The 56,583-nt window shown below is 63.9% G+C and carries 57 protein-coding genes and 1 riboswitch (2 of these 58 running past the window's edge); of the genes, 26 read left to right on the top strand and 31 right to left on the bottom strand.

Translation table 11 applies throughout. From position 1 onward, the window contains the following. From E4P29_RS26465 to E4P29_RS21950, 3 genes are all read left to right on the top strand, one after another. Nucleotides 1-120 carry the 3' portion of a hypothetical protein gene (locus E4P29_RS26465; protein WP_135047203.1) on the top strand. Its footprint begins 75 nt before the window's first position, so only the last 120 of its 195 coding nucleotides appear in the window; its start codon lies off the left edge, out of view; its stop codon occupies nucleotides 118-120. 282 nt (nucleotides 121-402) lie between these two features. Further along, the gene (locus E4P29_RS26460; RefSeq protein WP_032384295.1) at nucleotides 403-678 is read left to right on the top strand and encodes a hypothetical protein; all 276 of its coding nucleotides are present in this window, start codon (nucleotides 403-405) and stop codon (nucleotides 676-678) included. A gap of 79 nt (nucleotides 679-757) precedes the next feature. Beyond that, nucleotides 758-1,273, top strand: coding sequence for a hypothetical protein (locus tag E4P29_RS21950; RefSeq protein WP_032387380.1), 516 nt, complete (start codon nucleotides 758-760; stop codon nucleotides 1,271-1,273). Between the two features lie 43 nt (nucleotides 1,274-1,316). On the opposite strand, the gene E4P29_RS26455 is transcribed toward E4P29_RS21950, so the two are convergent. The 4 genes from E4P29_RS26455 to E4P29_RS21930 all read right to left on the bottom strand — a co-directional run bounded on the left by E4P29_RS26455 (nucleotide 1,317) and on the right by E4P29_RS21930 (nucleotide 4,372). Further along, nucleotides 1,317-1,949, bottom strand: a complete 633-nt coding sequence (locus E4P29_RS26455; protein WP_135047202.1) for a hypothetical protein — start codon at nucleotides 1,947-1,949, stop codon at nucleotides 1,317-1,319. A 159-nt stretch (nucleotides 1,950-2,108) separates the two neighbouring features. Beyond that, nucleotides 2,109-2,504, bottom strand: a complete 396-nt coding sequence (locus tag E4P29_RS21940; RefSeq protein WP_135047201.1) for a hypothetical protein — start codon at nucleotides 2,502-2,504, stop codon at nucleotides 2,109-2,111. Nucleotides 2,505-2,755: 251 nt separating this feature from the next. Beyond that, nucleotides 2,756-3,157 (bottom strand): ester cyclase, encoded by a 402-nt coding sequence (locus E4P29_RS21935; protein ID WP_032408465.1) that lies wholly within the window; start codon nucleotides 3,155-3,157, stop codon nucleotides 2,756-2,758. Nucleotides 3,158-3,487: 330 nt separating this feature from the next. Further along, nucleotides 3,488-4,372, bottom strand: coding sequence for a PD40 domain-containing protein (locus tag E4P29_RS21930; RefSeq protein WP_135047200.1), 885 nt, complete (start codon nucleotides 4,370-4,372; stop codon nucleotides 3,488-3,490). A gap of 702 nt (nucleotides 4,373-5,074) precedes the next feature. Here E4P29_RS21930 and E4P29_RS21925 point away from each other — a divergent pair. Continuing rightward, nucleotides 5,075-5,497: a hypothetical protein gene (locus tag E4P29_RS21925; RefSeq protein ID WP_048320302.1), complete on the top strand. Its 423-nt coding sequence runs from the start codon at nucleotides 5,075-5,077 to the stop codon at nucleotides 5,495-5,497. Between the two features lie 142 nt (nucleotides 5,498-5,639). Here E4P29_RS21925 and E4P29_RS21920 read toward each other — a convergent pair whose 3' ends face one another. Both E4P29_RS21920 and E4P29_RS21915 read right to left on the bottom strand, forming a co-directional pair. Beyond that, nucleotides 5,640-6,407 carry a potassium channel family protein gene (locus tag E4P29_RS21920; RefSeq protein ID WP_135047199.1) on the bottom strand — a complete coding sequence of 256 codons (768 nt, stop codon included), beginning with the start codon at nucleotides 6,405-6,407 and terminating at the stop codon, nucleotides 5,640-5,642. Between the two features lie 717 nt (nucleotides 6,408-7,124). Beyond that, entirely contained in the window at nucleotides 7,125-7,904 is a 780-nt protein-coding gene (locus E4P29_RS21915; RefSeq protein ID WP_245154446.1) for an SMP-30/gluconolactonase/LRE family protein, read from the bottom strand. A gap of 363 nt (nucleotides 7,905-8,267) precedes the next feature. Here E4P29_RS21915 and E4P29_RS21910 point away from each other — a divergent pair, with 363 nt between their 5' ends. After that, complete coding sequence (locus E4P29_RS21910) at nucleotides 8,268-10,256, top strand: TerD family protein (protein WP_135047197.1); 1,989 nt, start codon at nucleotides 8,268-8,270, stop codon at nucleotides 10,254-10,256. Between the two features lie 34 nt (nucleotides 10,257-10,290). Here E4P29_RS21910 and E4P29_RS21905 read toward each other — a convergent pair whose 3' ends face one another. Beyond that, nucleotides 10,291-11,226, bottom strand: a complete 936-nt coding sequence (locus tag E4P29_RS21905; RefSeq protein ID WP_135047196.1) for an aminoglycoside phosphotransferase family protein — start codon at nucleotides 11,224-11,226, stop codon at nucleotides 10,291-10,293. 140 nt (nucleotides 11,227-11,366) lie between these two features. Here E4P29_RS21905 and E4P29_RS21900 point away from each other — a divergent pair, with 140 nt between their 5' ends. Continuing rightward, entirely contained in the window at nucleotides 11,367-11,831 is a 465-nt protein-coding gene (locus E4P29_RS21900) for an SRPBCC family protein (protein ID WP_027497200.1), read from the top strand. A 16-nt stretch (nucleotides 11,832-11,847) separates the two neighbouring features. Here the strand turns inward: E4P29_RS21900 and E4P29_RS21895 are convergent, their stop codons facing one another. The 8 genes from E4P29_RS21895 to E4P29_RS21860 form a co-directional block, all read right to left on the bottom strand. Further along, the gene (locus E4P29_RS21895; RefSeq protein ID WP_135047195.1) at nucleotides 11,848-12,420 is read right to left on the bottom strand and encodes a hypothetical protein; all 573 of its coding nucleotides are present in this window, start codon (nucleotides 12,418-12,420) and stop codon (nucleotides 11,848-11,850) included. Continuing rightward, nucleotides 12,420-14,126 (bottom strand): DEAD/DEAH box helicase, encoded by a 1,707-nt coding sequence (locus E4P29_RS21890; protein ID WP_167735577.1) that lies wholly within the window; start codon nucleotides 14,124-14,126, stop codon nucleotides 12,420-12,422. The genes E4P29_RS21895 and E4P29_RS21890 overlap by 1 nt, the downstream gene beginning before the upstream one ends. Nucleotides 14,127-14,429: 303 nt before the next feature. Further along, on the bottom strand, nucleotides 14,430-15,248 hold the full coding sequence (locus E4P29_RS21885; RefSeq protein WP_027497198.1) for a DNA-formamidopyrimidine glycosylase family protein: 819 nt from the start codon (nucleotides 15,246-15,248) through the stop codon (nucleotides 14,430-14,432). Nucleotides 15,249-15,295: 47 nt separating this feature from the next. After that, nucleotides 15,296-15,655: a VOC family protein gene (locus E4P29_RS21880; RefSeq protein ID WP_032391588.1), complete on the bottom strand. Its 360-nt coding sequence runs from the start codon at nucleotides 15,653-15,655 to the stop codon at nucleotides 15,296-15,298. A 20-nt stretch (nucleotides 15,656-15,675) separates the two neighbouring features. Continuing rightward, nucleotides 15,676-17,313 (bottom strand): MFS transporter, encoded by a 1,638-nt coding sequence (locus tag E4P29_RS21875; protein ID WP_245154453.1) that lies wholly within the window; start codon nucleotides 17,311-17,313, stop codon nucleotides 15,676-15,678. After that, nucleotides 17,292-18,125, bottom strand: a complete 834-nt coding sequence (locus E4P29_RS21870; protein WP_135047192.1) for an NmrA family NAD(P)-binding protein — start codon at nucleotides 18,123-18,125, stop codon at nucleotides 17,292-17,294. Before E4P29_RS21870 ends, E4P29_RS21875 begins: the two co-directional genes overlap by 22 nt. Before the next feature lie 40 nt (nucleotides 18,126-18,165). After that, a complete protein-coding gene (locus tag E4P29_RS21865; RefSeq protein ID WP_135047191.1) occupies nucleotides 18,166-18,987 on the bottom strand; it encodes an alpha/beta hydrolase in 822 nt (273 codons plus the stop codon). Between the two features lie 117 nt (nucleotides 18,988-19,104). After that, nucleotides 19,105-20,925 (bottom strand): ATP-binding protein, encoded by a 1,821-nt coding sequence (locus E4P29_RS21860; RefSeq protein WP_135047190.1) that lies wholly within the window; start codon nucleotides 20,923-20,925, stop codon nucleotides 19,105-19,107. Between the two features lie 75 nt (nucleotides 20,926-21,000). On the opposite strand from E4P29_RS21860, the gene E4P29_RS21855 reads away from it, so the two are divergent. Continuing rightward, complete coding sequence (locus E4P29_RS21855; protein WP_245154452.1) at nucleotides 21,001-21,369, top strand: response regulator transcription factor; 369 nt, start codon at nucleotides 21,001-21,003, stop codon at nucleotides 21,367-21,369. 7 nt (nucleotides 21,370-21,376) lie between these two features. Here E4P29_RS21855 and E4P29_RS21850 read toward each other — a convergent pair whose 3' ends face one another. From E4P29_RS21850 to E4P29_RS26565, 4 genes are all read right to left on the bottom strand, one after another. Further along, nucleotides 21,377-22,045 (bottom strand): response regulator transcription factor, encoded by a 669-nt coding sequence (locus E4P29_RS21850; RefSeq protein WP_135047188.1) that lies wholly within the window; start codon nucleotides 22,043-22,045, stop codon nucleotides 21,377-21,379. A gap of 415 nt (nucleotides 22,046-22,460) precedes the next feature. Further along, on the bottom strand, nucleotides 22,461-24,524 hold the full coding sequence (locus E4P29_RS21845) for an AMP-binding protein (protein ID WP_135047187.1): 2,064 nt from the start codon (nucleotides 24,522-24,524) through the stop codon (nucleotides 22,461-22,463). Between the two features lie 157 nt (nucleotides 24,525-24,681). Beyond that, nucleotides 24,682-26,025, bottom strand: a complete 1,344-nt coding sequence (locus E4P29_RS21840; RefSeq protein WP_135047186.1) for an NAD(P)/FAD-dependent oxidoreductase — start codon at nucleotides 26,023-26,025, stop codon at nucleotides 24,682-24,684. Nucleotides 26,026-26,056: 31 nt separating this feature from the next. Then, nucleotides 26,057-27,376, bottom strand: coding sequence for a serine/threonine-protein kinase (locus E4P29_RS26565; protein ID WP_135047185.1), 1,320 nt, complete (start codon nucleotides 27,374-27,376; stop codon nucleotides 26,057-26,059). Between the two features lie 96 nt (nucleotides 27,377-27,472). On the opposite strand from E4P29_RS26565, the gene E4P29_RS21830 reads away from it, so the two are divergent. The 4 genes from E4P29_RS21830 (at nucleotide 27,473) to E4P29_RS21815 (ending at nucleotide 31,576) form a co-directional block, all read left to right on the top strand. After that, nucleotides 27,473-28,195 (top strand): class I SAM-dependent methyltransferase, encoded by a 723-nt coding sequence (locus E4P29_RS21830; protein WP_135047184.1) that lies wholly within the window; start codon nucleotides 27,473-27,475, stop codon nucleotides 28,193-28,195. Between the two features lie 122 nt (nucleotides 28,196-28,317). Beyond that, nucleotides 28,318-29,535, top strand: a complete 1,218-nt coding sequence (locus E4P29_RS21825; RefSeq protein WP_245154445.1) for an EAL domain-containing protein — start codon at nucleotides 28,318-28,320, stop codon at nucleotides 29,533-29,535. A gap of 123 nt (nucleotides 29,536-29,658) precedes the next feature. After that, nucleotides 29,659-30,291, top strand: coding sequence for a GyrI-like domain-containing protein (locus tag E4P29_RS21820; RefSeq protein ID WP_135047182.1), 633 nt, complete (start codon nucleotides 29,659-29,661; stop codon nucleotides 30,289-30,291). Between the two features lie 13 nt (nucleotides 30,292-30,304). Further along, nucleotides 30,305-31,576 (top strand): MFS transporter, encoded by a 1,272-nt coding sequence (locus E4P29_RS21815; RefSeq protein ID WP_135047181.1) that lies wholly within the window; start codon nucleotides 30,305-30,307, stop codon nucleotides 31,574-31,576. A gap of 24 nt (nucleotides 31,577-31,600) precedes the next feature. Here E4P29_RS21815 and E4P29_RS21810 read toward each other — a convergent pair whose 3' ends face one another. The 4 genes from E4P29_RS21810 to E4P29_RS21795 all read right to left on the bottom strand — a co-directional run bounded on the left by E4P29_RS21810 (nucleotide 31,601) and on the right by E4P29_RS21795 (nucleotide 33,195). After that, nucleotides 31,601-32,020 (bottom strand): VOC family protein, encoded by a 420-nt coding sequence (locus E4P29_RS21810; protein WP_135047180.1) that lies wholly within the window; start codon nucleotides 32,018-32,020, stop codon nucleotides 31,601-31,603. An 87-nt stretch (nucleotides 32,021-32,107) separates the two neighbouring features. Then, complete coding sequence (locus E4P29_RS21805; protein ID WP_032366157.1) at nucleotides 32,108-32,419, bottom strand: transcriptional regulator; 312 nt, start codon at nucleotides 32,417-32,419, stop codon at nucleotides 32,108-32,110. After that, entirely contained in the window at nucleotides 32,416-32,844 is a 429-nt protein-coding gene (locus E4P29_RS21800) for a hypothetical protein (protein ID WP_135047179.1), read from the bottom strand. Before E4P29_RS21800 ends, E4P29_RS21805 begins: the two co-directional genes overlap by 4 nt. A gap of 48 nt (nucleotides 32,845-32,892) precedes the next feature. Then, nucleotides 32,893-33,195 (bottom strand): hypothetical protein, encoded by a 303-nt coding sequence (locus E4P29_RS21795; RefSeq protein WP_135047178.1) that lies wholly within the window; start codon nucleotides 33,193-33,195, stop codon nucleotides 32,893-32,895. A 102-nt stretch (nucleotides 33,196-33,297) separates the two neighbouring features. Here E4P29_RS21795 and E4P29_RS21790 point away from each other — a divergent pair, with 102 nt between their 5' ends. Then, the gene (locus tag E4P29_RS21790; RefSeq protein WP_032370583.1) at nucleotides 33,298-33,861 is read left to right on the top strand and encodes a dihydrofolate reductase family protein; all 564 of its coding nucleotides are present in this window, start codon (nucleotides 33,298-33,300) and stop codon (nucleotides 33,859-33,861) included. Nucleotides 33,862-33,901: 40 nt separating this feature from the next. Here E4P29_RS21790 and E4P29_RS21785 read toward each other — a convergent pair whose 3' ends face one another. After that, on the bottom strand, nucleotides 33,902-34,198 hold the full coding sequence (locus E4P29_RS21785) for a DUF503 domain-containing protein (protein ID WP_027497180.1): 297 nt from the start codon (nucleotides 34,196-34,198) through the stop codon (nucleotides 33,902-33,904). A gap of 72 nt (nucleotides 34,199-34,270) precedes the next feature. Continuing rightward, on the bottom strand, nucleotides 34,271-37,813 hold the full coding sequence (car, locus tag E4P29_RS21780; protein WP_135047177.1) for a carboxylic acid reductase: 3,543 nt from the start codon (nucleotides 37,811-37,813) through the stop codon (nucleotides 34,271-34,273). A gap of 330 nt (nucleotides 37,814-38,143) precedes the next feature. Here car and E4P29_RS21775 point away from each other — a divergent pair, with 330 nt between their 5' ends. Together E4P29_RS21775 and E4P29_RS21770 are read left to right on the top strand one after the other, a co-directional pair. Continuing rightward, entirely contained in the window at nucleotides 38,144-39,940 is a 1,797-nt protein-coding gene (locus tag E4P29_RS21775; protein ID WP_135047176.1) for an acyl-CoA dehydrogenase, read from the top strand. A gap of 34 nt (nucleotides 39,941-39,974) precedes the next feature. Beyond that, entirely contained in the window at nucleotides 39,975-40,736 is a 762-nt protein-coding gene (locus tag E4P29_RS21770; protein WP_135047175.1) for an SDR family oxidoreductase, read from the top strand. Nucleotides 40,737-40,751: 15 nt separating this feature from the next. Here the strand turns inward: E4P29_RS21770 and E4P29_RS21765 are convergent, their stop codons facing one another. The 3 genes from E4P29_RS21765 to E4P29_RS26105 all read right to left on the bottom strand — a co-directional run bounded on the left by E4P29_RS21765 (nucleotide 40,752) and on the right by E4P29_RS26105 (nucleotide 42,531). Further along, nucleotides 40,752-42,014, bottom strand: a complete 1,263-nt coding sequence (locus E4P29_RS21765; RefSeq protein ID WP_135047174.1) for a cupin domain-containing protein — start codon at nucleotides 42,012-42,014, stop codon at nucleotides 40,752-40,754. Next, nucleotides 42,011-42,265 carry a hypothetical protein gene (locus E4P29_RS21760; protein ID WP_027497175.1) on the bottom strand — a complete coding sequence of 85 codons (255 nt, stop codon included), beginning with the start codon at nucleotides 42,263-42,265 and terminating at the stop codon, nucleotides 42,011-42,013. Before E4P29_RS21760 ends, E4P29_RS21765 begins: the two co-directional genes overlap by 4 nt. 104 nt (nucleotides 42,266-42,369) lie before the next feature. Beyond that, nucleotides 42,370-42,531, bottom strand: coding sequence for a hypothetical protein (locus E4P29_RS26105; RefSeq protein ID WP_167328012.1), 162 nt, complete (start codon nucleotides 42,529-42,531; stop codon nucleotides 42,370-42,372). Nucleotides 42,532-42,575: 44 nt separating this feature from the next. Here E4P29_RS26105 and idi point away from each other — a divergent pair, with 44 nt between their 5' ends. The 12 genes from idi (at nucleotide 42,576) to gcvP (ending at nucleotide 53,124) form a co-directional block, all read left to right on the top strand. Next, entirely contained in the window at nucleotides 42,576-43,184 is a 609-nt protein-coding gene (gene idi, locus E4P29_RS21755) for an isopentenyl-diphosphate Delta-isomerase (protein ID WP_135047173.1), read from the top strand. Nucleotides 43,185-43,253: 69 nt separating this feature from the next. Continuing rightward, the gene (locus E4P29_RS21750) at nucleotides 43,254-43,835 is read left to right on the top strand and encodes a CoA pyrophosphatase (RefSeq protein ID WP_080729266.1); all 582 of its coding nucleotides are present in this window, start codon (nucleotides 43,254-43,256) and stop codon (nucleotides 43,833-43,835) included. Nucleotides 43,836-43,902: 67 nt separating this feature from the next. Continuing rightward, a complete protein-coding gene (locus tag E4P29_RS21745; RefSeq protein ID WP_135047172.1) occupies nucleotides 43,903-44,508 on the top strand; it encodes a CDP-alcohol phosphatidyltransferase family protein in 606 nt (201 codons plus the stop codon). 2 nt (nucleotides 44,509-44,510) lie between these two features. After that, a complete protein-coding gene (locus tag E4P29_RS21740; protein ID WP_027497172.1) occupies nucleotides 44,511-45,365 on the top strand; it encodes a DUF881 domain-containing protein in 855 nt (284 codons plus the stop codon). A 56-nt stretch (nucleotides 45,366-45,421) separates the two neighbouring features. Continuing rightward, entirely contained in the window at nucleotides 45,422-45,802 is a 381-nt protein-coding gene (locus E4P29_RS21735) for a small basic family protein (protein ID WP_027497171.1), read from the top strand. Between the two features lie 3 nt (nucleotides 45,803-45,805). After that, nucleotides 45,806-46,537, top strand: coding sequence for a DUF881 domain-containing protein (locus tag E4P29_RS21730; protein ID WP_135047171.1), 732 nt, complete (start codon nucleotides 45,806-45,808; stop codon nucleotides 46,535-46,537). A gap of 41 nt (nucleotides 46,538-46,578) precedes the next feature. Then, complete coding sequence (gcvH, locus tag E4P29_RS21725) at nucleotides 46,579-46,983, top strand: glycine cleavage system protein GcvH (protein WP_027497169.1); 405 nt, start codon at nucleotides 46,579-46,581, stop codon at nucleotides 46,981-46,983. A gap of 229 nt (nucleotides 46,984-47,212) precedes the next feature. Further along, entirely contained in the window at nucleotides 47,213-47,710 is a 498-nt protein-coding gene (gene garA / locus E4P29_RS21720; RefSeq protein WP_027497168.1) for a glycogen accumulation regulator GarA, read from the top strand. Continuing rightward, entirely contained in the window at nucleotides 47,707-48,444 is a 738-nt protein-coding gene (locus tag E4P29_RS21715; protein ID WP_027497167.1) for a MerR family transcriptional regulator, read from the top strand. Before garA ends, E4P29_RS21715 begins: the two co-directional genes overlap by 4 nt. A gap of 97 nt (nucleotides 48,445-48,541) precedes the next feature. Next, complete coding sequence (locus tag E4P29_RS21710) at nucleotides 48,542-49,015, top strand: bifunctional nuclease family protein (RefSeq protein ID WP_027497166.1); 474 nt, start codon at nucleotides 48,542-48,544, stop codon at nucleotides 49,013-49,015. A 413-nt stretch (nucleotides 49,016-49,428) separates the two neighbouring features. Next, nucleotides 49,429-49,968 carry a MerR family transcriptional regulator gene (locus E4P29_RS21705; RefSeq protein WP_157226114.1) on the top strand — a complete coding sequence of 180 codons (540 nt, stop codon included), beginning with the start codon at nucleotides 49,429-49,431 and terminating at the stop codon, nucleotides 49,966-49,968. A gap of 12 nt (nucleotides 49,969-49,980) precedes the next feature. Continuing rightward, nucleotides 49,981-50,078: riboswitch (glycine riboswitch) on the top strand. Between the two features lie 205 nt (nucleotides 50,079-50,283). Then, a complete protein-coding gene (gene gcvP / locus E4P29_RS21700; protein WP_135047228.1) occupies nucleotides 50,284-53,124 on the top strand; it encodes an aminomethyl-transferring glycine dehydrogenase in 2,841 nt (946 codons plus the stop codon). A gap of 16 nt (nucleotides 53,125-53,140) precedes the next feature. On the opposite strand, the gene E4P29_RS21695 is transcribed toward gcvP, so the two are convergent. The 3 genes from E4P29_RS21695 to E4P29_RS21685 all read right to left on the bottom strand — a co-directional run. Further along, nucleotides 53,141-54,280: a metallophosphoesterase gene (locus tag E4P29_RS21695; RefSeq protein WP_135047170.1), complete on the bottom strand. Its 1,140-nt coding sequence runs from the start codon at nucleotides 54,278-54,280 to the stop codon at nucleotides 53,141-53,143. 3 nt (nucleotides 54,281-54,283) lie between these two features. After that, the gene (locus E4P29_RS21690; RefSeq protein ID WP_245154444.1) at nucleotides 54,284-55,948 is read right to left on the bottom strand and encodes a substrate-binding and VWA domain-containing protein; all 1,665 of its coding nucleotides are present in this window, start codon (nucleotides 55,946-55,948) and stop codon (nucleotides 54,284-54,286) included. A 67-nt stretch (nucleotides 55,949-56,015) separates the two neighbouring features. After that, on the bottom strand, nucleotides 56,016-56,583 hold the 3' portion of the coding sequence (locus E4P29_RS21685; RefSeq protein WP_135047169.1) for a malate synthase G. The gene runs 1,607 nt beyond the window's last position; only the last 568 of its 2,175 coding nucleotides appear in the window; the start codon falls outside the window, past its right edge; it ends in the stop codon at nucleotides 56,016-56,018.

Below are 56,583 nucleotides of genomic sequence, written 5' to 3'. Positions count from 1 at the left end.
GCAAGGGCGTGGCTCCTCGAAGAAATCGGAAAATTCGGCAGTGGTGTGGCCGCACTGATTCCAAATCATCTTCCCGTCGTACGCGCGAATCTTTCACCCGGCGAGGACTATCGACGATGAACCGGTCACTTGGTCGGCCGTCTCCCGAGCCAACGGTCGGCTCGCGCACCCGGCAATGGAGTGGGGTTCCATCGTGGGTAGCTGGCACGCCGGTGGACAGGAGGGCATTTGGCACGAACCCTCAATCCAAGGTTCGTTGCCGACAAACACCACCCGGGCTTTGGCAGACACTCTCCGACGCTTCACACAGGCACTGGCGGAGTGCCGGTTCGGGCACTGGGAAGGATTTGGGTATGTCGACTTACCGTCGAATGAGCTTCACTGCCGGTGCCGTCTCGAAATGTGGTGCTCTTCGCAGGCAGTATCGGCCTCGCCGACACAAAGTTCGGTGCCAGCGCTCAGTTTCCCTTTGGAATGAGCGCCCACCTGTGGTGGCCGGATGATAAGGCGTGGTGTACGGCAACAGACATCGACCTGATGACGACCTACATCGGTGCGTCGACCTCGTGCATCGACGCAATACTCACGAACGTCGAGCTCGAGGCGCTGGCCGTAGCTGTCACGCATAAACTCGCCTGGGATACCGACACCGTCAACCCATCACCTGCTTGCCCGTAGATGAGGGGTTGCCGGTCAGAAAACTGGACGAGACCGATCCCCGGCCCCAACGAAAGGCCCTTACCGTAATGTCCATTTCGTGACTCGAACTTGGACCGTGCGAACCACAGTTGTCGGCGCTGCCCTCGGGGCTGCGCTGCTCGGTATGCCGGGGGTGGCGTCAGCCCACCATCAGGAGTTCACCCCATTCCCATACAACATTTCGCTCGGCAGAGAGATGTCTTTACCGTGCGCAGGCGAGGTGGGCGGCGACGTGTACACACCGCACGATCGGCCGGGCATCGCGGTGGTCACGCTGACCTGGCGGACATTCTTCACCAGCGACTGTCCACTCACCGTGTTCGTGAACATGAACAACTTCGATGCACCCTGGGCCGACCCGTACAGCGATGCCAAACCGACCGGGGGCTCGTGGATGGTGCCCCTCAACTCCGCCGCAATCGGATCCGTGCCCCCGGAAGGCGGCGAATGGAGCAAGCAGATAGCGATCGATATCGGTTCCGGTAGAGCGGGTTTGACGGTGACAACTGACGCACCGCTGAATACGACCTTGCTCGATCCGGCCGGCAACACTGTCCGCTTCACCGTGACCTGACGCAGCCACGGTCGTAGGACGCACGGAAACCTCCAGGTCCCTGTTACGACGGGATCCACTCGATCTGCCACGGCGGAATCTCCCTCCGCGGTCGCACTTTGATCGCGCGAAACTTGTACCCATCCTGATCTGTGACGGACTCCCACTCGAAGTCGACCTTCTCGCCGACGATGAGGTCGTGGATGCCTCCTCGTATGTTGAACTGACCCATGCCCTGCGAATCGATCACCTCGTCAGGGTGCAGGGCACTCCAGTAAGTCCAACATCCGCCAGGGGTACCCGCGGAATCGATTACGCCCCAGCCTTCGTCGCCGTGCCAGGCGGACACGATGCCACTCGCCGCGGTCCCGATCCGCGGCTCTTCGGGGAAATCCAAGTCCGTCTCTTCTAGGACGTTGCCATCGGCGTCGATGTTCCACGCTGATGAGCCGGACGGGCGATCCACCGGCTCGACACCTGCCGGCCACGCGCGAAGTGTGATGAAGTTGTAACTCTGGTCGAGCTCGTCGGTTGGTCGCCACTCGAATTCGACAACTTGGCCTTCGTCCAGGCTGGGGAATCCCGCAATCGCGACCGTCGCCCCAAATGTCCAGCATCCCCCTGGAGTGTCGTCCGAATCGATCACACCGTGCATCTCGCGCAGATTCCAGGTGCGGACCACTCCACGACTTGCCATGTGTCCAGTATGGCCGATACCGCAAAGTGGAATAGTGTTGTCGAGCACGGACTGTCCGACACTATTACCCCGCCTCATCTCTTCTGATCGCAACAGATCGACGGTGTTCAGCGGCTCACACACGCCAGGATGAGGCCGAGCAAGGACCGGGGCTGGAACCTAGACCTCTCCGAAGCCGTCCTGTGTTCGGGCGGCGCAGTCCGTCGTGGGAGCGAGAAGGTAGGCGAATAGGTAACTCGCCGCCGTTATCGCTGCCAGTGAGATCCACCAGGACGGGAAGACATCTGTGTCGGTGAGGATTTCACTGCCAGCGACGACCAGCCAGCACAATGCGAGAGAGGTCGCCAGCGTGACCGCTGCTGCGGTGCACGCGGCGAATCGGTGTCGCCAGGTGTGGCGAGATCGTGCGGCCCACATCCGGTTCGACCACAAGGCGAAGCGTCCACCACCGACTGCGATCACACCGACCAACAGTCCGGCGACGGCACCGCAGAACGCAGGAAACACCAGCAGCGCCAACCGGAGCAAGGTCCCTTCGAGGGCCCAGGGGAGCATGACACCCACCGCTGTGCAGGTACCGGTAAGACCAGCGACCCTTAGTTCTTTCTCGACCCAGTCCACTGTTCCACTAGAACACGGCGGAAATGCGCTTCGGTCTCGAAGCCGCTGTCTGACCGCTCACGTTTACACGTGGACCCGTTGACGCCGGACGTGACGCTGCAAAAGCGTAGATCTGACGACTTGCGCTACTGCCGCTGAACCGCGCTCGCTAACTCCTCGTATGTCTCTTCGCTGATCGCAGCCAGCTATTCTCCGCGGCCCAGCAGTTCACAGCGCAATGAAGCCTCGAGATCTCCCCAGCAGCGCGCGATCTTGCCGTCGTCATCGAGCCGGTACATCGCTAGTTCTTGGATCTGCACATACCGGCCGGTCGCCGCGATCCCATCGAACTCGCCGTGGTGGGTGCCGGTATCCGTCAGGCGAGCCGCCATCGACCGGCCCTCGACGACCAAGTCCTCCATGCACCAGCTGAAGTCGGGGAACGCGACTGTGATGTCTCGAAGGCCGTCGCGGTAGCCGTCGATGCCGCTGCGGACACCTTCGACATCGGTGGTGATGAATTCGTCGAGGTCGCCGAAACGCCGTTCGTTGCAGGCGGTGATGTAACGAGCGTAGGTACCGCGCGGATCGTCTGCGAAAGTCGCCATACCATCCACGGTAAAGGCCCCGCGTAGTCCTGGCCAGGACGACAGCGGATCAGCTGCACGAACAGCATTTCACCGTCGTCACTGCCTAATGGCTGTTGTCAACGAGCCCGTTCGAGTCACCGTTACGGCGGACACCCCATGCCTGTATCGGTTACGTCTTGACCGGACTGTGCTCACGAGCAATTGTCGCCTGCGGCGGTCTACATAGCCAGTAGCGGAAAACTCGGTGCATGGACTGACCCGGTTCTCGGCCCTTGGGCGTAGTCGATCTTGCAGATTGAACGCGGGGCGAGGCGGAGCGAACCCCGAACATGCCAAATAGCTTGCGGGTCAACGTCCCCCGCCCACGGTCGGCATCTGACCGCTCAGAGAGCGTGGAGTCAGCCGCTTCTGGTCGGACCCGTCGGGGTTCATCGACGCAATCTCGGCCTGAGAGCCGGTAGCGACATCGGTCACCAGTTCACCCGTCTGTGTGACCGCTCGGTCGTACAGGATGCGCGAGCCGTCGGGCGTGAACTTCGGATGTACCGAGTAGGTATCGGTGAGAGGCGTGATCTCCCCTCCGGCGGAGGGCATTGCGTAGATCTCCGAGCCGTTGTTGCCGCCTCGGTTACTGGAGAAGACGAGCGTCGACCCGTCAGGCGAAAAGGCCGGGTCGGAGTTCCAGAACTGGTCGCGCAGAAGCACTGTCGATTCACCGCCGTCGGCAGGTACTTCGTTCAGGTAGCCGCCGGTGACGTAGACAACCCGTGAGCTGTCGGGCGAGAATGTCGCGCCGAACGCCGACTCTTCTTGCGCGATGACGTGTGCGTCGGACCCGTCGACGTTCATGATGTTGATGCCGCCGTTCGCGGTGAACGCGATCTTGGATCCGTCGGGTGAGAAAGCCGGTTGGTAGCCACCTTCGAATACCGATTTCGATTCACCCGACTCGAGGTCGAGGATCTCGATGAATCGGCCTCGGGCGTACGCGAGATGCTCGCCATCGGGGGAGAGGGCAGCGCCGTTCGCGTAGTTCGGGTCGCGGCTGTCTTCGCCCACGGTCGGGGTGACCTGACGCAAGCCGGAACCGTCGAGGTTCATGACGAACAGTTGGCCCCGTCCGTCGTCGAATGCCACGACCACCGGTGTCGGCTCGGGTGCGGGCTCGTCGGCGCATCCTGTGGCGAGCAGTGTCAGCGCGACGAGTGCGAAGATCAGCCGGATCCGGTGCATCGGGAAATCATCTCAGAACTGCCAACGTGCAGAACCCTTCTACGAGGCGTGGCCTCTTGTCGAGGTCGTGAAACTGTCGTTCGACATGCCTCACTTGTCGATTCTCAGGGCTGTGCCTATCCACGGCGGTGCCCGCGGACAGGGATGTTGCATCATGGAGTTCGATCGAAGAATTTTCGTGTCGGTGCTCTGTGCGACTCTGCACGGCATGGCGATCTGCATGGCGTGTGATCTGGAAATGCTCGATTCAGTGGGTTGCACGTGGCGGCCCAGTCGAATACCCAACGGCAGGAGCAAATGCCACGACTGCGGTGCCCCGCCGCGAACGCTTCACCACCCGGGGTGCGACGGCGAGCGGTGCAGATGTGGACAGATGCTGTCTTGCGGCAGCGGATGCGCGGTGGATGAGTGCGAACGTGAAGACGGCCACGACTACATCGACGGGAGCTGCAGGTAGTGCAACGAACCGTCCGGACAGCTCCGCGTCGTCGGCGGCGCATGACCCTACCGGCGGGTATCAGGACTTCCGACAGGACCCAATAGACCCCCCAAACTGCGAGGGACAAACCCGGCGCGGTCGCGGAGTTGTAGACGGTCAGGGTATCGGTACGTCGCGTCGCGGACCCAGAGGCGGAGGCATAGTCGATTTCTTTCCGTCAGGTGCTGGTTCGAGAGCGCACTGCACTAGGGCATCATGGGCCTATGAGTGATCTCGAGTACCTCGCCACTTTGCTCGCTGCGCTGGACGCGGAGATCGCGCGAGTTTCGGCCTCCGAAGCCGGGTCCGACGAGCAGGCGTCGGCCATCGACGACGCAGCCGCCGCTGTCTTCCGGTTGCGTGAGAAGGTCAAGGCCGGTTACCCCGGCAAGAAGGCCTACTACCTTGCGGCGTCGACCGATCCCCAGGGGATCAGAGTCGAGGGAATTTCTGCCCTGCACGGCAAACGCGCCCACGAACTGGTCCAAGACGGTGGTTGGATGCACGCAGATTCCAGCACTGTTCTCGATGCTCTCGATGACGACCAAATCAGTCGGTACCACGCGATCGCTGGACGCGGTGTAGCGCAGACGTTCCGGGACTCACGCGAATACTTGGGGACGGCGACAGGTCTCGCCGAAAAGTAGACACGCGCAATAGTTCGTCGAGTCGGCCGAACCCACCGATGGTGAGTGCTGACGCTCGGAACGCGAGCATTGCCGTTCAACGCCGCGATATGGATATCTGTCGCTCAATTCAGTTGAGGCACCGAAGGTAGATCAGCTTCGATCAGTGCGTGTCGATTCGCCCTGCACTGTTGGGTGTCGTGGACGCGGCCGTACCGAGCCCCTCGGATCGCGACGCGAGTTCGATTCGCAACGCAGCGATTTGCGAGGTCAACTCGGCCACCTGCTGCTGCGTCGCGGTCTGGTTCGCGTCGTCCTGCTCGGCGACCTTTTGGACGAGCCATGACGCCAGGGTGGCTGTGACGACTCCGAGCAATGCAATGCCTGCAACCATGAGCCCGACGGCGATGAAACGGCCCGTCGCGGTGGACGGTGAGAAGTCGCCGTAGCCGACTGTCGTAACAGTGGCGATTGCCCACCACAGGGCATCGGGAAAAGTCTTGATAGTCGCGGCTGGTTCGGCGCGTTCGGCGTCGAACATTGCGAGTGACGCGACGAAAACCAACAGCAAAGTTCCGGCGACGGCATACGTGACTACCCGCCCCCGCAGCGCGCCACCGATCGAGCGTTGCAGCAGGCTGACCAAGGTAAGAAGACGGAGCAGTCGTAATGGCCGTAGTACAGGCAGGGCGACGATGGCGAGTTCGTGCAGGTGCCGCACGAACCAGCGTGCGCGTTGCTCCGCAAGGGCCAGTCGCACGAGGTAGTCGATGCCGAACAAAGCCCAGATTGCGATGATCGCATACTCGGCGACCTGTGCCCCAGTGCCGGTTGGCTGGCTCAGTACGGTCCAGGTGTAGATCGCAAGGAAAGTCAGAGCCGATCCGGCAAGCGGCCATTCGCTTGCTCGCTCCCATTGCCGATAGTTCATGAGCGGGGACTGTACTGCGTGTCGATCAGATTTCTGGTGGCCGGCCGTCGCGTACTGGACGGCCCCGTGAAGTCGACGAGTAAGGCTTCGACGTGTCGGCTGCGCGGCGCGGCGTCGACGAGTTCGTCGTCCTTGACACACCTTGCCGAGCAATCACACGGTGATAGGTGTTCTCCGAAGCCGGGAGCCTCTCCTGTGGGTGTTGTCGGTAGTCATGTGCAGTGCCTCGGTGGTCATCGTCCTTACCTGCCCGCGCCTCCCGCTCAGTTCTTCGTCAACACGAAAAAAGCTCGTATACAACACTTCTCGGGGCAACATCTGTGACTTCATCAAGTAGCGGTCTCCGTTCTGGGGGGCTTTTCCGAAGAAAGCGGATACTGAAGGCCACTCGATTCCAGTGAGCAGTGCAGTGGAGCGAACGGATAGATGTCGAGCGATGAGGACTCATCCGTTCCAGTGTGTATAGGCTCGACCGTCGAAGTCGGTTTTGTCCACAAGGGTGGACGGATGGGCGAATACTCATGGCACTGGCAGATCTCGACACTGGCAACCCGCATTGGCTCAACGCCGTCATGTTTGCCATCGCGGCGGTCATAGCAATAGTTCTTACCTGGTGGTTCTTCGGCAACGACAGATAGCCGAGGCGAACACGTGGCTGTCCAGGCTGAGTCGATGTCCCGGATCGCAGTGGTATTCAGGTTCTGCAGGGCTACCGGGTCAGGATCTCACCGGTGCAAGATCCACGCCGGGCGGGGGAGTGAGGCGTCGGAGTGTGCCGTCGAACACGGTTGCATACAGTGACCATCCGTTGGCTGACGGTCCGATGCGTACCGAACTCGGTCCCGTCCATCCTGGCGAAATACCAGCTGCGATAACGCATGTTGTCCCTGTCCTGGGGTCGATGCTGTACACGGAACCTTCTACGTGTGCGGCGACATACAGCGTGCCGGCGTCGGACATGGTCAGGTCGTCGAGTCCCGGAAAGAATCCCGGCACTGTAGCCACCACAGACCAGTCGTCGGGTGCTTCGAGGGGTACTTCGATGACCTGGCCCGTGAACAGATCGTCGGTGTACACCCGGCTGTGGTCCGGGCTGAGCGCCAACCCTTCTGATCGAGGAACGGGCGACCAGTTCTGTTCGACGTCGCCGGCGGTTGGGTCGTACCGAGTCAGACCCCGGGAAGGCGAGCCGATGTCCGTGCCCACGTCGGTGGTGAGAAAGTCCCCGTTCGGCAGTCGGAGAAGTCCGTGAGCCGCCATGTCGGTCACCGCGCTGACCTCGCCGGTACGGGTGTCGAATTGCGAAAGCCCTGGACCGGCAACAAAGTAGAGGATGCCGTCGTGCAACTGCATCCCCCGCGGAGCCGCGAGGTTGTCGAGTCCCGGGTCGACGTGACCGTCTGCATCCACGTTCACGATGCTGGAGGCTCCGGATACGAAGAACCCGCCAGCTCCGTCGGGCTCGAGATTCTCGGGTTCGTCGAGTCCGCTTGTCACGGTCTCGACCGACCAGCCTGCACATGTCATGGGCGGCGGGCTCGGCTCAGGTGTTCCGGCGTGAGCAGGTGCAGCCGTGAGAGGCGCAAGCGTAACCACCGCACCGACGAGTAGAAGTGTACGAAGTCTGTTCGAAGCCAGAGACATGGTGCGAACGATAGTGGAGACCGTGCGGTCGGAAAATTTGAGTCGATGTGGGGGACAGGCAGCTAGCGCACAGCAGGGTGCACAGATCGTTGATCTCGGACCGAATCGGCCTAGCCGTAGATCGAACGAATGAATGTCGAGCGAGGGCGACTGACACCGGTGCGTTGTGAATAGGGTGAGCAACGCAAGTCCGTTTGCCGACAGGAGCGTGTCAGCGTGAGTTCACCCATTCTCGTCAAGGGCCAGAATATTTCCTTACCGGACGAGGCGACACAGCTGGATGTCATCGTGTCGTGGGTCGACCCGGAGCGAGACCTCGATGCATCCGCGCTGTTGGTGACATCGACCGGACACGTTCGGTCGGACTCGGACTTCGTGTTCTACAACCAATCGGAGTCTGCCGACGCATCAGTGCGTTATCTCGGCAGCAGTAGCACCGATGAAGGCAAACAGGAACGGCTGTCGATCCATCTCGACTCTCTCCCAGCAGATATCGAGAAAGTAGTCATAGCGGGTAGCTCGGACAATGCTCCGTTGGGCGACTTCGGAAAGTTGTCGCTCCAAGTACGGGATCAAACCGGATCGGTGCTGGGGGAGTTCCTCACTGCCGACGCCACCGCCGAACGTGCGCTGGTGTTCGGGGAGGTGTATCGAAGGGCCGGTGTCTGGAAACTGCGCGCGGTCGGGCAGGGTTGGGAATCCGGGCTTGCAGGGCTCGCAACGGATTTCGGCGTGGACGTCGACGACGGCGAACCGGAAGGCGGTGCCGACGATGTGGTCGTCGTCGAGGTCGCGGATTCGCACGTACAGGCTACGGACCAGAACGGTGAGCTCGTCGATGTGTCGCTTGTCGACGTCGAACCCACCAAGCGCGGCGTGCGAACGAAGAAGCCGTCCGTGAAGAAGGCCAGTCCGCCGCAATTCACGCTTGCTGGGGGAGAGGGCTGGCAGACGGCTCGGCTGTTCTCCATTTCCGGCGTCGGGTCCGGTGAAGAGCAGGAGAAGCGGGCCACGTCGGCACTGATCGCAACGATGCAAGCGGTTCGTCCCTTCGCCCGAGCGATCTGCGCGCACGCTGGCGCACCGTCAGGTCCATTCGAGGGTTACCTCGAGGTGCAATTCGTGAAAGGCGAAGGCAAGGTCATTCCGGACGGGGTTTTCCGGGTGTCGCGTGCGGGGCAGGTATGGACGGCATTGCTCGAAGTGAAGACAGGCACAGGCAAGCTGCAGAAGGAGCAGCTCGAGAACTACCTCGATGTCGCCAAACGGCACAGATACGAAACGGTTCTCAGCCTGTCCAATGACATCCCGGCCTCTGCAGGCGAGCTTCCGGTGCAGGTCAACAAGACCAAGCTCAACAAGGTTTCCCTGCGACACATCTCGTGGTCCGAGGTAATTCACGAAGCCCGAATGTTGCTGTCGCACGGGGACCTCGCCGACTCGTTACAGGTGTGGATCCTCAGTGAGCTCGTGCGCTACCTGACGCACCCGAAATCCGGTGCGACAGAGTTCGTCGACATGGGTCGCCACTGGGTGGCGGTCCGGGATTCCGTCACCGCGGGAACCCCTCGCTCCAGTGATGTCAAAGCTCTGTCGGTTGCGAACACGTGGGCGTCGCTGTCGAGGCACCTGGCGTTGAGGATGACGGCCGATCTCGGCGTCACAGTCAAGCATCACCTTCCGAGGAAGTTCAACGGAGATCCTCAGGCACGCAACGAGTACATCGTCGACCAGCTCGTGGCCTCCGGATGCCTTACTGCCACTCTGCGCATCCCCGACGCTGCCGGAGACGTCACCGTCGAAGCCGATATGCGTACCAACAAGATTCAGTGCAGTACCGCTATCGACGCGCCGACCGACGGGACCGCGCTCAGACGAGCATCATGGCTACTGAGACAACTGAAGAACGCTCCCGCAGACATCCTGGTCGAAGCCGTGTTCGCAGACGCGAGCGAAGTATCGTGCGAGAACCTGGCAACTGTACGAGCAGACACGAAATCACTCACATCAGGCCGGACCAGCGAGCTGCAGTATTTCACGCTGACGTCCCCGACGAAGATGGGCAGCAAGCGCTCAGGGTCGGCGGCCAGCTTCATCGGTAGCGTGACCGACGGTCTCGACGCGTTCTACCGGGATGTCGTGCAGCCGCTGAAGCCGTGGACGCCTTCTGCACCGGAAGCGACCACTCACACATCTGATGAATGACTCTGCTGCTGACTGGACCCCGGGTTGAACGGCTTCACATATCTACGTTCATCGTCAGCGCCAGGTAAGTGTTCAAGCGATCCTCGATGACTGGTCCAGAGAGGTCTGTCCGGCCTGCTGCGCGCCACGGCACTACCCACTGATGCAGCTCTTCGGAGCACGCAAGTGAACTTCGCACTCGCCAATATCGACGGTCGGACCATTCGGCGGCGAGGACGCCTCCGGCCTCGGTGTATTCAGCAGCGAATCGCAAACCCCACAACGGCCCGTGCAGAAGTGCGAGATTCGTGCAGCAATGCGCGACGTCGAGATCCGCAGGTCCGCTACAAATCCCGGCCCAGTCGAGCACACCGGAGACGGCTGGCCCGGTAGGTCCTGTGTCGAACAGAACGTTGCCGGGCTGAAAGTCCCTGTGCAGCAACCGGGCCTGGGAGCGCGACGGTGGGCGGCCGATGACTCTGGTCGCGGCCGACCAAATATCGGTGTCGGCGGTCGGTGGAACGACGGCGCTCTCTGCAGTAGACCCTGTCGAGTATCTGCGAAGCCCGGCTTTCACGGGGATCGAGTGAATTGCCACAAGAAGCTGCGCCAAGCATCGGATACGGGTCTGGATGCCGTCGTCGTACAGCGGTTGCCCGGGCAGGTGGGTTATGAGAAGCGATGGATGCGCGCACTGCGTCGCGGCAAAATCGGCTGCAGCCAACAGAGGCGTGGGGATGCTGTCGGACTCGAGCAACGTCAGAGCCTCAGCCTCGCGTCTGATCCATTCCTCAGCGTGCTCCTGCGCTGACGGTGCCGTGTAGCTCTTCAACACGAGCACGCGAACGGCGTGCTGATCGTCTGCCACAGTGAGCCGACGCACCTCGGCCGTGATGCCTCCGGCCATCGAGTCCACGGCCGTCACACGTTCGCCGGGTTCGAGGTGTTCGAGAACCCAGGTGGCAGTGGAAGGAGCAAGATCGGTGGACATTCTCGTCATGCCTCCGTCCCGCTGCGCTGGGTGCCGCAATCCCGGTGTCGGCCGAGCATCTCACCAGGCAGCCTTCGCGGTCCACCTATTTTCGGCTGTATCCATGATTGAGGATCCGGCGTATTGGGCATCGTGCAGATATGACAGAGAACGCAAAGCTGACAGTGGAACGCACCATCGAAGCGCCCGTGGACGCAATTTTCGACGTCCTGTCCAACCCCGAGCGGCATCAGGCACTCGACGGCTCGGGATTCGTACGCGGCGTGGACCACGCAGACCGAATTCAGAAGGTCGGCGAGAAGTTCACGATGAACATGCAGGGCGATCACATGGGTGGGGAATACCAGACCGACAATGTCGTCACCGGGTACGCCAAGGACAAGCTACTGGCATGGAAGACCGCGCCGGCCGGCAACGAGCCTCCCGGGTGGGAGTGGTTGTGGGAGCTGGAGTCTCAGGGACCCAACGAAACATTGGTGCGGCACACCTACGACTGGTCGAAGGTCACGGACAAGAAGCTTCTCCAGCAGATCGGGTTTCCCCTGGTCACCGAGGATCAGCTGAACGACACACTTGCACGCCTCGCTGTCGAGGCAACGTCCTGATCTTTCGGGCATACGTTCAGCCGTAGAACACCGCTGCGTCGACGCTCTCGATGGGCATCCATCGAGCTGGAAAGTCCGTCGGCGCAGCGGCTTCGACGAGGTCCAGACCACGTATGGCCAACGCCGTCGTAGGTGACTGGTCCACGATCAGACTGATCGCGTACGTTGCTGCGGTGACGTGAACGCAAGGATCAGTTCTGCTGTAACAGGTGCATGCCGTGTAGACGTCCGTGGGAACCGGTGCCAGACCCCGCGATACCAGCTCCGCGTGAAGCGCGTCGGGCAGATCCCCGCTGCCTCTGCCGTGAGTCGGATGACTGGTGACGATGCGCAGAGCCGTCCTTTTGTGAGCCGCCGAATAGCGCGGCACCGCAAATGTCGCGGTCTCGATTTTCTTTCCTGCCGAGACCACGCAGCGAATAGAACCGATCGTGTTGGTATCCACGACGACCGACTCGCTACGAGCCAGGCTCCGCGCTCGAGGAAGCATCGGATTGGGTCGGGTAGCGGTGATCGGCTCGACTCGACGCAGCCATTCCTTGCCCCATGGAGTCGCACCGAACGGAGGAGGCAGGGGAGTGGATGCCATCACCGTGCCACCGATCGGAGCGACAACGTCTGTCTGAGTGTCGAATCATCCAGTGCGGCAAGCGCTGTCTCGTTGTTCCCCTCGGTCAACCCTGCAATTGCTTTCTTCCGGGCGTGCAGCGACGCAATGTACTCCTCCAATGTTCCTTCGGTGGTGAGCGCCATGACTGTCACAGGCGAGGTCTGTCCGATTCGATGTACCCGGTCGGTTGCCTGCGATTCCACCGCCGGATTCCACCACCGGTCGTAATGGATGACGGTGCTGGCACGGGTGAGGTTCAACCCATAGCCGGCCGCTTTGAGGCTCAGCACCATCACGGGACAGCTACCGCCCTGAAACTGGTCCACCATTTTCTCGCGCTGGTCCACGTCGAGTCCGCCGTGGAAGAAGGGTATGGCGGCTCCAGTGACACGCGCGAGATGGTCGGCGAGAAACTCGCCGGTCTTGCGGTACTGGGTGAAAACCAATGCGGTCTGCGACGATTCGGCGAGCTCCTCGATGATGTCGGTGAGCCTGTCCAGTTTCCCGGAACGGTCGGGCGAGGAAGACATGTTGCCGTTCACGAGACCCGGGTGGTTGCAGATCAGTTTCAGAGAGGTCAGCAAAGCGAGCACCGCAGTCCCTCGGCGTTGTGTAGAACCGAAACCGGTGTCGAATGCAGCCTCGACCGTCGAGTTGTACAGCATCGCTTGCTCGTTCGTGATCGGGCACAGAACGTCTATGTGCTGTTTGGGTGGGAGGTCGGTCGCCACTTCGTCTTTCGTCCGTCGGAGGACGACCGGAGCTATGGAATGGGACAAGTGTGCAAGCGCAGCCGCCGAACCCGCGTTCTCGATGGGTGCGGAGAATCGCCGAGTGAAGCGTGCTCTGGTCCCGAGCAGACCCGGGTTGGTGAGGTCGATCAGGGCCCAGAGTTCGTCCATGCGGTTCTCGACCGGGGTGCCGGTCAGTGCAATGCGAGTTGTCGAGCTCAGTCGTCGCGCGGCACGGGAAACCTGCGTGCGCGAGTTCTTCATGACGTGCGCTTCGTCGAAGAAGACCGTGTTCCAACTGATCTCGGCCAGACGGTCGGTGTCGGAGCGCAATGTCGGATATCCGGTCACGGTCACGCAGCCGACCTCGCCACATCCACCGAGCGAGCGGTTCGGTCCCCGGTAGACATTGACCGTCAGGTCGCCGGCGGAGAACTTCTCGATCTCGCGTCGCCAATTACTGATCAGGGATGTCGGGCACACCACCAGAAAATTGCCTTCACCGCGCGAGGCTCCCACAATCATGTGGGAAATGGCCTGCAGAGTCTTGCCCAACCCCATCTCGTCGGCAAGAATTCCTCCACCCCCGGCTTCTCCGACGGTCGGAATCCAGGACGCACCGTGCACCTGATACGGCCGCGGGGTGAAAGTGGACGCACTGTCGCCGAGACTGCCCTGCATGTGCAGGCTGGTGCGTAGGGCGTCGACGGCACCGTGCGCGGTCGACACGCTGGACCCACCCGTGTTGGGTACCGCGTACGCCGCCGGGGGGAGTGATAACAGCAGCGGTGTAGGAATCTCGGCGCAGTGGGGCCGCTGCTCCAGATGGTGCAGAACCGCCAGCCACCCCCGGGCCGACGCGCTTTCCGGGAGGTCTGCCGACCTTGCCAGTGCCGATTCGAGGTCGACGCGACGCGGCTCGACGAGCTGCGCTTCGACGGTCCGTACGGTCACGGTGCCGCCCGTATCGGGTAGCGCAAGGTCGATCGGCGTCGTCGCTGTGGTAGCCGTCCTTGTGGAATCAGGTTGCCAGACAGCGAAACAGTGCCTACGGGGCAGGTAGGTGACCTGCGGAGCGAGGCCCCTATCGGTCGTCGAAAGCATGCAACCTCCAGCCGAGTGAACGCTTCGGTAGACCCGAAGCTGCCCACACGGTACGTGCCCGAACGGAATTGCGCCGCATTCAACAGTGTTTGACAATTCCGAAAAATGCTGTCCTACAGCGCTATCGAGCAGCACGCAGCGGCGCGGAACCGATCAGGATTGCTCGCGCGAACACCACCACGTGGTGCGGCCGCCCACCGTTCCGCGAGTCATCGGAGCACCGCATCGTGGGCACGCCGCGTCCGCCTTGCGGAACGGGATGATCTCACCGGTGTGCACGCCACCCTTCTTGATCGCCGACCTGATGGCGCGACGCAGAACAACGCGGAGCTCGTCGAGTTCCTCGGTGGTGAGGGTCTTTGCCCGTCTGGACGGAGATTGCTCGCTCTGCCACAGCACCTCGTCGGCCAACAGATTGCCGACGCCTGCGATTGCTGCTTGGTCCAGCAAACGTGCTTTCAGAGGTGCTCCGCTGGAACCGATTCGGTGCCGGAAGTCGTCGCGCGTGATCTCCGCAGCATCGGGCCCCAACGCATCGATATCGGGTTCGAGGCGCACTCGGCCGAGCCGGCGCTTGTCGAAGAGCCGGAGCTGACCCCCGTCTTCGAACGTCATGGCAAAGCGTGTCCACTCGGGCTTGTCGGTGTCGCGCTCGCCCACGTGCGGATCGCCGCCTCCGTACTGTGACGTGCGATCGCCGTCAGGAGCGGTGACAATGACGCGGCCGCCCATTCCGAGATGGATTCCCAGCGTCGGACCGCTGGACCCGTCGGCGGTGACGGTTTCGCACCACATCGCCTTGCCACGTCGACATGCCTCGGTGAGCTTGCCGCCCTTCAGGGCATGAGCGATATCGCCAGGCATGTGTGGGCGGCACTCGAACGAGTCGGTGTCATCGATATCGACGATGACGCGTCCGAGGGCTTTCTCGACGACCTGTCGAGCGTTTTCGACTTCGGGTAGTTCGGGCATGGAGCGGGTGTACCCAATTCGCCGGCTTTATGCGCGAGCCTGTCTCGTCAGGCGCGCTTCCTACCGGTGGCGAACTGTCTGAACCCGATGAGGTTGCCGAACGGATCGAGAACTTGGCACAGACGTTCACCGGTGAACACCGATTTCGGACCTCGATGCACGACGCCTCCGCGATCGACGCAGTTGGCGACCACTGCGTCCACGTCGTCGACGTTCCAGTACGAGACCGACCCTGCGGTCCCCGCGGGGCGGTTGTACGAATCGGTGACGTGGACGGTGAGCCGGGTTCCGGAGACGTCGAACGCGGCGAGTTGCTCGTGTACGTCGACGGGGTCGGTGCCCAGGAGCGTTCGGTACCAGTCGACGGCGGCGGCGAGGTCGTCTGCGAAGTAGAAGACATTCCCCACGCCCGAGAGTGTGTTGTCCATCATTGTCCGTTCGGGTTCGTTCGCACCGACAGTGCGATGTCATGGGTTTCGGTGTGCGTAGCACCGTCGACGGTGTGGGCCAGCGCTTTCTGCACCACGTCGTGGTCGGAGCCGGTCCACCGTTCTTCTCGCTGACGTCGGTACTGGCTCCACGACGGCACAGTGAACTGCTCGACCACGGTGTCCTCGACGTCCAGACTCCGGTACAGGTTCCAGGCGAACGCCCCCGTTCGCTTCCGCGCGATCCCGACCGGAGCCATCGACGTCAGAAACTGTTCGAGAGCGTCGTCGACGACTCGGTACGTAACGGTGATCCGTACCGGCCCGTCGTCCGGATCGGGCTCGAACATCACGGTCGGGGTCGGCCACGCCATGGACACCGCACGGTCGAGCACGCCGGTTTCGGGGCGCAGGGGGAGGACTGCGACACTCGCAGCGACCAATGCCAAGGCGGCTACCGCGACCGCGAGTGCGTCGACGATGCCGGTCTTCGACGCCAACCATCCCCACACGAGCGAGCCGATGGCCTGAGAACCCATGAAGACCAGGAGGTAGACCGACATCCCGCGCGCTCGAACCCAGGTGGCGAGCGAAAGCTGGATAGACGCATTCAGTGCGGTCAACGTCGTGATCCAGGCGATGCCGGACAACAGCAGCGCCGGGACCACCGCCCACAGCGGAAGCCACGCCAGCGCGGCCATTCCCACGCCGTACCCGACAGCAGAGCCGACGAGCAAGGTGTTTGCGCCGCAATGTTTTCGGAGCATCGGCGTCGCGGCAACGCCGATCACGGCTCCGACCCCGAGTACGCCCAACAACACGCCGTATCCCACCGAGCCCAGTTTCAGTACCGACGACGAAGCCGATGGCAGTAGCGCCCACAATGCAGATGCGGGGAAGGCGAACAGCGCCGAGCGCAGAATGATTCGTCGAACGATCGGGCCGGATCGGATGTAGCGGACCCCGGACAGGATCGACTCGGCAAGGCCTTCTCGATCCGTTTGTGGATGTTTCGGGCGCTTCCATGCAATCAGCACGCTCAACGTTGCTAGAAAGGAGGCGGCGTTGATGGCGAACACGAAGGTCGGCCCGGCCAATGCCACCAGTACACCGGCAAGCGCCGGTCCGACGGCCCGCGCCCCGTTGACGGTCACGCTGCCCAGCGCCGAGGCGGCCGGGATTTCTTCACGGCTCACCAGCTCGGGCTGAATCGCCTGCCAGGCGGGAGCGGACAGTGATGTCCAGCAACCCAATACGAATGTGCAGGCGAGCAATCCCCACGGAGACAAGGTGTCGGTCCATGCCAGTGCGGTCAACACAATTCCGGTCAGCATCGAACCGGCACCGACCGCGATGAGCAGAACGCGGCGATCGAGCGCGTCGGCGAGCGCGCCTGCCAGCAGAGCCAGCAACAGGGTGGGTAACAGACTTGCTGTCTGCACGGCGGCGATGATGGTGGTCGACGCCTCACGTTCGACGAGGAACCACTGCGCACCGACGGTCTGCATCCAGCCGCCGATGTTCGAGACCAGCTGTGCGACGAAGAGGCTGCGGTAGACGGTATTTCGTAGCGGCGACCACGCGGACGGTGCTGCCGGCGTGGTGTCGGTGGTGCTCACGCCAGTCCCGCCGACCATTGCGCGAATGTCTGCCATTCGACCTCGGGATAACGGGTGCGCAAGCCGTCGATGTCCGCGTCGTATCCGACGTCGGTCAAGAATTGGAACATCGCTCTCATGTCCTCGGAACCTATGTCCCGTGCCCGGCTCGAATACGGCTGCACCGAGGTTCCGAGAACGTCGCCGAGAGTGTTCGCCATGGTCTCCAACGTCGGATCGTCCGACGCGAGATCGATTCGCATCTCGCGAAAGTGCGCGGGTTCGGTCAACACGAGGGTGACGAACCGCCCCAGATCCCGCCGCGACAGCTGCTGCAGTGGAGTGTGGAGCGGCAAGGGCAGATCGAGGCGGCCGGCCCTGACGTCGTCCAGTCCGCCGAGAAGGTTGTCGTAGAAGTAGGTGGGGCCGACGATCGTGTACGACAGCCCAGCTCGACGCAGCAGTGCCTCGGTTTCGGCCTTCGTCTCGAAATGCGGTATGCCGGTGCGGCGGTCAGCGCTCGCAACCGAGGAGAACACCACGTGCGGAACCTCCGCGGCGATCGCCGCATCGACGAGGGCTGCGCCCTGAGCCAATTCGGCCGCGGGACCGTCCTCGAACGGCGTCGTCATCACGAACGCACCGGCACTGTCTCTCAATGCAGCCGCGGACGATTCCCGATCGGTGATGTTCGCGACGACGATCTCGGCACCTCGCTCACGTAGCCGATCCGCGCGGGCCGAATGACGCCGCACCACTGCGCGCACCGGTAGCCCCTGCGCCAGCAGGGCATCCACCACCGCGCCGCCCTGCCCTCCGGTTGCTCCGACGACTGCGTACGGTCTGATCATCGTGTTGTCACCTTTGTTCCGGAGGGCGAGAGCGGGGCTGCTACTGGGCGATGAAGGCGAGAATGTCTGCGTCCAAGGCTTTCTGGTAATCGCCGTAGATTCCGTGCGGTGCGCCGGGGTAGACCTTGAGGGTGCCGTGCTGGACGAGCTCTGCGGTTTTCAGTGCCGCGGCGGCGATCGGAACGATCTGGTCGTCGTCACCGTGGGCGATGAAGATCGGGACGGTCAGCGCTTTGAGGTCCTCGGTGAAGTCGGTCTCGGAGAAGGCCTTCACGCAGTCGTATGCAGCAGTCAGATTGACCAGCATCCCCTGTCGCCAGAAGTCGTCCTTGGCGCCCTGGGAGATGGTGGAGCCCTCACGGTTGGCACCGAAGAACGGCTCGGACAAGTCCATGTAGAACTGCGATCGATCGTAGAGAACGCCGTTGCGGATGTCGTCGAGTGCTTCGATCGGCGTGCCCTCGGGGTTGGCCTCGGACTTCAGCATGACCGGGGGAACGGCACCGGCAGTGATCACCCGAGCGACGCGGCTGCCACCGTGCTGCGCGGCGTACCGCACGACCTCGCCGCCACCGGTCGAGTGTCCGATGAGGGTGAGTTCCTGCAAGTCGAGGGCCTCGACCAGTTCGGCCAGATCCTTGGCGTAGGTGTCCATGTCGTGGCCGACGGCAGTCTGCGAGGACCGGCCGTGGCCGCGGCGATCGTGTGCGATGGCGCGGTAGCCGGCGTCTGCGAGAAGCTTCAGTTCGAGCTGCCAGGCGTCCGAGGACAGTGGCCATCCGTGACTGAGCAGAACGGGCTTTCCGGTGCCCTGCTCGGTGTAGTGGATCTCGGTTCCGTCGGTGGTGGTGATGTACGGCATGGCCTGCTCCCTGGTTCGGTTCGATTGGGTACCGACAACATTCGTCCGTTCCCGGGTCGAAAGCGTCGCCGCTGCCATCCAACGCGGGGGAGGAGATTCCGGCGGCGTCGCTACCTGCTAGCCGGTAGACGGACCGATGTGCACCGACAGTGTCGTGCCGCCGCCGGGTGGACTGACGATGGTCAGTTCGCCGCCGACTGCGGCCACGCGATCCTGCAGTCCGATCAGGCCGGATCCTGTGCTCGGATCGGCACCCCCGCAGCCGTTGTCGGTCACTGCCAGCTCCAGGCCGTTCTCGCTCAGGTGCGCGGTGATCTCGACTTCGGTGGCCTCGGCATACTTGGCCGTGTTCGTCAGCGCCTCGGCGACCACGTAATACGCAGCCACTTCCACAGTTTCGTCCATCCGGGAGGAAATGTCGGCGGTGAGCGCAACGGGAATCGGACTGCGTCTGGCCAACGTCTTGAGTGCCGGTGCGAGTCCCCCGCGCGAGAGGATTGCGGGATGGATGCCGCGACTGAGTTCGCGGAGGTCGGTGTGCACCTGCGACAGCGTCTCGACGCTGCGGTCCAACATCGCGCGGAGTTCGGTCAGGTTCTCCGGGGCAGCGGCTTGGGCGCCGCGTAATTCCATTCCGAGAGAGACGATTCGCTGTTGGGCGCCGTCGTGCAGGTCACGCTCGATACCTCGGCGGGCTTGGTCGGCTGCGGCGACCACGCGGGACCGGGACCGAGTCAGCTGAACTCGTGTGTCGTGGTTGTAGACCGCAGTGGCAACGAGGTCGGCGAAGTCTGCCAGTCGATCTCGGGTCTCACCGCCGGCCGCATACTGCGTAGCTGTCGTGCCGATGATGACGGCACCCCAGGTATTGCCGTCGACAGTGATCGGTACACCTTCGACCCAGCGAATACCCCTGCCCTCCAGTCGCTCAGCGATACCGCCGGTCGCCTCGGTGAAGTCGACGGCAGCGGCGCGGCCGGTGTCGGCGACGATCGTGGCCACGTTCTGCCCACCGATCGGCAGTTGGTCACCGGCTCGCACGCGCTCACCGGCGGAGTCGTCGCGGATCGCCAGAATCGTGTAACACCCGTCGCCGTAACGGATCACCGAAACATGTTCGTTGTCCAACCCGACGGTGAGTTCGTGTGCGACCGCAACGTATACGTCATCCGGATCCGCCCGTAGCGCCACCAGTGTTGCGACCTTCCGAAGTGACGCTTGCTGGCGTGCCAGCGCGACGGTACGGAGGTGCATGTCCTGACGGTCGCGGGCAGCGGCAAGAAGAGCCTCCAACGAAGGCACGACACGGCGGATACGGCGGGCATCGACGGTATCGAGATCGGCGGGAACCAGCAGCGACGCGGTGACGGCGTCCCCGTCCCGAAGCAGGATCTTTTCCTGCCCCGCGGACGCGCCGGCGTTCCCATGCTTCAACACCGCGAACGGCAGGTCGAGGACCGCAGCCAGACGGGTGCTGGCGCTATCGAGCATTGTCGGGGTGTGATCCGAGCGCAACATGGTCCTGGCGAACGCCGCCAACATGTCTGCTTCCCGTCGACGCTGATCGGATTCTGTTGCACGCAAACGCGATTGGCCTACCAGCATGTTGGTCAATAGCGCCAGTGCCAAAAACACGATCAATGCGGGAACGAGGCTTTCGCTGCTCTCGAGGACATGAATGTAGGCGTACGCACCCGCGCTGGCGACCGATGTCGCGATCGACAGTCGAAAGCCCCACCCGGCAGACACGATCAGCACCCCGAACAGGAATATCGCACCGAAAGCATTCTCGGGTGACACCCGTTTCAGTGTCAGCACAACGAGTATTTCGACGGCGATGGCGGCTGCGGCCACTGCGATTCCGCAGGCGACCGGCGGCGCACTCGGCCGGAGTATCAGAGTGACGAGCCGGTCGCGGAGCGCGGTGACCTGCGTCATCGGAATTTCCCGCCGCTCGATTTACCGCTAGCGGTAATGCCGACCCGAGCCGTCTCTGACACTCTCGACAGAGTGATGCCCTCCCGCCTGCGGTGCCTGATCGTCGACGACAGCGACGCTTTCTGCGTCGCTGCACGTCGATTGTTGGAATCGGCTGGGATGTCGGTGGTCGGCACCGCGACCTCACTGACCTCGGCGATCGATGCGGTGCTGTCCGCACTTCCCGATCTCGTGCTGGTCGATATCGACTTGGGTGCCGACAGTGGTTTCGACGTGGTCGAAGCGATCGATGCCCAGGATCTGACGCCTCCGCCTGCCGTCATTCTCGTGTCGACACATGACGAGGAGGACTTCGCGGACCTGGTGGTCAACAGTTCTGCCCTGGGTTTCCTCTCGAAATTCGAGCTGTCGGCGAGCGCGATCGAGGCCCTGCTGGGCACCTGACGGCGGGTCACCCGACCGTGTCCAGATACAGGATCACCGCTCGCACGCGACGGTGATCGTCGGCCGTCTCCGACAGGTCCAACTTGGTGAGGATGCTTCGGACGTGCTTCTCGACGGTTCCTTCGGTGATCCACAGGCGTCGGCCTATGCCCGCGTTGGATAGCCCCTCGGCCATCAAGGTCAGGACGTCCCGTTCACGAGAACTCAACACGCCGAGGGGATCACCTCGGCGCTTGGCCGCAACCAGTTCGTAGACAAGTGCAGGATCGATGACCGACGAACCTGCCGCGATCCGATCGATCGTCGAGACGAAATCGGCGATGTCGGTCACGCGGCTCTTGAGCAGGTAGCCCATACCCTTGGCGGTGTTGTTCGCGCTGTCGAGCAGTTCGAGTGCGTGATCGACTTCGACGTGAGCAGACAACAGCATCAGAGACACGTCGGGAAACTGGTCGCGGATCTTCACGGCCGCGTCGAGACCCTCGGCGGTGTAGGTCGGCGGCATCCTGATGTCGATGATCGCCAGGTCCGGGGGATCCTTCTCGAGCAACGCCAGTAACTCATCCGCGTCACCGGCCTGGCCCACGACCTTCAGGCCCGCCTGGGTGAGCAGACTCGCCAGGCCTTCTCGCAGCAACACGTCGTCATCGGCGATGACTACTCGTATCTCGGACATCACGCTCCTCGAACCCGTCGGGTTCGAAGTATCGGCTGCGGCGTCGGGCGCTGTCATCAGTCATTCGACTCTATTGCGCACTTCGAGGGTCGACTCGGTTCCGCGATACTTCAGTCGCTCGATCGGCCATCGTGGATTCCACGATTCGGAGTCGGCCCGGGGGAGAGGTCGTTCTCACGGGTTGCCTCGAAAAACAACTGCAGAAAGGACGACGACGCATCCCCGGGCTGGGCGGCGCGAGCCTGACGGGGTTCATCCGATGACCTCGACATCGCCATTCCGTCCCTTCCGTCACTCACCCGCGGAACGGGTGTCACTTCCTCCCAAAATAGTCTCAGGTTCTGAACAGTCAAACAACTGAGAGGTCTCGGGGTGAAGGTAGGAGGCGGGGTAGTGAGGAAATCGACGTACCGGCTTACATACCGGCGGCCGTGGGGGGTTCGATCAGCATCCTCTTGATCACCTTGCCGGTCGCAGTTCGGGGAAGTTCTTCGAGAAACGTGATGTCTCGCGGCACCGAAAACCGACTCAGTCGATTTCGGATGTAGGCCCGCACCATATCTGCGTCGAGGCCTGCAGCACCCCGACCGACGACGAACGCTGCGAGGCGCTGACCGTACTCGTTGTCCGGTACTCCCACCACCGCTACCTCGCCGACCTGAGGGAGGTTGGCAATGGCGTCCTCCACCGGCCCGGGAAACACGTTCTCGCCGCCGGAGATGATCATCTCGTCGTCCCGCCCGCACACGAACAGTCGCCCGTTGCAATCGATGTACCCGAGGTCGCCGGTATCCATCAGTGCGGCACCGCGAGCGGAGGCAGTCGACGGAGCTTCGGCGTTGGTATAGCCGTCGAACAGCATGTCGTTACCTACGAATATGCGGCCCAGACTTCCGGCCGGAACCACTTCGCCGTCGGCGTCGAGTACGGCGATCGTCGTGCCGAGCGGCGGCCGACCGGCGGTGGTGGGAGCCGCACGCAGATCCTGCGGTGTGGCGATGGTCGCCCACGAAACCTCGGTGGAACCGTAGAAGTTGTAGAGAACATCGCCGAACGCATCCATGAACCGCGAGACCGTCGACCCCGTCAACGCCGAACCGCTGCACGCGACGACCTTCAAGCTGGACGTGTCGTAGCGTGATCGCACGGCCTCGGGTAGATCGAGTATTCGCTGCAACATGATCGGAACAGCGATCAGTGACGTGCACCGGTGAGTCTGAATCGCCCGCAAGCACTCTTCCGGATCGAATCGATCCTGCAGAACCACGGTTGCGCGCAGCGGTGTACTGATCTGCAACGCCGCCAGCCCCCAACTGTGGAACATCGGCGCAGCGATCAGCATGCGCTCGTTCATACGGAGTGGCATGCGAGACAACATGGCCGCGACGGTCCCGAAGCCGCGTGGGGTGGGGCGAAGTGCACCTTTGGGAGACCCGCTGGTGCCCGAGGTCAGCACGACGACGGATCCCGGCCGTTCCGGCCTGTCGAACGTGGCGGACGGAGCCGCGACGAAGTGCTCAAGCGTACGACGGCCCGCGACGACGGTATGAGCCGACAGGCTGACGCGGAGGACGTCGGTGGGAAGGTAGCGAACCATCTTGTCGAATTCGTCGTCGACGAACAGCGCCTGCAACTGGTGGCGACTCGAGATGGTCTCGATCTGGCGGGCAGCAAGGCCGGTGTTGAGGAGGACGACCTCGACTCCGAGCATGCCGCAGGCGACGACGCATTCGATCATGGCGGTGTGATTTCTGGCCAGAACTCCTACCGTGCTTCCCGGCCGAATGCCGGACGCGGCGAACCCCGCTGCGATGCGATGCGATCGCAGGTGGATTTCGGCGAATGTGCGAGTACCACGATCGTCGATCACGGCGATCTCGTCCGGAGACTTGGCGGCAGCGGCCGCGAAGCCACCGCCGAGGGTGAAGCCCCACTTGGCCAAAGAGTTCAGCTGCCGGTATGCACGATCAGGACGTGCGGCCCGAACGACGCCCGTTCCGATCATCGTCTTCAGGACTGCGAGCTGTAGCGATCGGGAATCGCCGGCGTTCGACACGATCGACGTCTTTGCGCCGGAGAGGGATTCGGCCAACCTGTTCAGGCCCCCCATCACCCAGTCGACAACGGCACGATTGTGTTCGGGTTGCGGCGAGTAGGTCCCGGCCAGGCCGGCTCTGAAGATCGTCACATCGATCTTGGTCTCGCTCGGTGAACGCGCGCTGAGGGTGAATCTGATGAAACCGCCGGATTCGAGGTGCTCGACGGTGATGATCGGCCGGTTACGTCTGTTCACCACGACTTCGAGTGCATGCTCGACCCCACCGACTCCGCACGTGTAGCGGTTGGCCGACTCGCTGATGAGGCAGTACCCGAGCCCGGGGAAATATCGCGGGTACAGTTCGACCGCACTGAGTACCCCGCACACTTGCTCGACGTCGTGTGCGAAGACCGTGCTGCAGTCGATGACGTCGGAAACCATGGTCCACCCCTGTGCCTTGCCGTGTCGAACAGCGCCGCTGCCACATCGGCACCGACCAGAAGAATGGCAGCGCACATCGGTAACGGGTCATCCGCCTGGATGAAGTCGTCATAGTAATCCCGGTGCGCGGTTTCGGGAAGGAAACGCGAATGTCCGTCTAATTGGGACGAGGTTCGCCGCGACCCCAGATGTCGTCGAACGGAACCGCACGAGCCAGGATTCGCTCCGCTGCTCGGTGTCCCGACAGGAATGCCGCGGTCACCGTCGACGGGTCGTCCGTCCACGTGGCTTCGCCGGCCAAATGTAGAACTCCGCCGATCGGGGTCGACAGATCGTCGTGGTTGCTCGGTCGCGAGCCGATCGCCGGGTACGAGTAAGCACCTCGGGAGAACGAGTCGTCCTGCCATCGCGTGACGTGCACCCGCTGCGGGGAAATCACGCGTTCGCCGTAGAGGCCACGAAGCGCGTCGAGCACCGACTCGGCGATGCGTGCGTCGGACCACTGCCGGATCGTCTGCGCACACGGCCCCGCCGCAAAAGTGAGCAGCGTGGGCAACCCCTGCGGCACGGTCACGCCGTACCACGAGTGCCACCAACGCCCGGCCTCCCCCTGCTGCCGAATCGCGTAGACGTTTTCGTCCCAGAATGCATGCGGGAACTGTAAGAACACCTTCTCGAACGCGTTCATCTCGAGTCCGTCCAGCGCAGTCGACACCGGATGGGGAAGCGGCGGTTCGATAAGCAAGGTCGGTGACTTCAGGACGCCGATCGGAACCGTCACCACGATGTGGTCGGCCGAGAACGTCTCGGTAGGAGTCTCGACGGAGGGACTGTTCGATCCCCACGCGATGCGTGTCACTTCATGGCCGAGTCGTACATCCAGCCCGTCGGCCAGACAGACCGCGAGCCGGTCGTACCCCTCGGGGAAGACGACCTCGTCACCCTCGATCGCGTCGTCGTCCAACCCGTGCGCATCGAGCATCCCCTGGTCGACACCCAGCTGTTCCTCGGCCCGGTGACCCAGGAACTCACGGACCCGTTCGATTCGATCAGGATCCCAACCGAGCCGTTTCACGGTGCTGTTCACGGCATCCCCGTACGACGCGCCCAGGGGCGATGTCGCTATGGTCGCCGACAACAGCTCGTCGACGACGTGTACGTCCGACGCGAAGCTCGCAACCTCGTCCTCGCTCAGACGCCGTCCGTTCGGTGAGTAGTACGCGATGGGCCGTCCGTCCGGCTGAAAGCTTCCCACCGTGAACTCGGTGATCGGAATGCCGAAAGCCTGTACCGCGTCGGCCAGCGGGTTGTTGTCGATTCCATGAACCCAGGACGCACCGACATCGAGAATCTGTCCGTCCGTCCGCAGGGTGTGCACTCGTCCGCCGATGCGGTCGCGGGCTTCGAGAACGACCACACGGTGACCCGCACGGTGCAGAATGCGTGCTGCGGTGAGGCCGGAAATGCCGGCTCCCACCACCACGGTGTCCACGTGCGTCATGCTCTGTCCGTTCCCTTGGTGGCCGACATGCTCAGTTCCCGCGGCCGGGGTTGCCGTTGCCGGAGTTCCCGTTGCTGTTGCCTGAATTGCCGTTGCCTGGACTCCCGTTGCCGGAGTTGCCATTGCCCGCATTACCGTTGCCGTTGTTCCCGTTTCGCGGTGGCACCGCGGGTTGTGGTGGCTCGGCGGGCACCTGTTCGACGGCGGGGGCGGGCACGTCCTGGGGGAGGTTCGAGACAACCGGCATCGAGGACTCGGGTGCCGTCGTCACGGGTGCCGAACTGGCCGGAGCGGTGACAGATGTGGACGGCGACGTCTCGATCGGCTCGTCGCCTGTTCCGGTGGCGACCCAGGCCATTGCCGACACCACGGCGACGAACAGTGCGGCCGCAGCCAGAGGGACAAGACGGCGGCGACGTGAAGCCTCCGTTTGTCGAGGGGCCGAATCCTGTTCGGCGGCAACCGTTGTCGAATTCACGACGGGCAGGACCGCAGTGGCCGTCGGTGGTGGCGGGTCGGTGGAGAGACGCTGCAGGGCGTCGGCCACGGTGTCCGCCGTCGGCCTGTTTTCGGGCTGTCTGGCCGTCATCGTCGTCAGCAGCGAATGCCACTGGGGCCCGAGTTGCTCGGGTACCTCGGGGTCGCGGTGCAAGCGCGCCACGGCTGCGGCTACCGCGCTGCCGTCGAACACCATTGCGCCGGTGAGGCATTCGATGAGAACCAATCCGAGGCTGTAGATGTCGGTTGCCGGCCCAGCAGAGGTGCCCGTCGCCTGTTCCGGGCTGAGATAGTGCGCGGTGCCGACGGTGGTGCCGTGCTCGGTGAGGCGGTCGGCGTCGACGATGCGAGCGATACCGAAATCGGTGAGCTTGACGCAGTGTCCCGTGCTCGACGCAGGCTCTCGGGCGACCAGGATGTTGGCCGGTTTGATGTCGCGGTGGATCACGCCGCGGTGGTGGATATAGGAGAGGGCCCGGGCGATCTCGTGTCCCATCCGGGCGACGAGAGCGCCCGGTAGTGCGCGGCCTGCGCGGTAGCCGTTCAGAGTGGGGCCGTCGACGAACTCCATCACCAGAAACGGCACTCGGATGCCGCCGGTGTCGGGGGCGGTACCCGCGTCGTACAACGTCACCAGGCCAGGATGCGACAGCGACGCGAGCGTCCGAATCTCGGCATCGATCCGTGCATCGGAATGTGTGGGTTCACCCTGGCGGAAAATCTTCACGGCAACGGGCCTACCGAGGACGTCGTCTTCGGCTCGAACGACATCGGCCATTCCGCCGCGCCCCACGACGTTGCCCAGACGATATCTGCCCGCGAACAGGCGATCGTCGGAGTTCGCACCCACCATCGTTCACCGCCGATCCGAAGTCTTCCGAGCACCATATCGCCCGTCGGCGAGAGGGAAGAAGGCGCGGCCTCGGGACGAGTATCAGCGTGTGGCTCTGTGCCGGACGCAATCTACGAGGACCCACGACTGGCAGCTGTCTACGACGTCCTCGAGGCAGAGCGCATCGATCTGGATGTGTACTGCGCCGCCGCTCGGCGGCTGAGCGCGAACACTGTTCTCGATCTGGGTTGTGGCACAGGCACATTGGCGATCCGCCTGGCAGAACAGGGAATCGAGGTGACTGCCGTCGATCCGGCAGCAGCATCGTTGGACGTGGCCCGCCGCAAACCCGGGTCCGAGTCGGTGCACTGGGTGCACGGTGACTCGAGGGCGATACCGACCATGCATTTCGACCTTGCGACCATGACGGCGAACGTCGCTCAGGCGATCACCGACGACCGCGAGTGGGCGTTCACCCTGCAGCGTCTGCATCGCGTACTGCGCCCGGGCGGGTTTCTGGTGTTCGAGACACGCAGACCCGACTACCGGGCATGGTTCGAGTGGAACGAACGAGACTCCCGGACGGTGCACGACATTCCGGGAACGGGCCGAGTCGAGAGCTGGGTCGAGACCACGGATGTGAGCGGGTCTTCGGTCAGTTTCCGCTGGACCTACGTCTTTGCTGCGGACGGCGACGTGCTGACGTCGGACTCCACGCTCCGTTTCCGCGAGCTCGAGGAGGTGACGAGCGATCTGTCGCGAGCGGGGTTCACGGTTCGGGAGGTCGCAGATGCCCCGGACCGGCCGGGTCGGGAGATGATCTTCCACGCGCAGGCCTGACTGCCCGGGCCGGAACGGCCGGCGACCATCGGGCATGATGGTTCCCCGGGTGGGGACCGTCGAGGGGTACCGAGGGAGGTCCGCCTGTGCATCGTGACGCCTCGCACGCGCGATTTTCGCCGATGACGATCGATATCACGTCGACCTACCAGCCGATCGTCGCATTGGACGGCCGAGCTGTCGTGGGTTACGAAGCCCTGGTGCGGACCTGCGGCGACGTGCAGGCGATCTCGCCGCCGCAGCTGCTGCGCGAGGCGGCCGAACAAGGCGTATCTGCCGAATTCGACTGGCGGTGCAGACTCAGCGCGCTGAGCGGGGCCGTCGAGGCCGGGTTCCCCGAAGGACTCGCGTTGTTCGTCAACGCGGAACCCACAGCCCTGGACGCGCCACCTCCGAGAGAGTGCCTGCCACTGGTGGCCGAGGCATCTCGGTTGTCGATCATCGTCGAGATCACCGAGCGAGATCTGATGGGTGACCCCGCCGGGCTGCTGCGTGCGGTAGAGCATGCCCGCGACCTGGGATGGCGGGTCGCGCTCGACGATGTGGGTGCAGACTCGTCGAGTCTCGCTCTGATTCCGCTGCTCCGGCCCGACGTCATCAAGCTGGATATGTCTCTCGTGCAGGGCCGTTCGAGCTATGCCACGGCGTCCGTGGTGTCCGCGGTCGCCGCCGAGGCCGAACGCAGCGGTGCGCTGGTGCTCGCCGAGGGAATCGAAACGGAGCAGCACGAAGCGACTGCGCACGACATGGGTGCGGTTCTCGGCCAGGGCTACCTGTACGGCGCTCCGGCTCGTCTACCCACCTTCGGGACCACAGGCGGTACGGCCGAGACACTCGAGTTGGAGCCGGCAATAACCGTTCGGGCTCCCGTGGCCGTGACGCCGTACGGTCTGGTCCACCGATTCGGAACCCGTCGACGCGCTGACGCAACGCTTCTCGACGACATCGAGAACGGTCTGCTCCGCAGTGCCTACGGCACCGGTGCGTCGACCGTCGTATTGGCGACGACGAACGCGTCGGCCGGGACGAACGCCGAGCGTGTCGCAATGTTCGACGACCTCGCTGTGCGCACGGCTCTCGTGGCCGTCTTCGACTCGCGGCCGATGCCGGGTGAACATCGGTTTCGGACCGTTGCGGTCGGCGAGGACGAACCACTGGCGACGGAGCGCTCGGTCGTCATCGTGGCACCGATGTCCAGCGTTGCTCTCATCGCGGTGGAAAGCGGAACTGCCCAGGACGGAAGCGTGTTGTACGACTACTGCCTGACCTACGACCGACACATGGTCCTCGATGCGGCGACGCTTCTGCTCCGCCGATTGCCCGCTCGGACCCATGCGTGAGCCGGTTCGAGTCGGGACGAGGTCTCCGTTGAGCCGGGTGCGTCCGAACGGGGCTACGTCGACCACGGGACCCCAGCCCGGCGCACTCGGTACACTGACCCGCAGTCGGCAGGAGGTGAGGGCATGAAGACGGATTTCAAGAAGACCCTCGACTCGTATTCGGCACGGCCCAACGTGTTTCGAGTTCTGACCGTGCCACCGACGAAATACTTGATGATCGACGGCCACGGGGATCCGAACACCGCGCCGGAGTATTCCGATGCTGTATCCGCGCTGTTCCCCGTTGCGTATCGGCTCAAATTCAGCAGTAAGAACGACCTGGGGCGCGACTACGTCGTCCCGCCGCTCGAAGCCTTGTGGTGGGCGACGGACATGGCGGCCTTCACCACGCGCCGGGACAAGTCGAACTGGCTCTGGACTGTGATGATCATGGTGCCCGACTGGATCGACCACACGATGTTCGAGCACGCCCTAGGGGTCGACGCATCCGAGAACCGTTCGGACCGACGTGCCCGAATGCGCTTCGACACTCTCGACGAGGGCCTGTGCGTGCAAACTCTGCACATCGGTTCCTACGATGACGAGGCCGCGGTGCTCGACGAGATGCACGACCACTACATCCCGCAGGCCGGGCTGACGATGACCGGTCGTCATCACGAGATCTACCTCGGTGACCCACGACGGGTCGAACCGGCGAAGCTGCGCACCATTCTTCGGCAACCGGTGCGGTACTCGGCGCACGAGGCCTCGCTCTGACACGATGACCGGCATGACCAATGCGGTGCGTCCGGCGTCGTTCACCGTCGGCACCCTCACGTTGCTCGGGGCCCTGTACTTCGCACAGGGTCTGCCGTTCGGCTTCTTCACGCAGGCCCTGCCCGTCGTGCTTCGAGAGTCGGGTTTCTCGCTGGTGAAGATCAGTGCAACCGGGGTGTTGTTTCTGCCGTGGGCGCTGAAATTTCTGTGGGCACCGTACGTCGATCGTTACGGTTCCAGGCGGCGGTGGCTCCTGACGTTGCAGGTGTCCGCCGCGCTGGTGGCGCTTGCACTGTCGTTGCTCGATCTGTCGTCGACGCTGCGCTGGCTCTTCGTCGGGATTTTCGTCATCAACGCGCTGTCGGCCACCCAGGACATCGCAACGGATGGGATAGCGGTCCGCACGTTGACGGTGTCGCAACGCGGCCTGGGCAACGGTCTGCAGGTGGGCGCGTACCGGATAGGTATGGTGTGCGGCGGGGGAGTGCTGTTGTGGCTGTTCACCTTTGCCGGATGGCAGGTGCTCTTCGTTGCGATGGCATTGCTGATCCTGTTGGCGACGGCCCCGGTCTGGTTCATGAACAAGCAACTGGCCGCGGCAGACGTGGACACCGACCGGCAGCCCGAGTCCGAGAGCCCGGCGCGACTTGCTGTGGCCTGGTGGTCCCGATTGCGCAGGCCTGGCATGGTCGCGTTCATTCTTCTCATCGTCGGCTTCAAATTCGGAAACTCGATGGGCTCGGCGATGGTCGGCCCGTTCCTCTCGGACAACGGACTGACCTTGACTCAGATCGCCCTGGTCGAGGGCGGCCTATCGTCGGTGGCAGCACTCGGAGGTGCTGCGCTCGGCGCGTGGTTGTCTTTTCGCTTCGGACGTCGTCAGGCTCTGCTGGTCGGCGGAATCGCCCAAACCCTCAGTCTTGCGTTGTATGTAGCGGCATCGTTCGGCATCGGCGGGTTTCCGCTTCTGGTCGCGGCCAACGTCACCGAACATGTGCTGGGCGGCGCGGCAACCGTTGCCGTTTTCGCGCTGATGATGGACGCATCGGAAAAACGTTATGCAGGAAGCGATTACACACTGATGGCCTGTGCAATCGTCTTTGCGCAGGGTGCGTCCGGACTTACGGCGGGCGTGATCGGCGACGTGTTCGGTTACACCGCATTGTTCGGTTCCGCACTGGTGCTGTCCGCAGTCGGTTGCGCGGCGCTCATCGTGGCGCTCGACAGGGGCTGGGGGCAGACAGGGCTGCACGAGGTCATCTCTGTCGAATCGCGCACCCACTGAAGGTACCCACTGCTTCTGCGTCGCTCAGCTTTCGGCGACCGAGCCGGAGATGTTCACCACCCACTGCACACCGAACTTGTCGGTGAGCATGCCGAATACGTCACCCCACGGTGCTGCGTCGAGACCCATCGTGAATTGTGCGTCGACGGCCAGCGCGTCCCAGTAGCCCGTCAATTCCTCGTGCTCGGTACCGAAGAGCGAGACGCTCATCGTGTTTCCGGGTGTGTGTTCCATCGACGACGGGGTGTCGGCCCCCATCAGTGTGAATCCGCTGGGAGTTGTCAACTGGCCGTGCATGATCAGGTTCTTCTTGGATGGATCGTCGGTGGCCTGGCCCTCGCCGAACGTTGTCATGGTGAGTTCTCCACCGAAGACCGTGCGGTAGAACTCCATAGCGTTGCGCGCATTGTCACGGAACGACAGGTACGGACTGAGTGTGGGCATGGCAGGGACTCCTTCTCGAATCGAACGACCGGTGCGGGCTGCATCGACTGCATCCTTCGAAAGATAGACACGGAGCTGGGGGAGAACTCACCGCCCGGGCTCGGATGGGCTCGCGTCGGCCTCCGCGAGAATGGCGCGGAGGGCAGCGACATGGCGGCGGTAGGCGTTTTTTCCCTCCCTCGTCAGCGACAGCCACATCCGCCGCGAGTCGGTGCGTGATCTCTGCTGGTCCACGTAGCCGGCGTCGACCAGAGCCGCCACCTGCTTGCTCAGCGCGGATGCACTCAATCCACTGTGTTCCTTGACGACGGCGAGCTCGAGCGTCGTACCGGCCGCCAGCAGCGCGCAGATCCGCAGCCGGTTCGCCGGATGAATGATCGGATCCAGATCGTCCGTCATCGGTGTGTGCTCCGGTAGTGAGCGATCGAACCGAACGAGTACGTCGCCGTCGCTGCTGCAGCGAGGAGCACCAGCGCCCAGCTCGGCAGGGATGGCCGCGCGAATGCCAGTGCCACCACCACGAAAGCAACGGACAGTACGACCGACGCCAAAAATCCACGGCTGGTAGGCAGCGCCCACGGTGTGCCCATTCGGTACCCGGTGATCACGTTCGTTGCCACAATGGCCGCGGCCAGAATCAGCAGGGCGACAGTGCGGTGGGAGTCGGTGAGCAGCGGCGTGAGTGCCAACGCACCGATGAGCACTGCGTTGAGGGCGTACAACCAGACCGGCCACGGAGTGTCGCGCACGGCGCGTTGCACTCGGTCGATGTCGTCGAGAGTCGTTCGAGCTTCGGACGAGGTGGGCCTATCGATGCTTTCCATATCGGAAACCATATTGGATAGTTTCCGATATGGCAACGATTTGTGTGATCAGTTCTCGGGACCGGTGTCGGTCGGCCGTGGCACATCGGCCTCCCATCGAGCCCGTCGCTCGTCCGGGGACTGTTCCCACCACGGTGTACCTCGTTCTCCCAGAGCGACTTTGGCGGCTCGAACGCCCGCGCGAGACTCTGTGGCACCGGAGGTGCGTTTGACGTCTCTGCGCCACGCCATCAGGATCGAGCGCAATTCGGCGTTGCGATCCTCGGGAATATCGGGATCGGTAGCGCGCCACCGTCGACCCTTGATGACGACATAGTGACCGTCTTCGGTGCGTTCCACTTGCTCGGCCATGAGACCACCTTGCCACCCGACACTGCCTGTCGTCGGTTCGACGCGTGGTTTACGATTCCGGCACCTGTTCCGCTTCTGCCTCCCACCGAACCGAGGATTGCCATGCGCACCGTGATCGTGACCGCGTTCGTTTCGCTCGACGGCGTCATGGAGGGACCGGGTGGGGAAGTCGGCTACCGCAACGCAGGGTGGACGTTCAAGGACATCGAATTCGATCCTGCGGCGTACGAAATCAAGGGCCGTGAGCAGGACGAGGCCACGGCCATGCTGCTGGGCCGAACCTCCTACGAGGCGTTCGCTCCCGTGTGGCCCACTATGGACGATTTCGCCGGATACAACTCGATGCCCAGATACGTGGTGTCGACGACATTGGAGCGCAGCGACGACCGTTGGCCGGCAACCATTCTGCGCAGCATCGACGACGTCGCCGAACTCCGGGAGACCGAAGGCGGGCCGATCTCGGTGCACGGCAGCGCGACGCTGGGTCGCAGCCTCGCCGACGCCGGTCTCGTCGACCGCTACCACCTGTTGGTCTTCCCGATGCTGCTCGGCGCGGGCAAGCGGCTGTTCAGCTCCAGTGACAAGGCCACGACCCACCTGGATCTGGTGGAGCACGAGGTGTACGGCAACGGCATCCAGAAGCAGGTGTTCGACGTCCGCCGATAACCGTGAACGTCGAAGACCCGGATTCGTCGACAGCCGCGATTCAGATGTCGTCGCTCTTCAGTGTGCGCCGCCGAACGGCTACGAGATGAAGCTCCGGTCGGGACGCCGCCATCCGCTCGACCCGGTCGAGGATGTCGGTCACGTGGTCGAGGTCGCCGGCTACCACCGACGCTCCGATTTCGGCCCGTCTGTGCAGGTCGCGATGGTCGGTTTCGGCGACCGACACCGCGAATTTTCGATGCAGCTCCGAGATCACGGGCCGAATCACCGAGCGCTTCTCCTTCAGGGAGTGCACGTCGCCCAACAGAAAATCCAGTTCTATCCATCCGATCCACATAGGCTTACGACTGTACCGCGGTAGTGGGCGGGGTTACCCGGTGCGAGCCGAAGGGCCCGCACCAGGTAACGGTCAGCTCTTGGCCACCAGGCCGAGTGCTACCAGATCGGCCAGATACTTCTCGATCAGTTCTCGCCCCAGGTGTGGGATATCGCCGACAGCCGACGCGAATTCCTCTGCCGGCAGGATTGCCCCCGACGACGGGTGCTGGGGATGCGCGTAGGAGTGGATCAGCGGCAACAACGAGTGTGACCGTTGTTTCTCCGGTAGTTCCTGCACTGCCGCGCTGAATCTTTCGAACCACTCGTCGTAGTCGTCGACGATGTCGATGGTGCACCCCGCGTCACGTAGCCAATCCACGAACGTATCCAGCGATATGTCGTCGTCGTGGGGGTTCAAAATGTCGAAGGTTCGGTAGCCCGTCACGTCGTCGCCCGCGATCGAGGTGATGGCCGCTGCACTGAAGTCCGCAGGCAATCCGTCGTAGTGAGCCAGTGGCCTGCCCTGCTCGTCGGTCGGCGCTCCGGCATCGGTGGCATAGAAGCTTCTCGGTGCCAGCCCGGTTGCGACCACCGACAGGATCAGGCGCGTGAAGACGTCGGGCACGTTCAGCTGCCCGGACCACGTGCTGTGGGCGAGGATCATGTCGGACCGGAAGACCGAGACGGGCAGCGAGTACTCGTCGAAAGCGTTGCGCAACAATACTTCTCCCGCCCACTTGGAGTTTCCGTAACCGTTGGCGTACGACTCGTCGACAGCTCGTTGCGGACTGTCCACCCGGATGTCACCGTTCTCGTAGAAGTCGTCGACCCCGACGGCAACCGCGACCGTCGACAGGTAGGTCACCGGCTTGACGTGGTCGGTCAAGGCCAACCGGATCACCTCGGCCGTTCCGACGACGTTCGGTCCGAAGAGGTGCTCGTACGGCAGCGCGTGATTGACCAGTGCTGCCGGGTGCACGACGCGGTCCACGCGCCGGGAAAGTTCCTCCCAGACTTCGTCGGTCAATCCGAATCGGGGGGTGCCCAGATCGCCTGCTATCACTTCGAGTGCGGCGTCGGCCAGGGTGCGGTATCGATCGGACAACTCCGCGTCTCCGCTGTCGAAGGCGGCGTCGAGGCGGGCGCGGGCATCGACATCGGAGCGTCCGCGCACCAGGCAGATGACCTTACCGCCGGCGGCTGCCATCTTCTCCAGCCATTCGAGGCACAAGAACCGGCCCAGGTATCCGTTCGCTCCCGTCAGCAGAACGGTGTTCGTTTGCGTCCGGGGGCCTGAGATTCGGTGAGCGGCATCGAGCAGGGGTGCGTCCAGAAATGCCGACAGGGTCAGATCCGATGCGCGCGCGACGGCTGCGTCGCGACCGTGAACCGAAGCGAATGTCGCGGTGTCGGAATCGTTGTCGATCGCAGATGTGATGTAGTCGGCAAGAGCCGACAGGTCCATTGCGGGTCCGGTGATCACACCGACGGGGACGTCGACGCCGTAGATGTCTCGCAGCAATGTGGAAAATGTCAAGGCCGACAACGAGTCGCCACCGAGATCGGTGAAGTGGGCATCGGGTCGGATGTCCGCGCCCGAGCAGCCGAGCAGAGCCTGTGCGGCGTCCCCGACCGTGACCAGAACGGGTGCCTGGGCACCGGAACGCCGAAGCTCACGCAATCGGTCGGTCTGCCCCGATTCGAGTTCTGCGTAACGACGCTCGAGTTCGTCGCCGTACCGCTCGACGAGTTTGGGTCGCAATTGCTTTCCGGCACCCGACAACAGACCGTTGTCCTGAGTGAAGGGCTCGGGTTCGAGCACGACCTCGCGAGGTATCTCGTAAGAATTCAGCGACTCCGTACGGGCAATTCGCTGGAGGGATTCCATGATCGCTCCCGCAGTCGAGTTCGCGTGAGCGGGAACGACGACGGCCAACAGATACGACCGCTGGCTGTTGCCGTACAGAAAGATCTGATCCACGAGCTCGCTCGTACCGAACACGGCTTCCAGGCGCGCCAACGCAACGAATTCGCCCTGGGCCAATTTCAGTACGTTCTTTCGACGATCCACGTATGCGAGCCGGTCCGGTTCCAGCTCGGCCACGACGTCACCGGTGCGATAGAACCCATCCGAATCGAAGACATCTGCGGTCACGTCGGGTCGCTTGTAGTAGCCGGGGATGATCGACGTCGTCTTGAGTAGGAGCTCACCACGTGGATGGGGAGTGTCGGTGGAGAAGTAGCCGAGTTCGGGCACGTCGTCCAACTTGTATTCGAGTACCGGTGGTCGAGCGACGATCCCGTCGAGAAGTACCATTCCGGCTTCGGTCGAGCCGTAATTGTCGCGAACCCGAACGTCGAGCAAGTCGGTCACGAAATCCTTGACCTCGGCGGCGATGGGTGCGGTGCCCACCATTGCAGCCAGGATTCGTCCACCGAACTGCTCGGACCGCACGCGCTCGAGCACGTCTCGCGAAATCTGGTCGTGTTCACTTGCATCGGTACCGTCGACCGCACGATCGATCTCGGCGAGCACGGTGTGGCGAATCATCTCGCACACCCGCGGAATCAACAGTGCCAACGTGGGGCGCGCCAGAGCGAAGTCCTCGAACAACGTGGACAGGTCGCTCGAGCCTGCGAAGTGGACCGTGCCGCCCGCCGCCAGAGTCGAGAAGACGAGGCCGCGGCCGGCAAGGTGGCTCATCGGTAGGTAGTCGAGGGTGATGACGGGAAAGGCCGGCTCGTCGACGCCCTCGGACGACGCACCCGTCCGATGCCAGGCCCCGGTCCACGCACCGGACACGATCTGTTCGGTGTGCATCGCCCCTTTCGGAGTACCGGTGCTGCCGGAGGTGTAGATCAGTGCGGCGAGACGCTCGGGATCCTCGACGTCGAACAACGGCACCTGGGGGAGCCGGGAACCCTCGTCCACCAGATCGGTCAGCGGGCGAACAACAACGTCGGACCCGTGGACACCCTCGCGCGCGGACGCCAGCGCCCGAGTGTCGGCATCGACTCGGTCGTCGTAGTCGAGTACGACCACTGTGCGGATCGACCGGCAGTGGCCGGCTACCTCCATCGCGACGGCGAGGTTGTCCACGTCGGAGGCCAGGACCACCGGCTCGACCTCGTCGACGATGGCCGTCAGCTGACCTGCGGTGGCTCCGGCCTGAAGTGGAACTGCGACTGCGCCGACGCGGATGGTGGCCAGTTCGGTGATGACGTAGTCGATGCCGGCGAAACCGAGCGTGGCCACGAAGTCGCCTGCAGCGATGCCGTCGTCATGACCCAGGGCGGACGCCAAGGCTCCTGCGTCGGCCCAGGCCTGCCCGTAGGTCACCGTGTCGAATCGGGGGAGTAGGCGAGCCGAAGTGCTGCCGTCGGTGTCCTCGATCGTGCGCGCGCGCCGTCCCAGGGCGGGGCGATCGGAATACCTGGTCATGATCTCGGCAACCACGCGAGCGAGATTGGGGGCCAATTCTCGAGCGGCGTCCGCAACAGACCGATCCGGCTCGGCGGCCCGGAACTCCGGATCGTTGTCGTACAGATGCTGAAAACGGTCTCGCTGGCGGATGTCTCGATCGTGTTCGCTGTCGACGGCCTCTGTGGTTCTCGAGGTGACTGTTCGGGTCATGCTTCTCCCCTCCACGATGCACCGGACGACGCCGGATCATCGTGCTCGTACGCCGAAGATAGTTATCAAAAGTAAGTATATGCCTGTAGCCAAGTCGTCAATCGTGACGCTGCTCATAGTCCGGTTGGCCTGAGATGTCTGTGTTGCAACCTTTTTCGGTTACCGCCACGCCGGGCATCGGTCGTGTATCAAGGCGGCGTAGGTACTCGATGTGGATGACCGAACCCGACTTGTATGGTGAGTTCCACGTCACGTGCGACGCGGTTGCCGCTCCCTCGTAGAGCTCACGCCGTCGGCTCACGCGTCACCCCTCTCGATCGGAGCAGCGAAATGTCGGACGTTCTCTCACGCCGCGACCTGGATTTTCTGTTGTACGAATGGCTGGATGTGGTTGCGTTGACGCAGCGGCCACGCTTCGCGGAACACTCGCGCGAGACCTTCGATGCGGTACTGGACCTGAGTGCAGACATCGCCCACAAGCATTTCGCCCCGCACAACAAGAAGGCCGATGCACACGAGCCCACCATGAACAGAGACGGTTCGGTGGAACTGATCCCCGAGGTGAAGGCTGCTCTCGACGTGTACCGAGACGCGGGGTTGATCGCCGGGCAGTTCGACGAATCGATCGGCGGTATGCAGTTGCCCGCCACCGTCTCTCGTGCCGCCATGGCATTCTTCCAGGCTGCGAATGCTGGAACGTCCTCGTATCCGTTCCTGACGATGGCCAACGCCAATCTGATCGCCACCTACGGCACACCGGAGCAGGTGCGCGACTACGTGCGGCCCATGATCGACGGGCGTTGGTTCGGCACCATGTGTCTGTCCGAACCGCAAGCGGGGTCTTCGCTGGCGGACATCACCACGAAGGCTGTGCCGCAGGGCGACGGCAGCTACCGGCTCACCGGTACCAAGATGTGGATCTCCGGTGGAGATCACGAACTGACCGAGAACATCGTGCATCTGGTTCTGGCGAAGACGCCGGGTGGACCTCCCGGCGTCAAAGGGATCTCGCTGTTCATCGTTCCCAAGTTCCTGCCGAACGGTGAGGGCGGCATCGCCGAACGTAACGACATCGTGCTGACCGGGCTCAATCACAAGATGGGCAACCGCGGTACCACCAACACTCTGCTCGCATTCGGCGACGGAACCCATTCTCCCGGTGGGAAAGCCGGGGCAGTCGGCTATCTCGTCGCCGAAGAAAACCGTGGTCTGTCGTACATGTTCCACATGATGAACGAGGCCCGGATCGGCGTCGGATTCCTGGCGATCGCACTCGGCTACGTCGGCTACCTCAAATCCGTCGAGTACGCGAAGACGCGCACCCAGGGACGGCCACTGGGAGCCAAGGATCCGGCCGCGCCTCCGGTCGCATTGATCGAACACGCCGACGTACGCCGAATGTTGTTGGCGCAGAAGTCGTACGTCGAGGGTGCATTGGCCCTCGGGCTCTACTGCTCGCGTCTGGTGGACCACCAGGATTCGGCATCGGACGCCGCCGACGCAGCTCGATCGACACTGTTGCTCGACGTACTGACGCCGATCGCCAAGAGTTGGCCTTCGCAGTGGTGTCTCGAGGCCAACAGCCTTGCCATTCAGGTGCACGGGGGTTACGGCTACACCCGCGACTACGACGTGGAACAGCACTACCGCGACAACCGGCTCAACCCCATTCACGAAGGTACACACGGCATTCAGGGCTTGGACCTACTCGGCCGCAAGGTCGTCATGCAGAACGGTGCCGGGTTGGCGCTGCTCGCCGAGCGAATCGCCGAGACCGTGACGCGAGCATCGACTCGCGGGGGAGCGGCCGAGCAGTACGGCACCGAGCTGAACAACAGGTTCTCGAGGATCGTCGAGGTCACCGCCGCAGTCTGGGGTACCGGTGATGCCGCCGTGGCGTTGGCGAATTCCACGGCCTACCTCGAGGCAATGGGCCACACGGTCATCGCGTGGATGTGGCTCGAGCAGCTGCTTGCCGTGGAAGACCGAACCGGAGACTTCTACGACGGAAAGCGCTCTGCTGCAAGGTACTTCTTCGTCTACGAGCTACCGAAGGTCGATGCGCAGCTCGATCTGCTGGCGCTTCTCGATCGAACGACCCTCGATATGTCACCCGCCTGGTTCTGAGCACGAGACACCCGATACAAGGAGATTTCAGAACATGTCGATCTTGGACAAATTCCGCCTCGACGGCCGCGTCGTCATCGTCACGGGCGCGTCGTCCGGTTTGGGAGTGTCTTTCGCGAAAGCGGCGGCCGAGGCCGGAGCCGACGTGGTGCTGGCCGCCCGTCGCGTCGACAAGTTGGCACAGACTGCCGCACTGATCGACAGAGTCGGTGGGCGTTCGCTGAGCGTGGCAACCGATGTAGTCGATCCCGACCAGTGCACGGCCATGGTCGAGGCCGCCGTCGCCGAGTTCGGCAAGGTGGACGTGCTGATCAACAACGCCGGCGTCGGCACGGCGTACCCCGCCACCCGCGAGACTCCCGAGCAGTTCCGCTCTGTCATCGACATCAACCTGAACGGCTCCTACTGGGCCGCTCAGGCGTGCGGACGGGTGATGCAGCCCGGAAGCTCGATCGTGAACATATCCAGCATTCTCGGGCTCACCACCGCCGGTCTGCCTCAGGCTGCCTACAGTGCCAGCAAGGCGGCCATCGTCGGTCTCACTCGTGACCTCGCGCAACAGTGGGGTGCTCGAAAAGGCATCCGCGTCAACGCTATTGCGCCTGGTTTCTTCGAAAGCGAGATGACCGATTCCTACCAGCCGGGATACCTCGAGGCATTGGCTCCCCGAATGATCCTCGGACGCAAGGGTGACCCCGAAGAATTGGCCGCCACCGCGGTCTGGCTCGCGTCCGACGCAGGCGGATACGTGACGGGCCAGACGATCGCAGTGGACGGCGGTGTGACCATCACCTGACGGCCGAGGTCACCATTACTCGCCGGCCATGACCGCGATGCCTTCGCGCACGAGCCTACGACCGACGACGACCGCGTCGTCGGTGTCGAGTCCCGGCAGAGAATCCAACCGGCACGGCGATCCTCCGAGCAACAATTCGAGGGCATCGGCGCACTGAGGCGGCATCGACACAGTTTTGTCGCGTAGCACGACAGCCGCGGACTCGGGGGTTCGCACCACTCGCGCGATCACCCCGTCCCTGAGTCGAATCGAGTCCTGACCCCGCAGCGCACCCATCTGGGCAACACTGCGAAGGGGGCGCACCGGTTCGGGTCGAACCAGCTCGTCGTACCGACTCGCAATACGCTCGGTGATCCGCTGCAGCGCCTCAGGATCTCGATCCAACTCGTCGAGTGCTCGGCGCATGTCGCCGAGCACGCGGCGTACGTGGGGGAGAACGGCCTCGGAGTCGGTCGGGTCCCATCCGGCCGGCAACGGTGCGCGCAGTCCCTCGACTTCCTGGAGAGCACCGAGGGTGTGATGGGCGATGTCGTAATCGTTGAACGACGCGACGCCTATCGTCAGATGCACCGTCGTCTCGCCCAGAGCCTGCGCCGAATGGATCCAGCCGCGTGGGAGATACAGAACGTCACCGGGCTCGAGCACGATGTCCAACTCCGGGGAGTCGTCGGCGTGACGTTCCACTGCTGCTCGTCGATCCGACCACGGCTGATTGTTCAGGGGATGGCGGTGCACCGGCGAGTGAATTGTCCACCGCTTACTACCGGCGATCTGCACGACGAACACGTCGTGCACATCGTAATGCGGCGAAAAGCCTTGGGACGCAGCCGGAGTGACGTAGGAATTGACCTGTACCGGGTGGCCGAGTTCGCGAACGAGCTCGCCGGTGAAAGCTATCAAGGGCGGCCACAGGCGATGCAGTCCCTGCAGCACCAAAGTATTGCCGGCCGCGAAGGCCGACAGAACCGCCGCGGAATCGACCTGGTCGGTGATCTCGGCTCCGAACCCTCCGGACCCCGTGAACTTGTTCTTCTCCAGCAGGCGGCCGTCCTTGGCCATCCGCACGAACGGGGTGCGTACGCCGCGCTCGGAGATCAACTCGTCGACCGCGTCGACCGTCATCAGATCCTCGAACGATCCGGACAGTTCGGCAGATCGGGTGAACTTGGGTGTTGTGCCCCAGTGACGCTCCGCGAAAGAGGCGGCGTCGATTCCGGTGAGACGACGAAGCGCGGACCGGTTGACCGATCCGCGCTCGTCGTTCGACTCGATGATCAAGCGGAACCGTCCGCACCGCCGTCGTGTCCGCCGGGGTTGGATCCGCCGTCGGCCGGGCCTTCTCCACCCGCTGGGCCGTCGGCTCCGCCGTCGTGTCCGTCAGGATTCGATCCGCCGTCAGCGGGTCCTTCGCCTGCTCCGGCCGGGCCGTCTGCTCCGCCGTCGTGTCCGCCGGGATTGGATCCGCCGTCAGCGGGTCCTTCGCCTGCAGATCCGCCTGAGGTGGTGATGTCGTCGTCGTTGATGCTCATCGAGGTCCTTCCGTTGATGGAGGTTCGTGCTCTCGCGCAGCGCGGGAACATCGGGGGTATTGACGCAATCTCTGTGATTCAAACAGCGACGGCACCGGGAAATATCACTCCTGATCGTCGGCGATCTCCGGGGCGTTCTCCCGTGTCGCCATCCCACCGCCGCCTCCGCCGTCCACCGGTCCGGGGCGGCCGCCCTTGGGGGAGTCCGCCGTGTCGTGTTCGGTCGAGGTGCCGCCGTCTGTCTTGTCCTTGTCGTCCTGTCCCATGGTTCGACACTAGACCGGCCGGCCGGCCGTGGGAGCATGGAACGATGGATCGATCCCCTGCGCAGCACGTGGTACTGCTCGACGACGATGGCCACGCCGTCGGCACCCAGGACAAGACCACGGTGCACACCGAACAGACCCCGCTGCACCTGGCGTTCTCCAGCTACGTAGTGCGGGAGGACGGTGCCGTGTTGCTCACGCGACGGGCGTCGAGCAAGACGACGTGGCCCGGCGTGTTGACGAACAGTTGTTGTGGACATCCAGCACCCGGCGAGGATCTGGAGTCCGCAGTGCTCCGGCGCATCGGCGAGGAGCTGGGTCTGCAAGCCCGGTCCGCGGAACTGGTGCTGCCGCATTTTCGGTATCGCGCTGTGATGGACAACGGAATAGTCGAGAACGAGATCTGCCCCGTCTACCGGGTGACGGTCGGCGACGACGCGACACTCGACCCGGATCCTGACGAGGTCGACGAAACGCGATGGGTGTCCTGGTCCGAATTTTCGGCCGACGTGCTCGCAGACCGAATCGATGTATCGCCCTGGTGTCGAACACAAGTGGAGCAACTCGCCGGGTTGGCCGAGCACGCACTGGCCTGGCCCGCGTCCGCCGACGAACTCCTTCCTCCGGCCGCGCGTCTCGCGGATTCCGCGTGACGGCAATCGAATCGGTGGGTACTCATGGCGCGTAGCGACGAGTCGAGCGACTGCCTCGGCCGCGACTCGATGGAGCGCGCACTCGGCCACTTCGAGTTTCGGACAGCAGATGCCGACGGTCTGCGCCACGCAGCTGTTGCTCTGGCGGTCGGCGGGGAGCGCGGAGACCATCGCCTGCTGTTGACCAGACGGCCGAGCCGATTGCGCGCTCACCCGGGTCAGTACGCGCTACCTGGTGGCGGAGTCGATCCGGGCGAAACCCCGGCACAGGCCTGCCTGCGTGAACTCCAGGAAGAGTTGGGCATTCGTACCGACCCGGGGGAGGTACTCGGGCGCCTCGACGATTACGTCACCCGTTCGGGTTACGTCATCACACCGTTCGTGGTGTGGGTGGGCGAGTATTCGTCGTCGCTGCAGCCCAGTGCCGACGAGGTGGCCGAAGTGTTCGAGGTGACCGAGGCCGAACTCGATGTCGATGCGGAATTCGTCACGATCCCCGAGTCGCCCCGACCCGTGATTCGGTGGCCGTTCCGAACCGGTGCCATCCATGCTCCCACGGGTGCCATCGTGCACCAGTTTCGTGAAGTGGTCCTTCGCGGTCGACACACCCGGGTCGCGGACTTCGAGCAGCCGGTGTTCGCGTGGCGCTAACGTGGCCTCGAACCGCCGGTGTGCTCGCGCCGGCTGCCACGACGCCCGAGGCGACAGGAGGTGAGCGGTGACGGACAAGAGAGAACTCGAGGTAACGGATCGGATCGCAACTGTTCCCAACCTGCTCAGTGCCGTGCGACTCGCCGGCGTTCCGCTGTTCTTGTTTCTTCTTCTCGGCCCCCAGGCAGACGGCTGGGCGCTGGTCATTCTGCTCGTCAGCGGCGGCACCGACTGGCTCGACGGAAAACTCGCACGTTTGCTCGGGCAGTCGTCGCGGCTGGGGGCGATTCTCGACCCGCTCGTCGATCGCTTGTACGTCGTCAGCACGCTGGTCGCATTCGTGGTGCGCGGCATCATCCCGTGGTGGGTCGCTGCCATCCTGATCGGGCGAGACGCGGTTCTCGGCCTGACCATGTTCGTCTACCGACGTCGCTCCCTCCCGCCTCCGGACGTGATCTATCTCGGGAAGGCAGCCACGTTCGTGGTCATGATCGCGCTGCCGGTGCTGTTGGTCTCCGTGGGCACCGGTTCCGTGGCCGACGCCGCTGGGCCCCTCGGTTACGCGCTCCTGATCTGGGGGACGGTGCTGTACACGTGGACCGGTGCGTTGTACCTCGGCAAGGCAGTGGCCGTCGCGCGAGCGATCGCGCCCACCTCCGCACCGGGCAGGTGACGGTGCAGCCACCAGCACGACCGAAGAGGAACCCGACTCCGTCACTGCTCACATCGCTGTTGACGGATCACCTCGATCCGGGTTACGCAGCCGCTGCCGTCGAACGGTCGGCGCACCACGTGCGTACCCCTAGGGTGCCGCCTGTCCTCTGGCTGATCACCGGTGCCGTCGCTGTCGGAGTGGTCTTCGGGGTCGCGATGTCGCAGCTGGCCTCCGACGCGGCGGAGATCGACCGGGCCAGCGCCGACGCCTCTGCTGCAGTGCGTGCTGCCCAGGAGCGTGAGGCCGAACTGGACGTCACGAGGGACGAACTCGCAGCGCAGGTATCGACCGAGCGTGATCGCGCGCTCCAGTCCGATGCTGCCGGGAGCGAGCTTCTGGACCGTCTCGATGCGGTCGAGTCGGCGGCCGGTATCGACTCGGTGACCGGTCCCGGCTTGTCGGTCGTCGTGACAGAACCTGCCGCAGGCGGTGCATCCGACAGATCGGTCCGTACCGGTTCCGGCGCAACCGTTCTCGACCGCGACATCGCTGCCGTCGTCAACTCTCTGTGGGCCAGCGGCGCCGAAGCGGTATCCGTCGACGGCAATCGAGTCGGGCCGAACGTGACGATCAGACAGGCAGGCGGCGCGATGCTGCTCGACAATCGCCCGATCACCTCGCCCTACGACATCGATGCGATCGGTCCACCGCAGCGCATTCAGGTGCAGTTCGCCGTCAGCGATGCATACCTGCGCATGAGCACGGTCGCTCAGCTCTACGGTGTCGGTTTCTCGGTACGGCCGGCCACCGATCTCGAGTTCGGGCCGGCCGTCGCCAGGGAGTCGTTCGAGGCGAAGGAGGTGGCCCCACGATGACGGCGAGTGACGTCCCGGACGTCGAGCCATCCGACTCCGGCAGCCCCGGTCCCGAGGTGCCCGGCGGCACCGAGCCCGCCGCGACCGGCCGCGCCGGATTCGCGCTCGCAGCATTGGTCGCGCTCGTCGTCGGAGTCGTGATCGGTCTCGTCGCCGGGCCTCGAGTTCCAGCAGTCGTCGCCCCATACCTGCCGATCGCCGTCGTGGCCGCTATCGATGCAGTGTTCGGCGGCGTGCGCGCCTTTCTCGACGGCATTTTCGACGCCAAGGTGTTCGTCGTGTCCTTCGTCTTCAACGTCCTCGTCGCGGCGCTCATCGTGTGGCTCGGCGATCAGCTCGGAGTCGGAACGCAACTGTCCACCGCCATCGTCGTCGTGCTCGGAATACGTATCTTCGGCAACGCCGCTGCGTTGCGCCGACGGCTTTTCGGTGCCTGACCGATGAACGCAGGCCCCGGACGGCACGGTCGGCGCACCCGACGTGGACAGCGCACGTGGTTCGGCATTCTCGCTCTCGTGTTGATGTGTGCCCTCGGAATCGGAATCGCGACACAGGTGCGCGAAACGAGCACGTCGGGCAATCTGGAGAATTCGCGGCCCGAGGACCTGTTGGTGGTGTTGGACTCCCTGACGCGACGCGAGGCGTCGATCCGCGACGAGATCAGCGCGCTTCAGGGCACGCTCGCCACCCTCCGGCAGTCCGGTTCCGGGTCGGTCGCCGCGGTGGCGGAAGCCCAGGAACGACTGTCCGCGTTGTCCATTCAGATCGGCACCGTGGCGGCCCGAGGACCCGGCGTCACGTTGACGATCGACGACACCGACGCCGGCGTCGGAGCAGAGGTTCTGCTCGACGCGTTGCAGGAGCTGCGGGCCGCCGGTGCCGAGGCGTTGCAGATCGACGGTGGTGGGGTCGCGGTCCGCATCGGTGTGGATTCGTGGATGGCCGGACCGGCCGGCCGAGTCGTGGTGGACGGCCGAGAACTACGCGCTCCCTACACCTTCACTGCCATCGGAGATCCGGCGACTCTGGAAGCTGCACTGAACATTCCGGGAGGGGTGATCGACACGGTCGCCCGCAACGGGGCGAGCTCGCGAGTCGAGCGATCGGACCAGGTCACGGTCTCCGCCTTGCGAGATCCGCGCCCACGTCAATACGCTCAGCCCGGAAACTGATCGCCCGCTCGCCCCGGGCCACGATGGAAGGGAATGCCGCGTTGAGCGACATCGACACACCAGCTGATCTGCTTTACACCCCCGAGCACGAGTGGGTGCAGCGGACGGGGCCTGCGACGGTTCGAATCGGTATCACCGACTACGCCCAGACTCAGTTGGGCGACGTCGTGTTCGTTCAGCTTCCGGCGATCGGTGACAGCGTCACCGCGGGCGAGTCTCTCGGTGAAGTGGAATCGACCAAGAGCGTGTCCGACGTGTTCAGTCCTCTCACGGCCAAAGTCGTTGCCGTGAACGAAGATCTGGATTCCGAACCCGAGAAGGTGAACTCCGGACCGTACACCGGCGGGTGGCTGATCGAGCTCGAGGTCGCATCCTCGGAGGCATTGGACGCGGCGCTGGCACCGATGCTCGATGCCGCCGGATATGCTCTCATCACAGCTGAGTGACGAAGGGCCGTACACACCGGCCAACCGACCACAGGTCCTCGGCGCGCAGGGTACGGTCGACACCGAGCGAACAGCCTGTCGGGGCGAAGGTCGCGCATGGTGAGTGGTCCGCCACGCACCGAGGAACCGAAACGCACCACCGAACGCCAGCAGAACCAGAAGTGAAGACCATGTACTGCGTTACCCGAGGTGATCGTTGCCCGGGTCAACGGACTGAGAAGGAGTAACGGTGAGCCAGAACGACAACGACAGCAACTACGGGGAGTCGCCGGCCGAGACCACCTCGGTCTTCCGCGCCGATTTCCTCCAGGAGCTGGACAACTCCGCTACCGCCCAGAGCACCGAAGCTCCGGTATCGGGTGTCGAGGGCTTGCCTGTCGGAGCTGCCCTGCTCGTCGTCAAGCGTGGTCCCAATGCCGGATCCCGATTCCTGCTCGACCAGCCGACCACGTCGGCCGGTCGTCACCCCGACAGCGACATCTTCCTCGACGACGTCACCGTGAGCCGTCGACATGCAGAGTTCCGCCAGGACGAGGACGACTTCCAGGTCGTCGACGTGGGCAGCCTCAACGGCACCTACGTCAACCGCGAGCCGGTCGACTCCGCCGTGCTCGCCAACGGTGACGAGGTGCAGATCGGCAAGTTCCGTCTGGTCTTCCTCACCGGGCCGCGTGGCGGCAATGGATCTGCAGTCGGCGAGTCGTCTGCGGGTGCAGGAAGCCAGTGACCGCCGTCGGGCAGCAGTCCAGCGGGGGGATGTCGATTGGCTCCGTCCTCGATCGACTCCGGCCCGACTTTCCCGACGTGACCATCTCGAAGATCAGATTCCTCGAAGCCGAGGGTCTGATCTCTCCGGAGCGCACTCCGTCGGGCTATCGGCGTTTCTCGATCGCGGACTGCGAACGGCTGCGGTTCGTGCTCACCGCTCAGCGTGATCAGTACCTGCCGCTGAAGGTGATCAAGGAACAACTCGAAGCGATCGACCACGGCGTTGCAACCGTCGAGAGAGCAGACGCCTCGGTCAAGCGCCCACGGTCGTTGACGATCGCGGCCGGTGAAGTCTCGCCGGAGGAGTTCCTGCCCGATCGCGAAGTCCGCATCAGCAAGGCAGATCTACTGGCTCAGGCCGGCATCGACGACGCCTTCCTGACCGAGTTGCTGCGCAGCGGTCTGATCACTCCCGGGCAGGCCGGGTTCTACGACGACGGTGCCGTCACGCTCGCTCGTACCGCGCACGCGATGTTGCAGTTCGGGCTCGAGGTTCGTCACCTCCGTGCGTTCAAGCTCGCGGCGGACCGCGAAGCGGGTCTCGTCGCTCAGATCGCCGGGCCGGTCGCCAAGGGGCGCGATGCCGGTGCACGTGATCGTGCCGAAGAGATGATCCGGGAATTGGCAGCTCTGTCGTTGACCTTGCATACGTGTCTGGTCAAAGCAGCGGTGCGTGGTGCGCTCGACCGGTGAGGTTCGCTCGCGCCGGTTCGGATTCCAATAGACTCGGTTCTGGTGAGCTGGACCAGCGACGACCAGCGAAGATTTCTCGAGGTGTGAGGTGGACACGATGAGTGAAATGCGTGTGGTCGGTATTCGTGTCGAACAGCCGCAGAACCAGCCCGTGTTGCTGCTGCGTGAATCCGACGGAGATAGGTACCTCCCGATTTGGATCGGCCAAACCGAAGCTGCCGCAATAGCTTTGGAGCAGCAAGGTGTGCAGCCGGCTCGGCCGCTGACGCACGATCTGGTGAAGAACCTGATCTCTGCGTTGGGGCACGAGCTCAAGGAGGTGCGCATCGTGGACCTCCAAGAAGGCACCTTCTACGCCGATCTCGTATTCGACAAGGACATCCGCGTGTCGGCGAGGCCGTCGGATTCGGTTGCCATCGCGCTCCGTGCCGGAGTTCCGATCTATGCGGAGGAGCCTGTGCTCGCCGAGGCCGGCCTGCTGATGCCGGACGAGCGTGAGGACGAGGTGGAGAAGTTCAAGGAATTCCTCGAATCGGTGTCGCCGGACGACTTCAAGGCCACCGACGGGTAACGGAATAGTCTCAACCTCAACTTTAGGTTCAGGTTTACGGCGCGTTGCGTTGAATCTGGTCGATCGCCCCCATAACGTTCGTGCCAGTGAAGTTCATCGCCGGTGCAGTTCGGACCGACGCAGTTCACGCCTCGTCGGTTGCCGCCGAGGCGTAGTCTGGCCCTGGTACACGGTATGACTTCACGCGAGTACACCGAGGCGTTCAGGCGCGCTTCGGACGGATCCCAGTACTGACTGGATCCGAACGCAGTGAGACATCCGAGAGGGAGCAGTCAGTGGGAGATCAGCCGCAGCAGCATCACGGCAGTCGAGAATCCGACGCCGCAAGCCGGACAGAGGACGCGTCCGCAACCGATGCTCGGGTCGAGACCCCCGACGAGGCGTCGAATCGCCCTGTCGCACAGTCGCAGGATATTCAACCCGGCCTGTTCCCCGACGATTCGGTGCCCGACGAACTCGTCGGATACCGCGTACCCAGCGCGTGCCAGATTGCCGGCATCACCTATCGGCAACTCGACTACTGGGCGCGTACGGGCCTGGTCGTACCGTCCATCCGAGGCGCAGCAGGTTCGGGCAGCCAGCGGCTGTACTCGTTCAAGGACATGCTGGTCCTCAAGATCGTCAAGCGCCTACTCGACACCGGAATTTCGTTGCAGAACATCCGCGTCGCCGTGGATCACCTGCGCCAGCGTGGCGTCGGCGACCTCGCCAACATCACCCTGTTCTCCGACGGCACCACCGTCTACGAGTGCACGTCGGCCGAGGAAGTAGTCGACCTGCTGCAGGGCGGGCAGGGCGTCTTCGGTATCGCCGTCAACGGCGCGATGCGCGAGCTCACCGGCACCATCGCCGACTTCCCGGCCGAGCGAGCAGACGGCGGAGAGAGCCAGCCGAGCCCCGAAGACGAACTGGCGTCCCGCCGCAAGAATCGCGCGAGTCGTAAGACCGGCTAGACTTCTCACCGTCGCGCCTGCGCGGGAGAGTTCCGAGGCATCCAGTCTCGGACGCCGAAGGAGCAATACCTCCCCGTCAATCTCTCAGGCACACGGACCGTGTGGGCTTCGACAACTCTGGAAAGTGGTGGGAGCACCCACCCGCCCAAGGGGAAAGGTGCCGGTGCGCGCACGTCAGCGCGCCGTGTTCTACCGAATCTCTCAGGCGCACGCGTCAGCGAGCACACGACAGAGGGGGAGGAGCGGTCGGCGCGTATGCCCCGGCCGTCCGACGCCTTGTCTTGGGACCCCTGGGAGTAGACCGTGACCGACCGAATGACTTCGACCGCATCGGCTTTCGTCGACAGACACGTCGGCCCCGACACCACCGAACTGGCCCGCATTCTCGATGCAATCGGTGTCGACAGCCTCGACGAGCTGGCCCGCAAGGCTGTTCCCGAGTCCATTCTCGATACCGTCGTCGACGGGGTTCCCGATGGCCTGGCAACATTGCCGCCTGCTCTGAGCGAGCACGATGCGCTGGCCGCGCTGGCCGATCTCGCCGGCCGCAACACGGTGGCCACCTCGATGATCGGCCTGGGCTACTACGACACCCTGACGCCTCCGGTGCTCACGCGCGGCATCCTGGAGAATCCGGCCTGGTACACCGCGTACACCCCCTATCAGCCCGAGATCAGTCAGGGCCGACTCGAGGCACTGCTCAATTTCCAGACGATGGTGTCGGACCTGACCGGTATGGATGTCGCGAATGCCTCCATGCTCGACGAGTCCACTGCCGCAGCCGAATCCATGACGCTCATGCGTCGCGCCAACCGAGGCTCGAAGTCACCCCGCCTCGTCGTCGATTCGGATATCTTCCCGCAGACCAAAGCCGTCCTCGCCACGCGCGCCGAACCCCTCGGGATCGAGCTGGTGTACGCCGACCTCGCCGACGGCCTGCCCGAAGGCGACTTCTTCGGAGTGCTGGCGCAGCTGCCGGGAGCATCAGGCCGTCTGGTGGACCACACCGCCACGATCGAGGCAGCACACGAGCGCGGTGCGCTGGTTGCAGTCGGGGTCGATCTGCTGGCCGCCACCCTGGTGACCGCGCCCGGTGAAATCGGTGCCGACGTCTGCTTCGGAACCACCCAGCGCTTCGGGGTTCCGATGGGGTACGGCGGTCCGCATGCCGGTTATCTCGCAGTGCGCTCCGGGCACTCGCGCCAGCTGCCCGGGAGGTTGGTCGGAGTGTCCGTCGATGCAGACGGACATCGGGCCTACCGCTTGGCCCTGCAGACGCGCGAGCAGCACATTCGCCGTGAGAAGGCGACCTCCAACATCTGCACCGCCCAGGTGCTGTTGGCCATCGTGGCCGCGATGTACGCCAGCTACCACGGCGCGGATGGGCTGCGCGCGATCGCACTTCGCGTCAACACCCGTGCTCGAACCGTCGCAGCAGGGTTGCAGGCTGCGGGCATCGACGTGGTGCATGCCGAGTTCTTCGATACCGTGCTCGCCGCGGTCCCCGGCGCGGCCCACACCGTCGTCGATGCCGCCAAACAACGCGGTATCAACCTCCGACCGGTCGACGACGATCACGTCGCGATCGCCTGTGACGAGGCAACCACGGAGGCTCACATCGTCGATGTGCTCGCTGCATTCGGTGCCGAGCCCGCCGGACCGGGAGCCGAGTCCGTCCCGGCCGATTGGGCCCGCACGTCCGAGTACCTGACGCATCCCGCCTTCACGCGCTACCGCACCGAGACAGCCATGCTGCGCTACCTTCGCGCGCTGTCGGACAAGGACATCGCCCTCGACCGCAGCATGATCCCGCTGGGATCGTGCACGATGAAGTTGAACGCGACCGCTGAAATGGAGTCGATCACCTGGCCTCAGTTCGCGCGCCAACACCCGTTCGCGCCGTCGACCGACGTTCCCGGACTACTCCGGGTGATCGCCGACCTCGAACAGTGGCTCGTCGACATCACCGGCTACGACGCGGTCAGCCTGCAGCCCAATGCAGGAAGCCAGGGCGAGTACGCGGGACTACTTGCGATCCGCCGATACCACCAGGCCAACGGCGACACCGGTCGCACGGTCTGCTTGATCCCGTCGAGCGCACACGGCACCAACGCCGCCTCCGCGGTGATGGTCGGGATGCGCGTCGTCGTGGTGGCGTGCCGACCGAACGGAGACGTCGACGTCGACGACCTGCGGGCCAAGATCGCCGAGCACGCCGACACCCTCGCCGCCATCATGATCACCTACCCCTCCACCCACGGTGTGTACGAGCACGAGATATCCGATATCTGTGCCGCGGTGCACGACGCGGGTGGACAGGTGTACGTCGACGGTGCGAACCTCAACGCTCTGGTCGGGTTGGCTCGGCCGGGTCGCTTCGGCGGAGACGTCAGTCACCTGAACCTGCACAAGACCTTCTGCATCCCGCACGGCGGTGGCGGTCCCGGCGTCGGACCCATCGGCGTCCGTTCGCACCTGCAGCCGTACCTGCCCGGCCACCCGCTGGCGCCGCAACTGGGCGACGGTCCGACCGTTGCGGGCGCCCCGTACGGAAGCGCGTCGATCCTGACGATCACGTGGGCGTACATCGCGATGATGGGTGCGCAGGGGTTGCGCCGGGCGACCTTGACCGCCATCGCGTCGGCCAACTACATCGCGCGCCGCCTCGACGAGTATTTCCCCGTGCTCTACACCGGCGACAACGGCATGGTGGCGCACGAGTGCATCCTCGATCTGCGAGGTCTGACCAAGGACACCGGGGTCACCGTCGACGACGTGGCGAAGAGGCTGGCGGACTACGGCTTCCACGCGCCGACGATGAGCTTCCCGGTGCCGGGGACCTTGATGGTCGAGCCGACCGAGAGCGAGAATCTGGAAGAGATCGATGCATTCTGCGACGCGATGATCTCCATCCGCCGGGAAATCGACCGCGTCGGCTCCGGCGAGTGGACCGCAGAGGACAACCCGCTGCGCGGCGCTCCGCACACCGCGCAATGCCTCGTCGCCGACTGGAACCACCCGTACTCGCGGGAACTCGCGGCGTACCCCGCAGGCTACGACCGACCGAAGGTGTGGCCCGCGGTCCGGCGGATCGACGGCGCGCACGGTGACCGCAACCTGGTGTGTTCCTGCCCGCCGATCGAGGCGTTCGCCTGATTGGACGGGCAGATGGTCAGCCCCGCGTGAGTTCGAGCATCGCGATCTCGGGCGGGGCTGCCACGCGCACCGGCGGACCCCACGCGCCTGCACCGCGGGTGGTGTAGAGCGTGGTGTCACCGATCGTGTCCAGTCCCTCGACACTGGGCTGCTGGAGCGGCACCAAATAGCGGATCGGCCAGATCTGCCCGCCGTGAGTGTGCCCGGACACCTGCATGTCCACGCCCAGCTCGGAGGCCTCCACAGCCTGCTTGGGCTGATGAGCCATCAACAGCACGAAGCGATCCGGGTCGATGCCGTCGAGCGCAGCGCCGAGATTCGGTTCGTACGGTTCTGGGGCAGTGGCGTCGTTGATGCCGGCGATATCGATGGCAGCGCCACCGCGGGTGATCGTCGTTCGTTCGTTGCGCAACACGTCGATGTCGAGCGTCGACCAGAAGTCGAGCCACTCTCCGCCGTCGCCCGCGTAGAACTCGTGGTTGCCGCTGACGGCGAAGACCCCGAGCGGGGCGTCGAGGTCGCGTAACGGTGCCAGATCCTCTCCGACCAGCTCCACTGTCCCGTCGATGAGATCGCCGTCGAGCAGCACGACATCCGGTTTCTGCGCGTTGACCGAATCGACGACCTGGCGCACGAAGCCCGCACCGCGAGACGGTCCGGCATGGATATCGGATACCAATGCCACTCGCAGACTATCGAATTCGGCCGGCAACCGGTCGAGCGCAACCTGGGTGCGTGTGACGCGGGGCGAGGCGGCTTCGACGAGGCCGTACCCCACTGCGACGACGCTGACGAGAGCAACGACCACGGAGCCGACACGCGATATACGTAGCCGAACTGCAGCCGAATCACGATGCGACAGTGCGAACATCACCCGCACGACGGTGCAGATCAGAGCAATGAGTACCGTGCCGAGGAACAGATACAACACCACCGCCAACCAGGTGAGGCCGACGAAGGCCGGGCCGCGGGCCCAGGACGGATCGAACACGACGCCGCTGCCGAAACCGATCACCGCGCACAACCACAGAATCACCAGCACCAGATCTGCTGGGCGTCTCAGACGTGCCCGTGCCCTCGTTACGGAGAGAAACCGCCAGTGCAGGAAGAGCGTGACGAGAAGTAGGAAGACGCCGACAAAAAGTACACGAGACATGTTCTAGTACAGCAACTTTCCGAGTCGATCGAGGAGGTCTGGGGAATCCGATGTCTGGACTGTGTCCACGGTGCCACCGGTGCGAGCTGCGATGTCGGTGAACGCGGGGGCAGGGCTGTCGTCGCCGATGCGCACGATGTTCACCGCGACCGGCCGCGCCGGATCGGACGCCGATGTCAGTTCGGTGAGTAGCTCGTCCGCCGACAGAGGCGAGTCGTCCTTGCCGTCCGTGATCAGGACGACCGAATTGACCCGGCCGGGAACGTAACCGGCTACGGCGTCGAGATACGCGACCAGTACGGACGCGTACGTGTACGAGCCGGTTGCCGGCGTCAATGCCGCAGCGGTCGTATCGAGAGCGGAGCGCCTCGGACTGGTCCCGACGGGAACTGTCATCGGTCCGGTCGGGACATCCACCCGGAAGGGCAGAGAGTTGTTCAGATCTTCGCTGAAACTCCACAGACCGAGTTCGGTGGCGTCGGGCACTCGTCGGAACTGCTCGCTCAGTGCGCGAACAGTGTTCTGCAGGCGCGTCGCACCGCCTTCGACGGTTCCCATCGACTCGGATACGTCGAGCAGAACAGTGGCACGCCGGGGTAGGACCGGATTGCGAAGTACGGCGAGCAAGGCGTCGGCAACCTGACCCGGTGGTGGGGCGACGATGCCCGCGTCCTGGGCTTCGTCCACGTTGAATCCCGCGTCCTGAAGTGTCTGCGTACCGTCGGGCTGACGAACGAAATCGACGAATCCCGCGGCTGCTCGGGTGGCGGTCTCGTCACCGGAGAGCACGACCGCCGGATGATCGGCGACAGGCGTTGCACCCTGTGGACGAACGGCGGTCAGCGTCGAGGAATCGGTCGACGCGAGTTGCTGTTCGGTGACCGGGACCGCGTGGACGGCGGCGTCGGGTCCGGCAGCATTCTCGAGCGCCGCGAGTGCGTCGTAGGTGGTGGAGGCCGAGGTTGCGGCAGCGCCGGTATCGGTCACCGCCAGCTCCGACATCGCCGACACCAGTTGGGTCGAGGAGGCCTCGTCGACGGTGAGAGCGGTGGTCGGGTCACCGCGTACGCCTGCCGCGATGGCCGCGACCGCAAGAGTGCTCGCGCCGGTGTCGGAGCCGGACGGCACGGCAAGTCGAAGCCCACCCCACTCGGGGAGTCCGAGAGCTTGCGGGTCGCGTTGCAGTCGTATCAGATCTGCCCAGCTGGAGCCTGCAGCGACGACGGCGTCGGCCACCGCGCCCGGTGCAGCGAGGACGATCGGACTCGATGCGACGGGCCGCGGCGTACCGTCGATGACTCCACGGTCGACGACGGCCTCGACGTCTGCCGAGGACTGGGGTATCCACAGACCCGGCCGAGTGCCGAGCGCACCGACATTCCAGTTGCCGGTACCGGAGTTCAATGCCGCTCGCACCGCATCGGATGCGATTGCTCGAACTTCCACTGTCACACAGTGATCGCGAATCACCGGGGCGGTCGCGTCGAATCGAGTCGCCAGCTGTTCGATCGCGGCGGAGATGTCGGGGTCGGCCGCCACGGTGAGGACGGCCGGTCCCTCCACGCAGGTGTCTGCAGCCTCGATCCCCTGATCCGAGATTCGATCACGCAGCGCAAACCATCCGAATACGGCTGCCACCAGGACCGCGATCGTCAGTACGACGATCACGGGCCCGGCGGCTATGGAACGTCCGCGCCCTGAGTTCCGGTGTTCACCCACGTGGTCGACAAGTCCGTCAGGCGTTGACGGCCTTGTACTCCCGTCGGCGGCGATGCAGGATCGGCTCGGTGTACCCGTTGGGCTGGCTCGTGCCCTGGAAGATCAGATCACTCGCAGCCTGGAATGCGATGTTGGTATCGAAATCGGGTGCCAACGGCTTGTACGTCGGATCGGACGCGTTCTGCCGGTCGACCACCGGTGCCATTCGCTTCAGCGATTCGCGCACCTGCTCCTCGGTGACGACGCCGTGCCGCAACCAGTTCGCAATGAACTGGCTCGAAATGCGCAGCGTCGCACGGTCTTCCATGAGAGCGATGTCGTTGATGTCGGGCACCTTGGAGCATCCGACACCGTGGTCGATCCAGCGCACGACGTAACCGAGGATGGACTGCGAATTGTTGTCGAGTTCGTTCTGCTTCTCCTCGTCGGTCCAGTCGGTGGACGGAGCGAGAGGGATCTCGAGGATCTCGTCGACGGTGGCGCGCTTGGCTTGTGCGATCTCGTGCTGACGGGCGAACACGTCGACCTTGTGATAGTGCAAGGCGTGCAGGGTCGCTGCGGTGGGGGAGGGAACCCATGCGGTG

This window comes from Rhodococcus sp. 1R11 (assembly GCF_004563845.1).
Classification (GTDB): domain Bacteria; phylum Actinomycetota; class Actinomycetes; order Mycobacteriales; family Mycobacteriaceae; genus Rhodococcoides.
Note: the sequence above shows the minus strand (reverse complement) of the source record. Positions and strands in the feature narration are given on the sequence as shown.

Coding starts and splice junctions, on each gene's coding strand:
- E4P29_RS26455 (WP_135047202.1), bottom strand. CDS start 1,949: ATGGCAAGTCGTGGAGTGGTCCGCACCTGGAATCTGCGCGAGATGCAC.
- E4P29_RS21940 (WP_135047201.1), bottom strand. CDS start 2,504: ATGCTCCCCTGGGCCCTCGAAGGGACCTTGCTCCGGTTGGCGCTGCTG.
- E4P29_RS21935 (WP_032408465.1), bottom strand. CDS start 3,157: ATGGCGACTTTCGCAGACGATCCGCGCGGTACCTACGCTCGTTACATC.
- E4P29_RS21930 (WP_135047200.1), bottom strand. CDS start 4,372: ATGCACCGGATCCGGCTGATCTTCGCACTCGTCGCGCTGACACTGCTC.
- E4P29_RS21925 (WP_048320302.1), top strand. CDS start 5,075: ATGAGTGATCTCGAGTACCTCGCCACTTTGCTCGCTGCGCTGGACGCG.
- E4P29_RS21920 (WP_135047199.1), bottom strand. CDS start 6,407: ATGAACTATCGGCAATGGGAGCGAGCAAGCGAATGGCCGCTTGCCGGA.
- E4P29_RS21905 (WP_135047196.1), bottom strand. CDS start 11,226: ATGTCCACCGATCTTGCTCCTTCCACTGCCACCTGGGTTCTCGAACAC.
- E4P29_RS21900 (WP_027497200.1), top strand. CDS start 11,367: ATGACAGAGAACGCAAAGCTGACAGTGGAACGCACCATCGAAGCGCCC.
- E4P29_RS21895 (WP_135047195.1), bottom strand. CDS start 12,420: ATGGCATCCACTCCCCTGCCTCCTCCGTTCGGTGCGACTCCATGGGGC.
- E4P29_RS21885 (WP_027497198.1), bottom strand. CDS start 15,248: ATGCCCGAACTACCCGAAGTCGAAAACGCTCGACAGGTCGTCGAGAAA.
- E4P29_RS21875 (WP_245154453.1), bottom strand. CDS start 17,313: ATGGTCGGCGGGACTGGCGTGAGCACCACCGACACCACGCCGGCAGCA.
- E4P29_RS21870 (WP_135047192.1), bottom strand. CDS start 18,125: ATGATCAGACCGTACGCAGTCGTCGGAGCAACCGGAGGGCAGGGCGGC.
- E4P29_RS21865 (WP_135047191.1), bottom strand. CDS start 18,987: ATGCCGTACATCACCACCACCGACGGAACCGAGATCCACTACACCGAG.
- E4P29_RS21860 (WP_135047190.1), bottom strand. CDS start 20,925: ATGACGCAGGTCACCGCGCTCCGCGACCGGCTCGTCACTCTGATACTC.
- E4P29_RS21855 (WP_245154452.1), top strand. CDS start 21,001: ATGCCCTCCCGCCTGCGGTGCCTGATCGTCGACGACAGCGACGCTTTC.
- E4P29_RS21850 (WP_135047188.1), bottom strand. CDS start 22,045: ATGTCCGAGATACGAGTAGTCATCGCCGATGACGACGTGTTGCTGCGA.
- E4P29_RS21845 (WP_135047187.1), bottom strand. CDS start 24,524: ATGGTTTCCGACGTCATCGACTGCAGCACGGTCTTCGCACACGACGTC.
- E4P29_RS21840 (WP_135047186.1), bottom strand. CDS start 26,025: ATGACGCACGTGGACACCGTGGTGGTGGGAGCCGGCATTTCCGGCCTC.
- E4P29_RS26565 (WP_135047185.1), bottom strand. CDS start 27,376: ATGGTGGGTGCGAACTCCGACGATCGCCTGTTCGCGGGCAGATATCGT.
- E4P29_RS21825 (WP_245154445.1), top strand. CDS start 28,318: ATGACGATCGATATCACGTCGACCTACCAGCCGATCGTCGCATTGGAC.
- E4P29_RS21820 (WP_135047182.1), top strand. CDS start 29,659: ATGAAGACGGATTTCAAGAAGACCCTCGACTCGTATTCGGCACGGCCC.
- E4P29_RS21815 (WP_135047181.1), top strand. CDS start 30,305: ATGACCAATGCGGTGCGTCCGGCGTCGTTCACCGTCGGCACCCTCACG.
- E4P29_RS21810 (WP_135047180.1), bottom strand. CDS start 32,020: ATGCCCACACTCAGTCCGTACCTGTCGTTCCGTGACAATGCGCGCAAC.
- E4P29_RS21805 (WP_032366157.1), bottom strand. CDS start 32,419: ATGACGGACGATCTGGATCCGATCATTCATCCGGCGAACCGGCTGCGG.
- E4P29_RS21800 (WP_135047179.1), bottom strand. CDS start 32,844: ATGGAAAGCATCGATAGGCCCACCTCGTCCGAAGCTCGAACGACTCTC.
- E4P29_RS21795 (WP_135047178.1), bottom strand. CDS start 33,195: ATGGCCGAGCAAGTGGAACGCACCGAAGACGGTCACTATGTCGTCATC.
- E4P29_RS21790 (WP_032370583.1), top strand. CDS start 33,298: ATGCGCACCGTGATCGTGACCGCGTTCGTTTCGCTCGACGGCGTCATG.
- E4P29_RS21785 (WP_027497180.1), bottom strand. CDS start 34,198: ATGTGGATCGGATGGATAGAACTGGATTTTCTGTTGGGCGACGTGCAC.
- car (WP_135047177.1), bottom strand. CDS start 37,813: ATGACCCGAACAGTCACCTCGAGAACCACAGAGGCCGTCGACAGCGAA.
- E4P29_RS21775 (WP_135047176.1), top strand. CDS start 38,144: ATGTCGGACGTTCTCTCACGCCGCGACCTGGATTTTCTGTTGTACGAA.
- E4P29_RS21770 (WP_135047175.1), top strand. CDS start 39,975: ATGTCGATCTTGGACAAATTCCGCCTCGACGGCCGCGTCGTCATCGTC.
- E4P29_RS21760 (WP_027497175.1), bottom strand. CDS start 42,265: ATGAGCATCAACGACGACGACATCACCACCTCAGGCGGATCTGCAGGC.
- E4P29_RS26105 (WP_167328012.1), bottom strand. CDS start 42,531: ATGGGACAGGACGACAAGGACAAGACAGACGGCGGCACCTCGACCGAA.
- idi (WP_135047173.1), top strand. CDS start 42,576: ATGGATCGATCCCCTGCGCAGCACGTGGTACTGCTCGACGACGATGGC.
- E4P29_RS21750 (WP_080729266.1), top strand. CDS start 43,254: ATGGAGCGCGCACTCGGCCACTTCGAGTTTCGGACAGCAGATGCCGAC.
- E4P29_RS21730 (WP_135047171.1), top strand. CDS start 45,806: ATGAACGCAGGCCCCGGACGGCACGGTCGGCGCACCCGACGTGGACAG.
- E4P29_RS21710 (WP_027497166.1), top strand. CDS start 48,542: ATGAGTGAAATGCGTGTGGTCGGTATTCGTGTCGAACAGCCGCAGAAC.
- gcvP (WP_135047228.1), top strand. CDS start 50,284: ATGACTTCGACCGCATCGGCTTTCGTCGACAGACACGTCGGCCCCGAC.
- E4P29_RS21695 (WP_135047170.1), bottom strand. CDS start 54,280: ATGTCTCGTGTACTTTTTGTCGGCGTCTTCCTACTTCTCGTCACGCTC.